This is a genomic window from Streptomyces sp. NPDC054047, assembly GCF_055585065.1.
Genome location: NZ_JBVJKV010000002.1, coordinates 89683 through 147318, shown reverse-complemented (window position 1 = coordinate 147318; position 57636 = coordinate 89683). Strand labels below are relative to the sequence as shown.

Sequence of the window (57636 nt, the reverse complement as noted above, 5' to 3'; positions counted from 1 at the left end):
GATCGGTGGGGAGACATCCGGCGCCAAGCGGCGAGAACGGGGCGCCACCGGCCCGCAGGGGGCAGCACCAGGCAGGCGCCGGGTGATCGGTGGGGAGACATCCGGCGCCGAGCGGCGGGGACAGGGCGCCCCCCGGTCCGTCCGCCGCGGAGTTCGACCCACCGCCCCGGTGAAAGCCCGCCCGCAGGGCAAGTGTGACCTTCGCCTCCCCGCGGCAGCGCCCAGCAACCCTTGGCCGCATAGTTACCGACAAGTAGCATGGAACCCGGAAGCGCGCCGCCAGGCGCACCCGCACCCTGGAGGAGAGCCATCGTGCCTCGTACCGTCAGGGACGTCGTCTTCGTTGATGGCGTCCGCACCCCGTTCGGCAAGGCGGGCCCGAAGGGCATCTACCACGAGACCCGTGCGGATGACCTCATCGTGAAGGCCATCCGGGAGCTGCTGCGCCGCAACCCGGCCCTCGACCCCGCCAAGATCGACGAGGTCGCCATCGCCGCGACCACCCAGATCGGCGACCAGGGTCTGACGCTGGGCCGCACCGCCGGGATCCTGGCCGGGCTTCCGCAGTCCGTGCCCGGTTACTCCATCGACCGCATGTGTGCGGGCGCGCTGACCGCCGTGACGGCGACCGCCGGCTCCATCGCGTTCGGTGCGTACGACGCCGTCATCGCCGGTGGCGTCGAGCACATGGGCCGCCACCCCATGGGCGAGGGCGTCGACCCGAACCCGCGGTTCGTGAGCGAGAAGCTCGTCGACGAGTCGGCCCTCTTCATGGGCATGACCGCCGAGAACCTGCACGACCGGTACCCCACGATCACCAAGCAGCGTGCCGACGAGTACGCCGTGCGCTCGCAGGAGAAGGCCGCCAAGGCCTACGCCAACGGCAAGATCCAGCAGGACCTCGTGCCCGTCTCCGTACGACGGACCAACGAGGAAGCGGGCGAGACCGGTTGGGGTCTGGCGACCGCCGACGAGCCGATGCGCCCCGGCACCACCCTGGAGAGCCTCGCCGGCCTCAAGACACCGTTCCGTACGCACGGCCGCGTCACCGCCGGCAACGCCGCGGGCCTCAACGACGGCGCCACGGCGTCGATCATCGCCTCCGAGGACTTCGCACGCGAGCACAACCTGCCCGTCAAGATGCGGCTCGTCTCGTACTCCTTCGCCGGTGTCGAGCCCGAAGTCATGGGCTACGGGCCCATCCCCGCCACGGAGAAGGCGCTCGCCCAGGCGGGCCTGTCCATCTCCGACATCGGTCTCTTCGAGATCAATGAGGCCTTCGCCGTGCAGGTGCTCGCCTTCCTGGAGCACTACGGCATCGCGGACGACGACACCCGCGTGAACCAGTACGGCGGCGCCATCGCGTACGGCCACCCCCTCGCCTCCTCCGGCGTGCGTCTGATGACGCAGCTGGCGCGGCAGTTCGAGGAGCAGCCGGGCGTCCGCTACGGCCTGACGACGATGTGCGTCGGCTTCGGCATGGGCGCCACCGTCATCTGGGAGAACCCGAACCACAAGGACGCCGGAGGCGACAAGTGAGCAGCTCCACCAGCTCCACCACGGAGCTTCTGAAGGGCGCGGCCGAGCTGTTCCCGGACGAGGTCGTCACGCAGGCGCACGTACGCCACCTCGACCTGCCCGCGGGCGCCGGGCGCTTCGCGCTCATCACGCTCGACAACGGCTTCGACCACACCAAGCCGACCACCTTCGGCCCCGGCTCGCTCGCGAACCTGAACGCCGCGATCGACCAGGTCGAGAAGGAGGCGGCCGAGGGCACGATCGTCGGTGTCGGTGTCACCGGCAAGCCGTTCATCTTCGCCGTCGGCGCCGACCTCAAGGGCGTCGAGATCCTGAAGCGGCATGAAGACGCGCTCGCCATCGGCAAGGGCGGCCATGAAGTCTTCAAGCGGCTCTCCGGCCTCGCCGTGCCGACCTTCGCCTACTACAACGGCGCCGCGATGGGCGGCGGTGTCGAGGTCGGTCTGCACTGCTCGTACCGCACCGTCTCCAAGGCCCTTCCGGCCTTCTCGCTGCCCGAGGTCTTCCTCGGTCTCGTACCGGGCTGGGGCGGCTGCGCGCTGCTGCCGAACCTGATCGGCGCCGACAAGGCCGTCTCGGTCATCATCGAGAACTCGCTGAACCAGAACCGCCAGCTCAAGGGCAAGCAGGTCTTCGAGCTCGGCATCGCCGACGCGCTCTTCGAGGGTGCGGACTTCCTGGAGCAGTCGCTGATCTGGACGGCCTCCGTCCTCAACGGCTCGCTCACGGTGGACCGCCCCGAGATCGACCGCGGCGAGGCCTGGGACGCCGCTGTGGCGCGCGGCCGGGGCATCGCGGACTCCAAGGTGCACGGTGCGGCCCCGGCCGCCTACCGCGCCCTGGAGATCATCGAGGCCGCCAAGGACGGCGACCTCCAGAAGGGCTTCGACGCCGAGGACAAGGCGCTCGCCGACCTCATCATGGGCGGCGAACTGCGCAGCGGCATCTACGCGTTCAACCTCGTGCAGAAGCGCGCCAAGCGCCCGGCGGGTGCCCCGGACAAGAACCTGGCGCGCCCGGTCACCAAGGTCGGCGTCGTCGGCGCCGGTCTGATGGCCTCGCAGCTCGCGCTGCTCTTCCTGCGCCGCCTCGAGGTGCCGGTCGTCCTGACCGACATCGACCAGGCCCGCGTGGACAAGGGTGTGGGTTACGTCCACGAGGAGATCGACAAGCTTCTCCTCAAGGGCCGCGTCAACCAGGACAAGGCCAACCGTCTCAAGGGCCTGGTCTCCGGTGTCCTGGACAAGGCCGAGGGCTTCTCCGACGCCGACTTCATCATCGAGGCCGTCTTCGAGGAGATCGGCGTCAAGCAGCAGGTGTTCGCGGAGGTCGAGGCGGTCGCTCCGGCGCACGCGATCCTCGCCACCAACACCTCCTCGCTCTCGGTCTCCGAGATGGCGTCGAAGCTGAAGCACCCCGAGCGGGTCGTCGGCTTCCACTTCTTCAACCCGGTCGCGATCCTGCCGCTCCTGGAGATCGTGCGCGGCGAGCAGACGGACGACGCCTCGCTGGCCACGGCCTTCGGTGTCGCCAAGAAGCTGAAGAAGACCGCGGTCCTGGTGAAGGACGCCCCGGCGTTCGTCGTGAACCGCATCCTCACCCGCTTCATGGGCGAGATCCAGAACGTCATCGACGAGGGCACCCCGGTCGCCGTCGCCGAGAAGGCCGTCGAGCCGCTCGGTCTGCCGATGTCGCCGCTGGTGCTCCTGGAGCTGGTCGGTCCGGCCATCGGTCTGCACGTCTCCGAGACGCTCAACCGTGCCTTCCCGGAGCGCTTCACGGTCTCCCCGAACCTCGCGGCGGTCGTCAAGGCCGGCAAGCGCGGCTTCTACGTCTACGACTCCGGCAAGCCGGAGCTGGACCCCGAGGTCGCCGCCCTCCTCAAGCAGGGCGACACCGTCCTGACCGAGGAGCAGACCCGCGACCGCGTGCTCGACGCCGTGGCGCAGGAGATCGGCCTGATGCTCGACGAGGGCGTCGTCGCCGAGGCGCAGGACATCGACCTGTGCCTGATCACGGGCGCCGGCTGGCCCTTCCACCTGGGCGGCGTCACGCCGTACCTGGACCGTGCCGGTGTCAGCGAGCGCGTCAACGGCAAGCGGTTCCTGGCGCCGGGCGTGGCCAGCGTTCCCGCGTAACACCTCCGCATACGGGCGATGCCCGGCGGGCCGAGAGGCCTGCCGGGCATCGCCCGTTGTCGCGCGCTTCCCGCCCGCGCCCGCGTCTCCCGCCTACACCCGCGTCCACGCCTCCAGCGCGAGCCCCGACTCCGCCTTCTGGCGCGCGATCCGCAGCGTGCCGTCGAGGCCGATCGTCGCCATGACCACGCGGCCCCGCGCGTCGAGGGCCAACGCCGGGGAGCCCAGGCAGGGTTCTCCCGTCCCGGCCCACCAGACGCCCGCCGTCTCGTCCTCCGTCGGGTACGCCGCTATCACCGGGCGCCCGTCCTGCCCCCGGTGGGCGAGGACCGTGCAGTCGTGGCCCTCTATCGTCGCGCGCAGGGCCGCCATGGGGCCCGTGGCCGGGGTTCCGCCGAGGCGCCGCAGGTCCTCGCCGTCGCCGCGGTGGGCGACGACTCCCTTGCCGCGGGCGTCGGCGGCGTAGTACGTGAGGCGGTCCGTGCCCGTCTCCAGGGCCGTGCCGGAACCGACGGCCGGGGGCAGCGCGATGTCGTCGGAGCGCGTCAGCTCGGCGCCCTGCTTCTCCTGCGTCCAGTGCAGCGTCTTGTTCTCGGCCGGGCCGAAGACCTCGACGCGGCCGGTGGAGGTGGCGAGCGCCGTGATGCCGTCAAGGACCTCGCGGACCTTGAGGTCCTTCCACCCCTCCCACTTGCCGCCCTTGCCCTCGCGCCGCAGCCGCACGCTGTTCACGGCGTCCCGTACGAAGACGTGGACCGTGCCCGCCGCGTCCACCGCGGCGGTCGGGTCGCCCAGGTGCGGGGCGCGCTCGACGAGCTTGGTGTGCGGGTTGCCGAGCGAGCGCCAGTCCATGAGGGGCCTGCCCGACTGGTACTGGATCGAGTGCACGATGTCGACGGCGGCCTTTCCCTCGCCGTCGCGCACCTCCCTGCGGCCCAGGAAGTGCACGTACCCGTCGGCTCCCTGCGCCAGGGTGAGGCAGGTCAGGTCGGGCGCCTCGAAGAACTCCGGCCCCGACCAGTCGGGGCCGCCGGGCGCGCTCTCCGTCCAGCGCAGCAGTCCGCCTTCGGTCCGGGTGTACGCGGTGAGCCGGCCGTCCCGGCCGCGCAGCAGCCAGCGGGCGCTCTGCAGGGCACCGGTGCTCACGGTTCTCGACCTCGACGACATGACTCGGTGGCACCTTTCCACGTCCACATACGCACAACGTTCACTGGTTAGTTTACGTTTGCCGGATGAGAACTCTGGTCGTCGTGGACGCCGCGAACGTCGTCGGGTCCGTCCCCGACGGCTGGTGGCGCGATCGCCGCGGAGCCGCGGAGCGACTGCGGAACTCTCTGGTCGCGTACGCGGATCAGGGCCTGCCGGAACACCCGGGACCGCTGGAGATCGTCCTCGTCGTCGAGGGCGCGGCGCGCGGCGTGGAATCGGTGCCCGGCGTACGCGTCGAGAGCGCGCCCGGCAGCGGCGACGACCTCATCGCGGAGCTGGCCGCGCAGGCCGCGGGCCGCCCCTGCCTGGTCGTCACGGCCGACCGTGAACTGCGGCGCAGGGTGGGCGAGTCGGGGGCCCGGTGTGCGGGCCCCCGTACGGTTCGCCCCTAGGTCTGCTTCTGGGTCCGCCCTAGAGCCGCTTCGCGCTGCGCAGGGTGGAGGCGTAGTAGCCGTTGCCGTCGAGGCGTGATGTGCCGCCCTTGTCCCCGATCGTCGGACCGTTGACCTCTTCGCGGCTGGAGATGAAGAGCTTGTGCCCGTCGGCGTCGTGGCCGAGGAAGATCCCCACGTGGTCCAGGCGCTGCTTGGTGCGGGCATCCAGCTTGAAGAAGACCAGGTCACCGGGTTGGACGACGTCGATGGACTTGGGGCGGTCCGCCGCGCCGACGCCCTTGAGCCTGATGACGTCCGTGCCGGCCTTGCCGCGTGCCATTCCGTTGGCGGTGCGGGGCAGGCCGTCACCGGCCTGGTCGTTGGCCATCAGGGGGTAGCGGGCGCGGTAGCCGAAGACCGTGCGGATGAACCCGGAGCAGTCCATGGAGCGGGCCCGCTTCGTCTCCGGCTGGATGGTGGTGCCGTTGCGGAACGTGTACGGGATGCCGAGGTAGTCGAAGAAGTCCGACTCCTCCAGACGCAGGTCGTTCTCCGCGCTGCCGTCCGGGTTGAGCGGCCCGAAGTTGGCGTCGCCCGCGTAGGAGATGCCCTCATCGTCCTTCTTGACCGGCGCCCCCTCCACGTACTGGAACGCCATCGCGAAGATGTCGTCCTCTTCGCTGCCGGAGAACTCCTTGTACCAGTCCTTGAACCACTTCTCCTTCTCGGCGCCCTCGCGCCACGTCTCGGGCATGAGCCGTACCCAGTCGTTCGTCACGACGCGGGACTTGGTGTTCGCGGGCTCGGTGAACGTACGGCTCGGTCCTGTCAGCGTCGCGCTGCGGGCGCCGTCCGTGAAGGTCGCGACGACCTTGCCGCTCTCGGTGCGCAGGACGGAGCGGTCGGGGTTCTTCAGGCGCTCCCACTTCTGCTTCCCGCTCCCCGGCTGACCGTTGCTGTTCTGCAGGCCGCCGGGGGTGTCGGTGACGGCCTGCACCTTGGGGGCCTTGGCCTCTTCGTCCTTGCGCAGTTCCACGGTCAGGTACGCGCTGCCCGCGAGGAGGGCGAGCACGGTCGCCGCGTGCAGGACGGGACGCTTCTTCTTGGGCGGCATGAATGACTCCTGGGAATCAGGCGGACGGCATGAAGCCGAGGAGAATCCCGGCCGTGAGGACGACATAGGCCATGAGCGTCACCGAGCCGGTGGCGAGCAGGGTGGGGCCCTTGGGCTGGCGCACCAGCTGGTAGGCGATCAGGCCGGGGACGATGAAGCCGAGGGTCTGGTTCGCGTACATGAGCGGGAACTCGATGGACAGCACGATCATCACGGTCGCCTGGAGGGTGACGCCGAGCAGGACGACCGCGGCGAAGAGGCGCTTGCCGTACAGGATCACGAACTTCTGCATCAGCAGGGTGCCGACGTAGGTCAGCACGGTCACGCCGAGCACCATGGCCGCGCGCTGCAGGTCCTCGACGAGGGTCAGGGCGAGCCAGCCCGGGGTGATCATGCCGCCGGGCGAGAGGTTGGTCGTCAGATAACAGACCAGGGAGAACAGCAGCCCGAGCGCGATACCGACCGCGGCGATCTCGGGGGTGAGGACGGAGGGAATCAACGGGGCTCTCCTGGGCTGTACCACTGCTGGTCGTCGTCTTGGGCGGGCGGTACGGGCGCGATCCTCGGCTCGAACATGCCGCGGGGCGCGGGTGGCTGGGGCTGTGGTTCCTGGGGCGGGTATGCCTGGGGGGGCGCGTACTGCTCGTGCGGTGCGTAGGTCTCGTACTGCTGGTCCGGGGTGCGCTGTACGGGGACGTGCACCTGCGGGATCTGAGCCTGCGGGATCTGCACCTGCTGGAGCTGGGCCGTGGAGTACCGCGACTCGTACGCCTCCGGGTAGTGCTGATAGGGGTCGACGTGCGGCTCGTAGAACGGGGCGGGCTCCTCGGGGGCCTGCTCCTCGCTCTCGTCCGGCGGCAGTTCCGCGAGGCGCTCCAGGAGCAGCTCGCCCTGGCCGTGGATGTTGCCGATCGCCACCAGCGAGGAGTCGGGGCCGAGCTGCCCGAGGATCTGGTGCATGAACTCCTCGGGGTCGCGCCGGTCGCCGCCGAGGTCCACGGCGCGCCCGCGCCACTCGGCGGGGATCGCGTCGATCGCGGACTTGGCGGGGTGGCCGATGACGAAGACCTTCTCCGGCTGGAGGTCGGGGATGATCTCGCCCATCTGGCCGTTGCGCTCGACGCGGTCGGGACGGCAGTTGATGACGACGTGCAGCGGTCGGTGGATGGCGCCGAGGTCGAGCAGCTGGTTGATGTTCATCAGCGTCGACTCGGGGTCGTTGGCCGCGAAGACGTTGGCGAAGCGCACCTTCTTGCCGTCCTCGGTCGCGTACCGCTCGACCGAGAGGACACCGGGGTCCGGCGGGGCGTCGTACATGCCCTGGAGGGCGACCTCGCGGCCGACGCCGAGCAGCTCGGCGACCTTCAGCGCGATCGCCACGTTCTCCTTGAAGGTGAACCAGCTGAAGCCGCGCAGCTCCTCGTCGCTCACCGTCTCGGGGTCGGCGTAGATCAGCTCGCAGTTCCGCGCGTCCGCCTCTTCCTTGAGGATGTCGAAGCGGTCCTGCTCGGCGGTGACGCAGATGCCGCCCTCCGGCATGGAGCGCGAGAGGGAGCGCGCCACGTCGTCGAGGGTCGGGCCCATCTCGGCGAGGTGGTCCTCACGGACGTTGCAGAGCACGCCGATCGTGGAGCGGATCAGCTTGGACTGGTTGATCTCCTGGAGCGCCGGCATGACCGCCATGCACTCGATGACCAGGGCGTCCGGGTTGTACGCGGCGGCCCGCCGCACGATGCCGATCTGCTCGACGACGTTGGCGATGCCGAACTTGCGGTAGACGGGCTCCTCGGTGGCGTCCGGGTGGATGAACCGGGCCGCGGTACCGGTGGTCTTGGCGACCGTGGTGAGCCCGCCGCCCCGCAGGGCGCCCGCGCAGAGGCGGGTGATGGAGGACTTGCCGCGGATGCCGTTGACGAGGACCCGCGAGGGGATGTGCTCCAGGTTGGTGAAGTGCCGCCGCTGTTCGACGACTCCGGCCACCAACAGGATGGCGCCGCACACCACGAGCACGGTGTAGAGGAAGAGCACGGGGTTCAGTTCCTTCCGGCGAGGTCGGCCGTGACGCCGTCCCGCTTGCGCTGGGTGCCCGTCGGCAGCTGCTGCCGCAGGAGTTCCAGGCTGCGGGTGACGGCACCGACCTCGTCGTGGTGGCGCGGGTAGAGGACCGTGCGACGGTCGCCGTCGGCGAGTGCCTCGGCCTGGTCGGCGAGGTGCCGCAGCGGCCGTACGACGACGATGTGCAGCCAGCCGAGACAGGCCGCCGCGGCGGTGATGCCGAGCAGACCCGCGAGGACGGTGCGGTTCTGCAGGCTGTACTCGGGGATGGCGAGGCTCGACGCGGGCTGCCAGCTGAGCACGGTCCAGCGCAGCGACCCCGCGGCGCCGCCGCCGGCGAAGGGCGCCGCGGCCGCGATCTCGATCCCGTCGCCGCCGCCGCGGTAGAGGACGCCGCTGGGGCGGGGGCTGAGGCCCACTTTCTGCCCGGTGCCCTCCGCGAGCGCCTTGAGCCGCCCGTTGGGCAGGCCCTCGAACTCGCGGTAGCCGGTGTTGGCGCCGATCACCCGGCGCTTCTCGTCGACCACACGGACCGCACCGAGGCCGGGGCGCTTGAGCAGCGAGTTGAGGAACTCGATGCGGAACTCGCCGACCACGGCGGCCCCTTCGCGGCCCGGTACCTCGGCCGTGCCGAAGATGACCGGCTCCTTGCCGCCCTCGTCGACGACCCGGATGGCCTCGTCGGAGGGTCCCTCGCCGGACGGGCTGCGCGGGTCGCCGCCCGCCTCGGCCAGGACCTTGCCCCGCGCGTCGAGCACGTACAGCGACTGGTAGCGGGCGTGCTGGTTCAGGGTGCTCTCGAGGACCGTGGTCATGTCCGACGCCTCGGTGCGGTCGCCCATGAGGGAGGCGACCGACGTGAGGTCGGCGTGGCCTTCGTTGAGGGCGCGGCGGACCCGGTCGGTGAGGGTGTCGGTGCGTTCGCGCTGGTCGTTGACCAGCTGCTGGGGCACGACGACGGTGTCGCCCGCGCGGTTGAGCAGCAGCATGAGCGGCGCGGACCACGCGAGCAGGAGCACCGCGCAGACCGCGAGCAGGGTGCGGCTGCCGAACCTGCGGCGGCGGGCGGGCTCGCGCTGCGTATCGGCGGGCGCGCCGAGCAGTTGGCGGCGCAGCCGTTCGAGGGCGGCGCCGATGCGGGCCGCCTCGCCGCGGCGCGGCACGGAGACCGGTCGTTCGAGGTCGCCGCGGGTCAGCCTGCGGCCCTCCAGGAACAGTTGGATCAGCGGGCGCTGCACGGTCCGAAGGAGAAGGTAGACGGTGACGCCGCCGATGAGCAGCAGGGCGGCCGCGGCGAAGAGGCCGAAGGCCGAGCTGCTGGTGGCCGTCGGGTCCTCGGCGACCGGGACCATCGCGACGACGGCGAGACCGAGCCGGGTGGCCACGGTGGCCTTGCCCGCCTCGGGTCCGGCCAGGCTCGCGTAACCGGCGACGGCGCGCTCACCGAGGTAGCGCTCGCCGGTGAGGTGGCCGCTGACCCCGAGGAAGCCGCCCGAGCCGGGCTCCTTGGACTTGATCGGGTGTGCCCGGGCCTTCTTGGCGGCGGTCGTGGCGAAGGACCTGAGCTGTTTGTTGGACTGCTTGACCTCGTCGCGCTGCAGATCGGTGAGGACCTGCTCGGGCTCGGGGATGCCGTCGGTGCTCAGGACCTTGCCGTCCTGGCCGACGACGGCGATGGAGCGGAACTTGCCGAGGCTGATGCCGGGGAAGCGCAGGCTGCCGGAGGCGACGAGGAGCTGCTGCGGCTGCCCCTTCCAGGTGAGCAGGGCGAAGGAGAGCAGGCGGGTCTCGCCGTTCTCCAGGCGCACCATGCGCGGGGCGAGACCGTCCTCGTCCGCGAGCGCGCCGCGGTCGATGGCGGTCAGCGGCAGGTTCTCGCCGCGGGCGGCGAGGAGCTTGCCCGAGGAGATCTCGACGACCGCGGTGCCCATCCACTTCTGGTAGACGCTGCCGATCTTGTCCAGGACGGCGTCGGCGGGGACCGGCTCGCCGGCGCTGAACAGTCCGGCGGTCCGGGTCAGGTCGGTGACGGACTCGTCGATGGAGGCGCGCAGCGCGATGGCGCCGTCCTCGGCGAAGTGCTGCTGGGACGACTTGATCGCTTGGGGTACGGCTTCCTGGCCGGCACGGCCGAGGGTCAGGGCGGTGATGCCCGCGAGGGCGAGGAGCAGGACCGACAGCACGGCGATGGGGGGACGTATGCCACCCAGCAGGGACATGTCGGTTCTTCGGCGGACCTTGTGCCGCCGCTTCGAACGCGAAGCGGCCAAGGGGTGCTCCTCTCCTGGAGTGACGCGGGGACGTGTGGCGACGGCGGGACGCACGAGCACAGAGTGATGCGTTCCGGAGAGCTTGGACTTCCGAGCCAACCGAGAGGATGTACGAGTTATGGGAAATGTGAGCTAGCTCGCGCTGATCGCCCGACACCCGTTACGTCAGAAGACGCACGACTCATCCGCCCGCCGACGCAGGCGGGCCCGGGACGGTGAATGGCGGGTGTACACAGGGAAAACGGCAGTCGTCAGGAGCCGGGCAGCGCTTCCAGGGGCTCCAGGCCGTCCTTGCTCGCGCCCCGGTTCAGGAGCGTGCCCTGGGTGCGCTCGAAGGCGAGACGGTAGCGGGAGCGCTGCTCCTCGCTGAGGCCGTCGCCGTCGCGCAGCGTGGCGGCCACGTCCAGCAGCCGGTGGTCCTGGACCGCGTCCTTGGGCAGGGCCCCCGCCTCGTCCGGGTCCGGCGGGATGTCCACGAACGTCGGCACGTACTTGGCGTCGACGTCCCACTTCCCGCCGCGCTGGACGAACTCGAACCAGCCGATGGCACCCTCCTCGGTCAGTCCGCTCGGCACGTCGTGCCGGGCGATCTGGTTGCCGAGTCCGTACGCGATCCAGGTGCCGTCGACCTTCTCCATCGGCTGGACGACGTGCGCGTGGTGGCCGATGACGAGGTTGATGCCGGTCTCGCGCGCGATCCTGCGGGCGAGTCTGAGCTGCGAGGAGCTGGCGTTGGGCTGGTTCTCACGCCCCCAGTGGATGCTGAGGATCACGACGTCGGCGCCCGCGGCGCGCGCCTTCTTCTCGGCCGCCGCGATCGCGTCGAACTTGTTCTGGTTCACGATCCACGGCTTGTCCTTGGGGACCTCGCGGCCGTTGAAGCCGAAGGCGAAGGCTATCTGCGCGACCTTGACGCCCTTCACCTCGGTGATGAGCGGTTTGTCCCCTTCCGCCGCGCCGCGCGCCGAACCGGTGTGCCTCAGGCCCGCCTTGTCGAGCGTGTCCAGGGTGCGGGTGACTCCGGCGGGGCCGTGGTCGAGGGTGTGGTTGGACGCGGTCGAGCACTGGTCGTAGCCGACGTCCTTGACCGCCGTGGCGATCTGCGGCGGCACGAGGAAGTCGGGGTAGCTCTGGAAGGGGCCGCCCGGTTTGCCCACCACCGGCTCGAAGTGGCAGATGCCAAGGTCGGCCTTGCTGATGACGGGTTTGATCCCGGCCATCATCGGCCGGAAGTCGATGCCCTTCTCGCCCTTGCCCGAGGCCTTGGCGTCCTTGCGCGCCTGCTCGGTCAGTTGCGGGTGGATCAGGATGTCGCCCGCCGCGGCGACGGTGAACGAGGGGCCGCCGTCGGCGGCGGGCTTGTCATCGTCGCCGAAGGGGCCGCAGGCCGTGGCGGTGCAGGCGAGCAGGGACGCGGAGGCCACACAGGTCACGAAATACCTGCGGAAGGGACGTGTCATCACAGGGATATCTTTATACAACCATGAAGCACTCCCGTACCCGACTGATCACGATCGCGAAGAAGCTCGGGGTCTTCGCCGCCGTGACGGCCGTCGCCCTCAGCCTCGTACAGTGCGACTCGACCCCCTCGGACAGCGACCACAAGCCCTCACGGTCGGACCGCAGCCCTTCCGCCCCGAGCCCGGACGGCCGCCCCGGCGGCAACCTGGAGCGGCTGATCACCGACTACACCTCCGGCTTCGACGAGGACAGCGGATACCGCCACCCCACCCGCGAGGACCGGCGCACGATGGCCGCGGGCATCGCGCTGCTCCTGGACCACCGGCGCACGGAGGCCGAACGCCGCCTGGCCGACGTGGACTTCGCGGTGCGCACGGTCACCGACCCGGCCGGCGGCCGCCGGTTCGCCGAGGTCGCCGACCGCTCCGAAGGCGGCGCGGCGCCGCGCGGCTGGGGCCGCGTCTACATCGACCTGGACTCCCCCGTCCGCTGGTCGGCCCAGGTCCCCCACCCCGTCGCCGACCGGTACACGGAACGGCTCGGCGCGCAGCTCCTGAGCCGCGCCCCCGGCGGCGTCCTTGTCGTCGCGGGAGCACATCGCAAAGCCGGGCGCGGTGACGAGGCGGATGTGGCGCACCGCAGGGACAGCGTCTTTCACGCGATCTGCGCCGAACTCGTGCGCCGCGGGCTCCCCGGTGTGCAGCTGCACGGGATGGACGACGCCTCCGCGCCGAAGCACGATGTCGTCGCCTCCACGGGCCGGGGCAGGGAGGCCGTCGCCGAGGGCCGCGACCTCGCGGACGCGCTGCGGGAGCGGGGTTACGACGTCTGCCGGGCCTGGGCCAGGTCCTGCCCGCTCGCGGGCCGCTCCAATGTGCAGGGGCGGACGGCGGCGGCGCGCGATGTGCCGTTCCTGCACGTCGAGTTCGACGCCCGGATCCGCGAGGACCGCGACCGCTCGCGGGAGGTGGTCGAAGCGCTCGCGGACGTCACGCGCACCTGGCGGCGCCCCGACTAGGCCGCCCCCGTCGCCCGCTCACCGCACCCGGTCCACCCGCGCGTACACCACCGCTCCCTCGACCCGCAGCACCGGCCGGTAGCTCACCGCGAGGATCCGCCGCAGCGACGGCACCCGGTCGGGGCCGTACGGCTTGCCCCGCGAGTCGTCCACGATCAGCGCGGGCGGACCGGCCGCAAGCTCGCCGCGGAAGACCGGCCAGGCGCCGTCCACCGCGTACTTCTCGCCCACCTGAGGGCCGTTGCGGCCGCCGCTGTAGTTGGTCAGGAGGCCCGCCGTGAGGTAGCGGCTCGCGGGGGCGCGGTCGGCCAGCCAGTACGTCTCGGGGTGTATGCCCCACACCAGCACGCGCTCCCCCGGCGCCGTGCGCGCCTGGATCTCGTCCGCGATCCGCTGCGCGTGCGCGAGCTCGGGGCGCGGCGCCAGCATCCCCCAGGCCAGGAAGAGCGCGCACGCCCCGGCCGAGACCGACACCGCCGCCAGGGTGCGCTCCCGGGGCAGGATCTGGAGCGCCGCCGTGCCCAACAGGGCCAGGGGAGGAGTGAGTTGGAGGTAGTAGTGCCCGAAAAAGTGGAAGCCGACGAGGACCGCGCCCGCAGATGAGGCGAGCCAGAGCCACAGCTCCGCCGAGCCGGTGCGGGCGATGCGCAGGATCCGCGCGACCGGCGGAATGATCCCCGCGCAGGCCGCCGCGAGGATCGCCGCGTTCGTCAAACCCCGCAAGAGTACGTGGAGTTCGGACCCGGTGAAGGAGGCGTACGCGCCCGATCCCGTCACCGTCCAGAACAGGAAACCCGCCGGGGTCGTGACCGCAGCCACCGCGAGGACCGGAGCGCCCAGACCGACTCCCAGGCGCAGTACGTCCTTTCGGACCGCGCCCGCCTGCCACAGCAGCCACGCCACCGGCACAAGGACCGCTCCCCCGGTCTGCTTGACCAGGAAGGCGCAGGCCACCGCGGTACCCGCCGCACCCCAGCGGCGCCGGTCCGCGCACCATATGGCGGCCGCCGTGCACGGCAGCATGAAGACCTCGAAGGTGGCCGCCTGGGCGTCCTCGGGGTTCAGGCCGACCGAGATGAGGAGGTAGAGCACGCCTGCCGTGCGGCCCGCGCCGTCGCCCCAGCGGCGCCGGGCGATGGAGACGAGGAGGACGGCGGTCAGGAGCTGGGCCGCCACCGCGAGGACCTTCAGCGGGAGCAGCGTCTCATCGCCGAAGAGCGCGAACGTCCCCTCGTACAGCCAGGGGACCAGCGGCGGCTTGCGGTCGACGACCGTTTCGTAGAGCTCGCCGCCGTCCGCCAACATCCTTGCCTGGACGGCGAGATAGCCCTCGTCCGGGCTCCACAGCGGCCACCGGAAGGAGGGAATCCGGGTGACGCAGGCCAGCGCGGCGAGGAGGGGGAGCAGGCGCGGCCAGTACGGCGCGGGGGGCGCCGAGGCCCGCTCCGTACGCGGGCGCGGCAGCCGGAGGCCGCGTACGGAGCGTAGTGATGCGGAAGGCTCGGCGAGCATAGGGAGCACGCTATCCGGCCCCGCAGTCCCTGCCTGATCGGGACATACGGGGCCGGATGATTGAACGGAAGCGACCGCGGTGACTACGAGGCGTCACCGGCCGCGCGCTGCTTGGCCTGGCGGCCCAGCTGGCTGTGCGAGCGCCCGTACGCGAAGTAGACGACGAAGCCGAGCGCCATCCAGATGCCGAACCGCACCCAGGTCTCGGCCGGCAGGTTCAGCATCAGCCACACCGAGGCGGCCACCGAGAGGATGGGCACGAACGGCACCAGCGGGGTGCGGAAGGCGCGGGGCAGGTCCGGGCGGGTGCGGCGCAGGATGATGACGCTCAGGGCGACCACGACGAAGGCGAAGAGCGTGCCGATGTTCACCAGCTCGGCGAGTTCGTCGAGGCTGGTGAAGCCCGCGAGGATCGCGATGAGGACACCGAGCAGGATGGTCGGGCGGTGCGGCGTGCGGTACTTCGGGTGGACGTGGGAGAAGAACCGCGGCAGCAGTCCGTCGCGGCTCATCGCGAAGAAGACGCGGGTCTGGCCCAGGAGAAGGATCATGCAGACGGTGGTGAGGCCGACGGCGGCGCCGAAGCTGATCACGCCGCCGTAGAAGGGATGCCCGGTGGCCTTGAAGGCGTCGGCGAGCGGGGCGTCCACGGACAGTTCGCTGTAGTGCTGCATGCCCGTGACGACGATCGACACGGCGACGTACAGGACGGTGCAGATCAGCAGGGAGCCGAGGATGCCGCGCGGCATGTCCCGCTGGGGCATCTTGGTCTCTTCGGCGGCGGTGGCCACGATGTCGAAGCCGATGAAGGCGAAGAAGACGATGGAGGCGGCCGTGAAGATACCGAGGACGCCGAAGTTGGTGGGCGCGTAGCCGAACATCAGCTGGATGAGCGGGGAGTCGATGCTGTTGCCCGCGGCCACTTCCTGCGCCTTGGGGATGAAGGGCTTGTAGTTGTCCGTGTCGATGAAGAAGGCGCCCGCGATGATGACGATCAGGACGACGGCCACCTTGATGGCGACGATCACCGTGGTGACGCGCGCGGACAGCTTCATGCCGAGGACGAGGACGACCGTGAGGACAAGCACCAGCGCGGTGGCGAGGATGTCGAAGCTGAAGCCCTCGGCCGCATCGGGCCCGGAGAGCGCGTCGGGCAGCTTCCAGCCCGCGTTGTCCATCAGCGAGCGCACGTAGCCGGACCAGCCGACGGCGACCACGGCGGTGCCGAGGGCGAACTCCAGGACCAGGTCCCAGCCGATGGTCCAGGCGGGCAGTTCACCGAGCGAGGCGTACGAGAAGGTGTACGCCGATCCGGCCACCGGCACGGTGGAGGCGAACTCCGCGTAGCAGAGCGCCGCGAGGGCGCAGACGACGCCGGCGACGGCGAAGGCGATCGCGGTGGCGGGCCCCGCGGTCTCCTTGGCCACCGCTCCGGTCAGCACGAAGATGCCGGTGCCGATGACGACGCCGACTCCGAAGACCGTGAGATCGAGGGCGGACAGCGACTTCCTGAGCGCGTGCTCCGGCTCCTCGGTGTCCTGGATGGACTGCTCGATGCTCTTCGTTCTGAAAAGGCTGCTTGCCACGGACGTACCTCCACGCTTGTCGTCCTCGACATGATCGAGAGGGCGAGTACCCCGCAGGCCTCGGCGCGAGCCTATTCACGCGAATGGGCCGGTTCCACCACCCGTACAGGGTGCTGGAACCGGCCCATCGGCGGTGCGGGTTGACTCGGTCAGTCGCGCGCGGGCTCCCCCGCCTCGACGGAGTCCACGGCCGCCGTGCGCTCGAATCGCCCGTCCAGCTTGGCGACCAGGCCGGTCACCTGGCGGGCGATGTCCGGGGCGGTCAGGCCGATCTCGGCCATGATCTCCTTGCGCGACGCGTGGTCCAGGAAGCGCGGCGGGATGCCGAAGTCGCGCAGCGGCACGTCCACGCCCGCGTCCCGCAGGGCCTGGGCGATGGCCGAGCCGACGCCGCCCGCGCGGGAGTTGTCCTCGACGGTGACGACCACGCGGTGCTGCTCGGCGAGCGGGGCGAGCGCCTCGTCGACGGGCTTGACCCAGCGGGGGTCGACGACCGTGGTCGTGATGCCCTGCTTGTTCAGGAGGTCGGCGATCTCCAGGCACATGGGGGCGAGCGCGCCCACGGAGACGAGCAGGACGTCGGCGCGGTTGGTGCCCGCCTTGCGCAGGACGTCCATGCCGCCGACCTTGCCGACGGCCTTGACCGCCGGGCCGACCGCGCCCTTCGAGTAGCGCACGACGGTCGGGGCGTCGTCGACCTCGACGGCCTCGCGCAGCTGGAGGCGGACCTGGTCGGCGTCGCGCGGGGCGGCGATCCGCAGGGTCGGCACGCACTGGAGGATCGACATGTCCCACATGCCGTTGTGCGAGGCGCCGTCCGTGCCGGTGACGCCCGCCCGGTCCAGGACGAAGGTGACGCCGCACTTGTGCAGGGCCACGTCCATCAGGAGCTGGTCGAAGGCGCGGTTGAGGAACGTCGCGTACACGGCGAAGACGGGGTGCAGGCCGCCGGTGGCCAGGCCCGCCGCGGAGACGGCCGCGTGCTGCTCGGCGATGCCCACGTCGTAGACCCGGTCGGGGAACTCCTCGGCGAACTTCTTCAGGCCCACCGGCTGGAGCATGGCGGCGGTGATCGCGACGATGTCCTCGCGCTCGCGGCCGAGCTTGACCATCTCCTCGCCGAAGACGGAGGTCCAGTCCATGCCGGAGGCGGCGATGGGCAGGCCCGTGTCGGGGTGGATGACGCCGACGGCGTGGAAGTGGTCGGCCTCGTCCTCCAGGGCGGGCTTGTAGCCGCGGCCCTTCTCGGTGATGCAGTGCACGATGACCGGGCCGCCGAAGCGCTTGGCGCGCACCAGGGCGGACTCCAGGGCCTCGATGTCGTGGCCGTCGATCGGGCCGACGTACTTCAGGCCGAGGTCCTCGAACATGCCCTGCGGGGCGATGAAGTCCTTCAGGCCCTTCTTCGCGCCGTGCAGCGTCTCGTAGAGGGGCCTGCCGACGACCGGGGTGCGCTCCAGGAGGTCCTTGCCGCGGGCCAGGAAGCGTTCGTAGCCGTCCGTGGTGCGCAGGGTCGCCAGGTGGTTCGCGAGGCCGCCGATGGTGGGGGCGTACGAACGCTCGTTGTCGTTGACGACGATCACCAGGGGGCGGTCCTTGGCGGCGGCGATGTTGTTCAGCGCCTCCCAGGCCATGCCGCCGGTGAGCGCGCCGTCACCGATGACGGCGACGACGTGGTCGTCCTTGCCCCGCACCTCGTTGGCCTTGGCGAGGCCGTCGGCCCAGCCCAGGACCGTCGAGGCGTGCGAGTTCTCGATCACGTCGTGGTCGGACTCGGCGCGCGCGGGGTAGCCGGAGAGGCCGCCCTTGGTGCGCAGCTTGGCGAAGTCCTGGCGGCCGGTGAGCAGCTTGTGCACGTAGCTCTGGTGGCCGGTGTCGAAGAGCACCTTGTCCTGCGGGGACTCGAAGACGCGGTGCATGGCGATCGTGAGCTCGACCACGCCGAGGTTGGGGCCGAGGTGGCCGCCTGTCTTGGACACTGCGTCGACGAGGAAGGCGCGGATCTCGCCGGCCAGCTGGTTCAGCTCCTCCGGGCTGAGCCGGTCCAGATCGCGCGGTCCCCTGATGCGGGTCAGCAGCGGCACCCGTGCCTCCTTGCAGTAGAGCGTGCAGTAGAGCTGTTCAAGCGTTGACCGGATTGTTGCCGGGCCTGTTGAGTCTAATGTTCCGCCGCTGACGACGGCGTCCGGGCCGGATGTTCCGTGTCACGCGAACGGGCGTACGTCGGACGTGGACAGAGAGCTGCCCGGCACCGCTCCATCGCGGTGCCGGGCAGCTCTGCTCCGGGTTCTGCCAGGTCAGGCGCGTCCTGCCGCCTTCTGGCTCCTGCGGGACACGGAGTCGAGCACGACCGCGGCAAGGAGTACGGCACCCGTGATCATCGACTGCACCGCCTTGCTGGAGCTGCCCGACATGTACAGGCCCGTCATGATCGACTGGATGACCAGGATGCCGAGCAGCGCCGACCAGGGGGTGCCCCGGCCGCCGAAGAGGCTGGTGCCGCCGATGACGGCCGCGGCGATCGCCAGCATCAGGGTGTCGCCGCCGCCGAGGTTCGAGTCGGCGACGCCGGACTGGGAGGCGATGAAGAGGCCGCCAAGACCGCCGAGGAAGCCGGAGATCGTGAACACGGAGATCCGGATCCACACGACGTTGATGCCGGCCCTGCGGGCCGCCTCGACGCCACCGCCGACCGCGAAGACCTGACGTCCGTAGTTGGTGCGGCGCAGCACGAAGCTGGCGAGGACCACCACGGCGACGAAGACGGTCAGGCCAAGGGGCAGGCCGTCCTCCTGGTTCAGGACGAAGGCCACGACGTAGGCGAGGACAGCGACGACCGCGGTCCGCAGGGCCAGCTCGCTGACCGGGCGGTGCGGCAGGTCGGCGGCCTTGCGGCGCACCCGCTGGCTCCACTGGGAGTAGCCGTACGCGGCGACCGCGACGGTGGCCAGGCCGTACGCGGCGGCGACGTCGCTGAAGTAGTAGTTGTTCAGGTTGTAGATGATGCCGTCGGAGATGTTGTTCAGGCTCAGGGTGTTGCCGAGGACGTACAGCTGCAGGCCGCTCCACCCGAGGAAGCCCGCCAGTGTCACGACGAAGGCAGGCACACCTATTCGGGCGAAGAAGAAGCCGTGCAGGGCGCCGATCGCGGCGGCGGCGGCCAGGCCGATGACGACGGCGAGGCCCTCGTTCACGTCCTGCTTGATCGCGAGCACCGAGCTGATCGCGGCGGTGAGGCCCGCGACCGAGCCGACCGACAGGTCGATCTCGCCGAGCAGCAGCACGAAGACGATGCCGGTCGCGATGAGGCCGGGGCCGACGATGTACTGCGCGATGTTGCTGAGGTTGGACGGGTCGAGGAAGCGCCCGGTGGTGATCTCGAAGATCGCCCAGATGACGATGAGACCGGTGACGACGGGTATGGAGCCGAGCTCGCCGCCCTTGATCTTCCGCTTGAACTCGGTGAGGTAACCGGCGAAGCCCTGCTCGCGCACGAGCAGGCGCGGGTCGACGGCCGGGATGGCGTCGGCGGCCGGGGCCTCGGCGTCCACCTTCTTTGAGGTGTTCACGGTCTCACTCACTTCGTGGCCTCCGCGCTGCGCGCCTTGCGCCGGGTCACGGCGTTCTCCGTGGCTCCGGTGATCGCGGCGATGATCTCTTCGTTGCTGGTGTCCTTGACGCTGAAGACGCCGTTGTTGCGGCCCAGGCGCAGGACGGCCACCTCGTCGGCGACGGCCTTGACGTCGGCCATGTTGTGGCTGATGAGCAGGACCGCGAGGCCGCGCTCGCGCAGCCGCTCCACCAGGTCGAGGACCTGTGCGGTCTGCTCGACGCCGAGCGCCGCGGTGGGCTCGTCGAGGATCACGAGCTTGGGGTCGCCGACCAGGGCGCGGGCGATCGCGACGACCTGGCGCTGACCGCCGGAGAGCGAGGCGATCGGGATGCGCACGCTCGGGATGCGGATGGAGAGGGTGTCGAGGAGCTCCTTGGCACGCTTCTCCATCGCCACCTCGTCGAGGACCTTGGCCCGGCCGAGCTCACGGCCGAGGAAGAGGTTGGCCACGACGTCCAGGTTGTCGCAGAGCGCGAGGTCCTGGTAGACGGTGGCGACGCCCAGGCCCTGGGCGTCGTGCGGGCGCGAGATGGAGACGGGGTTGCCGTCCCACTCGATGGTGCCCTCGTCGATCGGATGGACCCCGGCGATCGTCTTGACCAGGGTCGACTTACCGGCTCCGTTGTCGCCGACCAGGGCGACCACTTGACCTGCGTGTACTTCCAGTTCGACATCGGTGAGCGCCTGGACGGCACCGAATCGCTTGGAGACGCCGCGCAACGCCAGCACGGGCGGAGCGGACATGTGAACCATCTCCTTCTTCCGCCGAGGGGGGCCGGCGGAGGCCGTACGGGCATGGCGTACGGCGGGATGTGATGTGGGCTGAGGGGGAATGCGGCAGGGGTGCGAGCAGACGTACGGCGTCTCGGCCCCCGACAGCGGGGCGAGCGTGAAGGAGGGCGAGACGCCGTACGAGTCCGTTGCCTGCGAGTGCGGCTACTTGATGCCGGCGTCCGCGCAGGCCTTCGCGAAGTCAGGCGTGCAGATCTCGCTGACCTTGTAGAGCTTGTCCTTGACGACGGTGTCCTTGATGTCGTCCTTGGTGACGACGAACGCCTGGACGAGCGCCGACGGGATGCCCTTGTCGCTGGGGCTGTCCAGCTTGTCCGTGACCAGCGAGTCGATCTTCTCGCCGTTCAGGAGCTTGACCGCGACCTCGGCGGTCTTCTCCGCCTCGGGCTTGTACGGCTTGTAGATGCTGAAGGCCTGCGAGCCCTTCAGGATCCGCTGGATGCCCGCCAGTTCGGCGTCCTGGCCGCCGACCGGGATGCCCTTGACCTTCGCCGACTCCAGCGCCGCGACGATGCCGCCCGCCATGCCGTCGTTGGCCGAGTAGACGGCGTCGAAGCCGTCCTTGCCCAGCGAGGTGATGGCGGTGCCCATCTTCTCGCCGGCGATCTTCGGGTCCCACTCACCCGTCTGCTCGTAGACGATCTTCTTGACCTTGCCGTCCAGGACGGAGTGCGCGCCCTTCTTGAACAGGGCGGCGTTCGGGTCGGACTCCTTGCCGTTGATCATGACGACGTTCGAGTCCTTGGCCTTGTCGCCCAGGGCGTTGACGATGCCCTCGCCCTGAAGCTTGCCGATCTTCTCGTTGTCGAAGGAGACATACGCGGAGACCGGGCCCTCGGCCAGGCGGTCGTACGCCACGACCTTGATGTCCTTCTTCTTCGCCTCCTGCACCCACGCCTTGGTGGCACCGGAGTCGACCGCGTCCAGAATGATGACCTTGACGCCGGAGTCGACGAGGTCGTCGAACTGCTGCTTCTGGGTCGAGACGTTCTCGGAGGCGTTCTTGTAATTGATCTTGCAGTCGGAGCAGAGATCCTGGACCTTCGCCTTGATCAGCGGGTAGTCGAAGGACTCGTAACGCGTGGTCTTGCTCTCGGGCAGCAACAGACCGATGGTCTTGTTGTCCCCGTCTCCCTTGTCACCGCCACCAGCCTCGCCGCAAGCGGCAAGGGAAACGGCCATCGCGGTAGCGGTCATGGCTATCGCGGCACGACGCAGATGGGTGTTCACTGTCCAACCTCCCTGACGTGGCCGCGTCGTTGCGGCCGAGGTGGCTCGAAGTCAACTCGGCCGCCACACCAGCGTCAAGGAGTAAATCCTTAACGAGATGACAACGGTGCCATGCGTTATCTAAGTGAAGGCAGGTGCGGACGCAGACAGAGACCCGTCCAAAAGGGTTGAATCGCCCATTTCGCTGAGTGCGAGAGCCAGCGCCCCGAGCACTTCGGCGCGGCCGCCGAGCGCCCCTGGGAGGACGGTCAGCTGGCGCGCGGCGCTGGGGATCGCATAGCGCCCCACGGACTCCCTGATGGGCCCCAGGACCAGCTCACCGGCCTCCGCCAGGTCACCGCCGAGGACGACACGGCTGGGGTTCAGGAGGTTGCAGAGGTTCGCGACGCCGCTGCCGATGTGCCGGCCCACGTCGGCGATCACCCGGCGGCAGCCCGGGTCGCCGTCGCGCGCGAGGGCCACCACGCGCTCCATGGTCAGCTCGGTGCCGTGGCTCGACTGGAGCAGGGGCAGCACATAGCGGGCCGCGGTGAAGGTCTCCAGGCAGCCGCGGTTGCCGCAGCGGCAGACCGGGCCCGACTCGTCCAGGGTGATGTGCCCGATCTCGCCCGCGGTGCCGCCGGGGCCGCGGTAGATCCGCCCGCTGATCACCAGACCGGCGCCGACACCGCTGGCGACCTTGATGTACGCCAGGTCCTTGACCCCGCGGCCGCTCCCCCAGACCAGCTCGCCGAGCGCGCCGAGGTTGGCGTCGTTGTCGACGTGCACGGGGACGCCCAGGCGGTCCTTGAGCTCCTCGGCGGGCTTGGTGCCGGTCCAGCCCGGCAGGATCGAGGTCGAGCCGAGCGTCCCGGACTCCACGTCGATGGGCCCCGGCACACCGAGGCCGATGCCCGCGATCTTCGCGCGGTCCACCCCGGTCACCCCGATCAGCCTGCTGACCAGCTGCTCGGCGCGGTCGAAGCCCTGCGCGGCCGACGCGTCCACGTCCAGCGGCTCGGACTCCTCGGCGAGCACCTGGTGGGCGAGGTTGCCGACGGCCACCCGCAGGTGCGTATGGCCGAAGTCCACGCCGATGACGATGCCCGCGTCGCCGCTGAGCGAGACGCTGCGGGCCCGGCGGCCGCCTGCCGAGGTGGGCGTGACCTCGACCGTTCCGCCGTCCTTGAGCTCCCGGACGATGTTGGAGACCGTGGCCGCGGACAGACCCGTCGTCCTGGCGATCTCCGCCTGAGTGAGCGATCCGGCGAGCCGTACGGCACGTACGACCCGCTCGAGATTGGCCCGGTGCAGCGACGACTGCGACCCCGGAGTCTCCATTGACTCAGCCACCCTTATTCCGTATGACGTAAATGTCGTGGCGCGCCTTCGCCGCCCGTACAAGTTGTGAACTCCAAGCTCTGCTGAACGGGTTGGCGCAGTCAAGTCCTTGACGGAAATCGGCGCTCCCGAACAGCCGGACAGGCCGGGTCCAAGCGGCGAGGATGCACCCCAAACCACCCAGACCCGGCCTGTGCGGGCCGATCCGTTACTTGACCGATCCCGCGGTGAGACCCGAGACGACGTGCCGCTCGATGAAGGCGAACAGCACGATGACCGGCACGATCGCCACCACGGACGCCGCGAAGAGGTAGTTCCACTCCACGGTGTAGGCGCCGATGAAGTTGTTGATGCCGACGGTCAGCGGCTGCTTGTCGGGTTCGGTGGTGAGCGTGAGGCCCATCACGAACTCGTTCCACGCAGTGATGAAAGTGAAGATCACCGCGGTGACCACGCCCGGCAGCGCCAGCGGCAGGGTCACCTTGATCATGGCGCCGAAGCGGCTGGTGCCGTCCACCATCGCCGCCTCCTCCAGCTCCGGCGGGATCGAGCTGATGTAGGCCGTCAGGATCCACACCGCGAACGCGAGGTTGAACGCCGCGTTGGTGATGATCAGCGTCCAGACCGAGTTGAGCATGTCCAGCTGGTGGAACTCGCGGTAGAGACCGACGAGCAGGGCGGTGGGCTGGAACATCTGGGTGATCAGGACGAGCAGCAGGAAGGCCTTGCGTCCGCGGTAGCGCATGCGCGCCGTGTAGTACGCGGCGGGCAGCGAGACCAGGAGCACCAGGAGCGTGGCCCCGCCCGCGACCAACAGGGTCACCTGGAGGTTCTGGCCGAGCTCCGACTCCTTCCAGACCTCGATGAAGTTCGACCATTCCAGGTTCTGCGGGAGATAGGTCCGGTCCCGCAGCTCGCTCTTGGGCCGGAGCGCGGTGATCACCATCTCCAGGTACGGAGCCAGGAAGATCGCCGCCAGGGCCCAGGCGACCACCGTGATGACCAGCGTGCGCGGCCGGAACGTGCGCTTGGGCTTGAGCTGGGGCGCGGGGCCCTTCGGGGACCCCGCGCGGGTCTCCGTCGCGGTGGCCATCAGTCCTCCTCGTTCCACCGGCTGACCTTCAGGAAGATCAGCACGAGCACGACGACCATCGCGAAGTTGACCACGGACATGGCGGCGGATTCGCCGATGTCGGTCTCCTTCAGCTTGTACATGAACACCATGGTCGTGGAGGTGTCATAGCCGGGACCGCCCTGCGTCATGGCCCAGATGATCGGGAAGGAGTTGAAGACGTTGATGAGGTTGATGACCACACCGACGAGGAACGCGGGCCGCAGCATCGGCAGCGTGATGTGCCGGTACGTCTGCCCGGGGCTCGCCCCGTCGATCCGCGACGCCTCGTAGACCTCGTGCGGGATGGTCTGCAGGCCCGCGAGCAGGGTGTACGTGGTGAAGGGCAGCGACACGAAGATCGCGACGGCCATCATCCACGGCCAGGCCGTCTCCGGCTTGCCCAGCCAGTCCTTGGACTTGTCGATGAGACCGAGGTCGAGCATCAGCGTGTTGAGCACGCCCGCGGTCTGGTTGAGCATCCACTTGAAGCCGATGGCGGTCATCAGGACGGACGCGGCCCAGGGCGCGATGAGCGCCCAGCGGGTGACGGTGCGGCCGGGGAACTTCTGGTTGAACAGCTGGGCGAGGGCCAGCGAGAGCAGCATCGTCACGCTCACGACGACGACGGTCCACACGACCGTCCAGAGCAGGACGGCCCCGAAGTCGGTCTCGTCGAAGAGCTTCTTGTACTTGTCGGTCCCCGCGCTGCCGCGCACGATGCCGGCGATGGAGATGTTGAGGAACGAGGTGCGGACCAGCTCGACGACCGGCCAGATGACCACGGCGAGGATCAGCAGGATGACGGGCGCTATCCAGGGCAGCGGGCCGAGTCGGGCGATGCCGCTGCGACGGCTCACCGGCCTGGGTGCGCGCCCGCTCCGTCCCCGGCCGGTGTCGGCCGGGGGCGGAGGGGCCTTCAGTGACACAAGGTCTCCTAGCGAACGGGACTACGGGACGAAGTGCGTCTGCCTGGCTGCTACTTGCTCTCGGCAGCCGCCGCTTCCGCCTTCTTCTGCAGGTCGCCGAGGACCGTCTTCGGGTCGTCGCTCGCGGCCTTGCCGCCGGTCTTCTTCATCTCCGCGGAGATGACGTCCCACGCGGTGTCGCCCAGCGGGTAGAACTTGGCGTTCGGCAGGACCTCGAAGAACGGCTCCAGGTCCTTGTGCTTGCCGTTCGTCTGCATCGTCTTGAGCGCGTCCTGGGTGACGGGCATCAGGTTGTACATCTCGTCGAACTCCAGCATCTTCTTGGAGTACGTGAAGTCCAGGAACTTCTTGACGCCTTCCTTCTCCGCGCCGCCGTCCTTGAACGCCATCATCCAGTCGGCCACGCCGAGGGTGGACTCCAGCGGGCCCGTCTTGCCGGGGATCGGCGCGACGCCGTAGTCGACCTTGCCGTCCTTGGCCATCTGGATCAGGCTCGGGTGGCCGTTGAGCATGCCGACCTTGCCCGCCGCGAAGTCCGCGAAGGCCGTCTTGCGGTCGGTGGAGGCCGGGTTGGAGTACGTGAGACCGGGCTTGACCAGGTTCTTCTGCAGCCAGTCGAAGGTCTCGACGTTCTTCGCGCTGTCGAGCGTGTACTTGCCGCTCGCGTCGGTGTAGCCACCGCCGTTGCCGAGCTCCCACATCATCGTCTCGCCCTGGGTCTCCTCGGGGCCGAGCGGGAGGGCGTAGGGGGTGTCGGCGGCCTTGGAGGACTTGATCTTCTTGGCGGCCGCGGCGAGTTCGTCCCAGGTCTTGGGCGGCGTCTTCACGCCGGCCTTCTTCAGGACGGCCTTGTTGTAGAACATCACGCGGCTGGAGGAGACCCACGGGATGCCGTACTGCGTGCCCTTGACCTCGCCGGCCTTGGCGAAGGTGGGGATGAGGTTCTCCTGCGTCTTGGGCGAGAGGACCTCGTCGGCCTTGTAGAGCAGGTCGTCCGCGACCTTGTCGGCGTAGCCGCCGGTCTGCAGCAGGTCGGGCTGGTCGCCCGCCTGGATCATGTTCTTGACCTGCTTGTCGATCTCGTTCCAGTTGATGACCTGGACGTCGACCTTGTAGCCGTCGTTCTCCTTCTCGAACTCCTTCTTCACGCCGTCCCAGTACTTCTTGGAGGCGTTGGAGGCCTTGTCGCCGTAGTCGGCGGCGACGAGCTTGATGGTCTTGCCGTCGCCGCTGTCGCTGTCACCGCCGCACGCGGTAAGTCCCATGGCCATCGCGAGCGTTGCCGCACCGGTGGCGATCAATCGATTCCTCATGCTGTTCAACCCTTCGACATCGGTGTCGACTTGAACGCGGGCAAAAGGTTCCCCCCGCGGCGCCGTGGGGCCGACATTACTCACGGCCGGAATTGGCGCGACAGGCCTAGACCACTTTCGTGGCCAAGCTGAAATCACCGGCGGCCAGGGTCACTTGAGAGCCCCCGCGGTGAGGCCGGCCTGCACCTGACGCTGGAACACCGCGTACACGACGAGCACCGGAAGCATCGCGATCGTCAGACCCGCGAAGAGCGCTCCCCAGTCGCCCCGGTACCCCTGCGAGACCGCCAGCGTGGCGAGTCCTTGAGGCAGCACGTAGCTGCTCTCCTCCTCGTTGTTGAGCAGCAGCGGAAGCAGGTACTGGTTCCACTGGCCGAGGAAGTTGAAGATGCCGATGCTGACCAGGCCCGGCTTGGCCATCGGCAGCATGATCTGGAAGAACGTCCGCGTGTGCGAGGCCCCGTCGACCATCGCCGCCTCCTGGACGCCGGTCGGCAGCGTACGGAAGAAGGAGGTGAGGAAGAAGGTCGTGAAGGGCAGCGAGTACGCGATGTACGCGATCATCAGGCCGGGCCGGGTGTCCAGGAGGCCGAAGTTCTCCATGACCGCGAAGAGCGGGACGAGGGCGAGGATGACGGGGAACATCATGCCGCCCGCGAAGAGCATGAAGATGAAGCGGTTGCCCGGGAAGGTGAAGCGGGCGATCACATAGGCCGCCATCGAGCCGAGCAGCATGGTGCCGGTCAGCGAACCCGCCAGGATGATCACCGAGTTGATGGCGTACTGGCCGATGTTCGCCTCGGTCCACGCGTTGCTGAAGTTCTCCCAGTGGAAGGAGGTCGGCCAGCCCATCGGATCGCTGAGGATCTCGACCGAGGGGCGCAGCGCGGTGAGGGCGACCCAGATCAGGGGGCCCGCCGCGAGGACCACCCACAGGACGAGGAAGGCGTGCGAGAAGACGTTCAGGGTCGCGCCGCTCGCCGAATCGCCCTCCCGGCGGGGTGTGTCGGCGGACTCGGCGCGGGGTGCGGTGGTCGTGGTCATGATGCAGTGCTCCCGCGGTCTTTAGTATTCGATCCGGTCGCGGTTCCCGATCCTCATGACGATCAGCGAGAACGCCATGCTGAGGACGAGGAGGACGACGCCGATGGAGGTGGCATAGCCGTACTGACCGTCACGGAACCGTTCGTAGAGGAAGACCGGGGTGACCTTCAGGACGTGTTCGGGAACCATGACCAGGACGATCGCGAACGAGTCGAGTGCCTGGATGCCCATGTAGATCCAGCCGGTCCGCACGGTGTCCCAGATCAGCGGGAGCGTCACGCTGAAGAAGGTCCGCCCGCGGCTCGCGCCGTCCAGCAGCGCGGCCTCGTAGATGTCCTTGGGGATCGCGCCCATCGCGGCGGAGAACAGCACCACGTAGAAGCCGACGAAGCTCCAGGAGAGCACGATCATCACGGCGATGAGGGCCAGGGAGCGGTCGCCGCCCAGCCAGGCCGGGCCGTCGACGCCCAGCTTGTCGAGCCCGCCGTTGATCAGGCCGCTGTTGGTGTTGAAGACGCGGCCCCAGACCACGGCGATGATCGCGACGGACAGGACCTGGGGGAAGAAGTAGACGACTTTGTAGACCGACGAGCCCGCGACGCCCGCGATGGCCTGGCCCTTCCGGTGCCTGCCGCCCGACGTGATCATGTACGCGAAGAACATGCCGAGCACGAGCGTGATCACCGGGGCGACGACCGCCAGGGTGATGCTCACCTCCAGGGACTCCCAGAAGCGCTCGTCGTTCCACATCTTGGTGAAGTTGTCGAAGCCGATGAAGTTCGCCACCGGCCCGCCGGACCAGTCCGTGAACGAGTAGTAGATCGCCTGGATGAAGGGCGAGATCACGAACAGGGCGTAGAACGCGAGCGGCAGCGACAGGAAGCCCGCGATGAAGCGGTACTTGTCGAGCGTCCGGTAGCGCCGGTCGTAGCGCACGCTCTGCGGGGTGAAGCGGGGCGGAAGGAGCACCGCCAGGACGAACAGCAGCCCGTTCGGCGACTTGGGCCGTCCTGCCGGGTCCGGTGCCTTCTTCGAAGGTGGCGAATCGCCCACCCGGGTGTCAGTCTTCACGCCACTCCGCCCCGCCTCGTTCACGTGCTCGCGTTCTCGGTCGATCCGCTGCTGATCAGGACTTCTTGACCTTGACGACGTCAGGGTCCTTGAGGATTCGGGCTCCGGCCTTCTCCATGATGTCCATGGCCTGCTTGGTGCCGATCTGACCCAGCATGAACTTGGCGATCATGTTGTTGAAGTCCTCGCGGAACAGCTCGTTGTACCAGTCCATGTGCTTCGCGATGACGACGTTCTTGCCGGCGGCCTTGATCGCCGCCTGCACGCTCGCCACCCCGTGCGGCATTTCCTGGCCGTCGATGGCCCCCTTGACCACCGGCAGAGCGGAGAGCTCCTTGAAGTTGTTCAGGGCGGCTTCCTTGCTGTACATCGCCCGCAGCCACTCCAGGCCGCCCTGCCGGTTCTGCGCCTTCTCGGGGACGACGTAGAACTCACCGGCCGGAGCGTTGATCGTGCCGAACGGCATCTTGTCGCCGGAGTCCAGTGACGGGCTCGGGCCGAACGACATCCCGAAGTCCTTCGGGGTGGTGTCCTTGGCCTCGTTCTCCACCCAGGAACCGTTGGGCACGAAGACGCACTTGCCCCCCTTGGTCCAGGCGGTCTGCATCTCGGTGTGCGCCTCGGTGCCGTCGAAGCCGGTCAGGACGTACTTCTTGGCGACCAGTTCCTCCCAGGCCTCGAAGACGTCCTTGACCGCGTCGTTCTTCCAGGCGCCCGGCTCCAGGTAGTCCATGGCCGTGGTGATCTCGCGCCCGCCGCGCTGCGCGAACATCGTGTAGATGCTGAAGAACATGTACCGCGGGTGGCCGCCCGGGTAGCTCCAGCCGTGGATGCCCTTGGCCTTGGCCTTCTTGCAGACGGCCAGCATCTCGTCCCAGGTCTTCGGGTACGCGGAATCCAGGCCCTCCTCAAGGAGCTTCTTGGAGTAGAAGGTGCCGTAGACCGTCAGCGAGATGCCGGCCTGGAAGGTGCCGGGGCCACCGAAGTTGCCGCTCGCCTCGACCGCCGGTTCGAGGATGTCGCGCACCTTGACGCTCGGGTCGTCCCACGACGGCGCGTCGAGCAGCTCGGTGAGGTCCGCCACCTGCTTGTTGGAGACCAGCTTGCCCGGGTTCATCTGGTCGGCGCCGGAGTTGTTGATGACGTCGGCCGTCGGGTTGCCGCGGACGATCTTCGGCTGCACCTGAGTGGCGATCTTCGTCGTCGACTTCTGGGCGGCTTTCGAGTCCGGGTACCGCTTCTTGTACATGTCGGTCACGAACTGGGCGTACTTGTCGCCGTAACCGCCGTTGAAGACGACCACGGCGAGCCCGGCGTCGTCCTTCACGCCGAGCGGGTTCTTCTTGGACTTCTCGCCCTTCTCCGCCTTGTTCTCGTCCCCGCCGCCGCTCGCGCAGGAGCTCAGGGCGCCCACGGCCGGCACGGCGAGAAGGCTGGTGGCCGCCGCCCTCTTCATCACGTCACGACGGTTGATGCTGGTGGATCCCATGCTCAAGTCCTCGCCTTCCAGGACTCAGGCGGCGTACGGGGCTCCCGACAGCTCGCCAGTGGCGAAGGGCCCGACACCGCGGGTCAGTTGAAGCTTGGTGGTACCGAACGTGCGACAACTACATGGCAAGGGCTTGCACCCGCCACTCAGGGTGCCGATAGGTATAGTCCACTCCTCCGCAGCAGAGCAAGATCGAATGCAGCTTCGGCCAGCAGTCTTTCCCGAGTTGAGACCTCGCGGAGATATGGACTGGTTCGTTCACGGCGTGAGCAAATTCGGCCAGGGGATTCGGCCGCGCCGAAACCCGCCTCCGCTCGCCCCTCACCGATCTTCCCTGGCCCCTCCTTGCTCCTCATTGGACTTTCTCCTCGATCCCCTTGGACTTTCACTGGGCCCCGCCCACTCCCCCACCCACTCCACCGGCCCCTTCAACAGCCTTGACACCACCGGCAACTTGGCGCCCTACTGGACCTTGCGCAGCCACGTGACAACGTTGTCCAACTCGCAGGGAGGGGCTCGAGGATGCCGCACAGATCACGCAGACCTCGCTTCAGACACCACCGTTCGGCCGCGGTCCTCGGAGCGGCCGCGTTCACGCTCGTCGCGACGGCGCAGGGCGCGGCCGTCGCCAAGCCGGAGGAACCGCCCAAAGCCGCCAGGGAGTTCGTCTCCTCGTTCGAGGAGGGCGACGCCCAGCCCGACTGGCTGAACACGGTCGACACCGGCCCCGACGGCAAGAAGCGCACCGCCGGTGTCAACGGAGCGTTCAGTTCGGGAATACCCGGAAGTGTGAACGACCACGTCACGGAGGTCCGCGCCAGCGGCGAGAACTCCGGCAGCGGCGAGGTCAAGGAGAACCTGGTCGACGGTGAGCCCACGAGCAAGTGGCTCACCTTCGCGGCCACCGGCTGGGTCGAGTTCGACCTCGACGAGCCGGCCAAGGCCGTGACGTACGCGCTGACGTCGGCGAACGACCACGACGAGCGCGACCCGAAGGACTGGACCCTGCAGGGCTCCACGGACGGCAAGGACTGGAAGGTCCTCGACACCCGAAAGGGTGAGGCGTTCGACAAGCGTCACCAGACGAAGAAGTACGACTTCGAGAACGGCACGGCGTACGCGCACTACCGCCTGGAGGTGACCGCCAACAACGGCGCGTCCGACGCGCTCCAGCTCTCCGACGTCCACCTCTCCGTCGGCGGCAGCGAGACGCCCGCCCCCGAGGACATGCTCTCCCTCGTGGACCGCGGCCCCAGCGGCTCCCCGACCGCGAAGTCGGGCGCCGGGTTCACCGGCAAGCGCGCGCTGCGCTACGCGGGCACCCACAAGGTGGACGGCCGCGGCTACTCGTACAACAAGGTCTTCGACGTGAACGTCTCGGTGCGCCGGGACACCGAGCTGTCGTACCGGATCTTCCCGTCCATGGCCGAGGGCGACCTCGACTACGACGCCACGAACGTGTCCGTGGACCTGGCCTTCACCGACGGCACCCATCTGAGTGACCTCAAGGCCACGGACCAGCACGGCTTCCCGCTGACCCCGCAGGGCCAGGGCGCCGCGAAGGGCCTCTACGTCAACCAGTGGAACAACGTGGCCGCGCGGATCGGGCAGGTCGCGCGCGGCAAGACCGTCGACCGAGTGCTCGTCGCGTACGACTCCCCCAAGGGCCCGGCGAAGTTCCGCGGCTGGGTGGACGACGTGTCCCTGAAGGAGAAGGCCCCGGCGAAGCCGAAGGCCCACCCCTCGGACTACGCGGACACCACCCGCGGCACGAACTCCAGCGGCGGCTTCTCGCGCGGCAACACCTTCCCGGCGACGGCCGTCCCGCACGGCTTCAACTTCTGGACGCCGGTGACCAACGCGGGCTCCCTGAGCTGGCTCTACGACTACGCGCGCGGCAACAACGCGGACAACCTGCCGACGATCCAGGCGTTCAGCGCGAGCCACGAGCCGAGCCCCTGGATGGGCGACCGGCAGACGTTCCAGATGATGCCGTCGGTCGACAAGGACACCCCGTCCGCGTCCCGCACCAAGCGCGCGCTGCCCTTCAAGCACGAGAAGGAGACGGCACGCCCGCACTACTACGGCGTGACGTTCGAGAACGGTCTGAAGGCCGAGATGGCCCCGACCGATCACGCGGCGATGATGAAGTTCACCTATCCCGGTGACGACGCGAGCGTCATCTTCGACAACGTCTCGGAGAAGGGCGGCCTCACCCTCGACAAGGAGAGCGGTGTCGTCAGCGGCTTCTCGGACGTCAAGTCCGGGCTCTCCACGGGTGCCACGCGTCTGTTCGTGTACGGCACCTTCGACGCGCCCGTCACCGCGGGCGGCAAGCTCGACGGCGGGGGCGGCGGTGACGTCACCGGCTATCTGCGCTTCAAGCCCGGCAAGGACCGCACGGTCAACCTGCGCCTCGCGACCTCGCTCATCAGCCTCGACCAGGCCAAGGCCAACCTCGGCCAGGAGATCCCCGCCGGCACCTCCTTCGAGCGCGTGAAGAACCGCGCGCAGAAGAGCTGGGACGACATCCTCGGCAAGGTGGAGGTGGAAGGCGCGAGCGAGGGGCAGCGGACCTCGCTCTACTCCAGCCTGTACCGCCTGTACCTCTACCCCAACTCGGGCTTCGAGAAGGTCACTTCGGGCGGCAAGTCGAAGTACCAGTACGCCTCGCCCTTCTCGCCGCAGACGGGTCCCGACACCCCGACCCACACCGGCGCGAAGATCGTCGACGGCAAGCCGTACGTGAACAACGGCTTCTGGGACACCTATCGCACGACCTGGCCCGCCTACTCGCTCCTCACGCCGAAGAAGGCGGGTGAGCTGGTCGACGGCTTCGTCCAGCAGTACAAGGACGGCGGCTGGACGTCGCGCTGGTCCTCGCCCGGCTACGCGGACCTGATGACGGGCACCTCGTCGGACGTGGCGTTCGCCGACGCGTACGTCAAGGGCGTGGACTTCGACGCCAAGGACGCGTACGACGCCGCCCTGAAGAACGCGACGGTCGTACCGCCGAGCAAGGGCGTCGGCCGCAAGGGAATGGAGACCTCTCCCTTCCTCGGCTACACCCCCAGCGAGACCCACGAGGGCCTGTCCTGGGCCCTGGAGGGATATGTCAACGACTACGGCATCTCGCGCATGGGCCAGGCCCTCTACAAGAAGACGGGCGAGAAGCACTACAAGGAGGAGTCGGAGTACTTCCTCAACCGTGCCCGGGACTACGTGCACCTCTTCGACGGCAAGGCGGCCGGGGAGGGCTTCTTCCAGGGCAAGGACAAGAAGGGCGACTGGCGCGTCCCGTCCGAGAAGTTCGACCCGCGCGTGTGGGGCCACGACTACACGGAGACCAACGCCTGGGGCTACGCCTTCACCGCTCCCCAGGACTCGCGCGGTCTGGCGAACCTGTACGGCGGCCGCAAGGGCCTGGGCGACAAGCTCGACAAGTACTTCGCCACTCCGGAGACCGGCTCCGCCGAGTTCGCGGGCTCCTACGGAGGCGTCATCCACGAGATGACCGAGGCGCGCGACGTCCGCATGGGCATGTACGGGCACTCCAACCAGGTCGCCCACCACGCCGCCTACATGTACGACGCGGCCGGTGAGCCGTCCAAGACGCAGGAGAAGGTCCGCGAGGTCCTCTCCCGCCTCTACACGGGCAGCGAGATCGGGCAGGGCTACCACGGCGACGAGGACAACGGCGAGCAGTCGGCCTGGTACCTCTTCTCCTCGCTCGGCTTCTATCCGCTGGTCATGGGCAGCGGCGAGTACGCGATCGGTTCGCCGCAGTTCACCAAGATGACCGTGCACCTGGACGGCGGGCGCGACCTGGTCGTCAAGGCGCCCAAGAACAGCGCGAAGAACGTGTACGTCCAGGGCCTGAAGGTCAACGGCAAGAAGTGGACCTCGACCGCCCTGCCCCACAAGGCGATCGCTCGCGGCGGCGTCCTGGAGTTCGACATGGGACCGAAGCCGTCGGCGTGGGGCACCGGCAAGAACGCCCAGCCGACGTCGGTCACGCAGGACGACAAGGTGCCGTCGCCTCGCGCGGACGCCATCAAGGGTGACGGGGCGCTCTTCGACAACACGTCGGACACGGACGCCACTTCGGCGGACGCCGTGGACCTGCCGGTGGGCAAGGAGACCAAGGCGGTGCAGTACACGCTGACGTCGTCCGCCGACAAGGCGAAGGCGCCGCGTGGCTGGGTCCTGCAGGGCTCCGCCGACGGCGAGAAGTGGAAGGAGCTGGACAAGCGTTCCGGCGAGTCCTTCGCCTGGGACAAGCAGACCCGGGTGTTCACGGTCGACAAGCCGGGGACGTACGCGCACTACCGGCTCGTGCCGGACGGTTCCGCGACGCTCGCGGAGGTCGAGCTCCTGAGCTGATCCGGCGGGACCGAACAGCGCGACGCGGGGGCGGGAGTGGAAAGTTCACTCCCGCCCCCGTTCGCGTGCGCCGCAGGAGCGTTGGCCGGAACACCCCTGGCCTCATCCTCCCCATGGCTGGAGACTCACCTCGCAACGCACCTTTTGTCATGATCACGCCATTGATCGACACTGATGGACACTGATCGCATCGTTGAGGGGAGATCATCCGTGTTACGAAGACCACGAAGACCCCGCTCGAAGGCCGTCGCCGTCATCGGCACCCTCGCCATCGGCGCCCCGCTCACCGTCCTCGGCCCCGCGTCCGCCGCCCCCGCCGCAGCCGACAAGGCCCCCAAGAGCAGCTGTACGGCGCCCGACGACTGGTCCAGCTGTGTACGGGTGACCACGCACCTGGACCAGGCCCCCTCCGTGGGACGGCAGGCCCGCCTCGACATCACCGTCGACACCCGCGTCGACCTCTCCGGGGCCCGCGTCCAGGCCGACCTGCCCGCCGCCGTCGACTGGGCGTCCGCGCCCGCCGGCTGGCAGTTCAAGGACATCGGCCCGCTGCTGCCCGAGGACGGCGGCGCGGTGCACCGCGCCCAGCGCACCGTCGACCTGGCCGCCGGGAAGACCCTGCGCTTCTCGCTCCCGGTCAAGGGCGTCAAGGCCGCCGCCACCTCCGTGCGCGCCCGCGTCGACGGCACGTCGGCCGAGCCCGTCGACCGCGACGAGCACCTCCAGCTCCTCACGGTCGGGGCCACGCCCGCCGCCTCGCACCTGGGCTTCGACCAGCGCCGCAACTCCACCGCGCTGCGCGAGCTCCCCGACGACGTCGAGCTCACCCCCGCCAAGCCCGAGCGGCCGTTCGAGCCGGTGGCCGGCCGCACGAAGCTGCCGAAGCCGCACAGCGACGACGCCCCCTCCAGCGAACCGTCGGCACAGGCGCTCTCCTGCGTCACCGGCACGGTCGGCTACACGGAGCCGGGCGGCGCGCACCCCTCGCCGAACATCCAGGTCGAGGCCTGGGACGACGACTCCTTCGGCGGGGACGACCTGCTCGACTCCGCGCTGACCGACGGCAGCGGCGGCTTCCGGATGTGCTTCGACAACAACGACACCTCCGGCGGCCAGGACGTCTACGTCAAGGTCCGCACCGAGAGCGGCCTGTGGCGGATCGTCGAGGACAACTTCCTCAGCCGTGACGTCTACGAGTTCCGCTCCGGCCAGCGCGACAACATCGGTGACGGCCGCACGGTGAACTTCGGCCGCATCGCCCCCGGCGACCAGACGATGAACCGGGTCTTCCACGCGTACGACCTGGCGAACCAGGCCAAGAACTGGACGCCCGGCGAGTGCTGGGACGCCCGCGACTCCGGCGACTGCCGCCGGATGGAGATCATCTATCCGGACGACGACGCGGGCGACGGCAGCCGTTACGAGTGGGGCGACGAGAGCGTCTGGCTGGAGGCCGCCGCTCCCGACGACCGCACCGACACCGTCCACGAGTACGGCCACGCGGTGATGGCCGACGCGTACGAGGACAACAAGCCCGCCACCGAGAACTGCAGCCCGCACGCGATGGATACCCGCAGTTCGAAGGGGTGCGCCTGGGTCGAGGGGTTCGCGAACTTCTACCCGATGGCGATCTTCAACCGGGACGAGTACCGGGGCTGGCACGTCGAGAACACCGCGGGCTACAACACCGGCGACGACACCGAGGGCCGGGTCACCGGCTCCCTGTGGGACCTCTTCGACCCGTCGGGCGAGCGCTACTGGGACCACCACCAGGAGGCCGCGACGGGCGCCATCTGGGACACCCTGCTGGACCGGCGGTCCACCACCTTCCAGGAGTTCTGGACCCACCGCGGCCAGGAAGGCCACGACGTGGGCTCGGGGCCGGGCGGCGCGCTCTTCCAGAACGGCATCGACTACGGCTTCCGCAACCAGCTCGCGGACGGCCAGTCCAAGACGCTGCCCACACCGGACCCGCAGCACAACTACCGCTACGACACCACCTTCCGCTTCTGGTCGGTCGTGGCGCTGCGGCCTCCGGCGGGCGTCGACTACGACCTCGACCTGTACGACGACCAGGCGCTCCAGCAGCGCCTCGACGTCAGCCTGGCCACCGGGGACACGGTCGACTTCATCGCCGTCGACTCCAACGCGCGCGGCCCCGGCGACTACTACCCCGTCGTGAAACGGCCGCTCGGCGGCACGGGCACCGGTGAGTACCGCATCGAGCTCGCCGACAGCGGAAAGCTGCTCGGCGCCTCCGACACCAAGACGATGAACGGCGCCGACGACGTGACCGCCGTCTGGGACACCTGCCCGGTCGCGGGCACCGAGGTGACCATCACCGCGACGCCGTCCGACGCGAGCCAGGACGCGGAGCTGTTCCTGATGGACTCCGATCCGGCCGACGCCAAGACCGCCGTCCGTGGCCGTTACGCCGCGACCGCATCGGCGACCGGGAACGGTCCCGGCCAGGCCGAGTCGTTCAAGTTCACCTCACAAGGAGGCTGTTACGGCGTTGTCCTCGTCAACAAGGCCGGGTCCGGCACGTACACCGTGACCTCGTCCTGACACCACGGCCTAGGCCTGGCCCGTGGCGAACTCGCACCACACGACCTTGCCGGGATCGCGTTCCACCACCCCCCACTTGTCGGCAAGGGCCGCCACGATCAGCAGGCCGCGCCCCGACTCGTCGGCGTCATCACCGCCGCCGAGCCGGGGCCATCCGCCGCCGCTGTCGTGCACTTCGACACGGAGTACGTCGCTGTCGCGGCGCAGGTGCAGCCGGAATCCCCGCCCCGGCGGGACTCCGTGCAGCAGGGCGTTGGTCGTCAACTCGCCTACGCAGAGGGTGATGTCGTCCGCGCGCTCGCGGATGTCCCACCCGACGAGCGCGGCGCGCGTGAAGGCGCGGGCGGCGGGCACGGACTGGCGTTCGCGCCGGTAGAAGCGCTCGCGGGGGTCCCGCCGGAAGGGGAGTGGAGTTTCGTCATTCACGTGACGAGGGTCACACTCCGTGGTCATCATGAAGCAGTACGTGAACCCGTACAGCCGGGTTGTACGGGTTCGCCGCGTGAACGTGCGGCTTCTGGTGGGGAGTTGAACGGTATGAACAGCCCAAGGCGACGGTCACGGAGGAATGCCTCGGCGATGCGGATGGTGGGCGCGCTGCTCGCCGTCCACCGCGAGGCGGCCGGGTACACACAGAAGTCGCTGGCCGAGCGGTTCGTGATCGGCGAGGAGGCGATTGCCTCCATCGAGCAGGGGCGGCGGCCCCTGAAGATGGATCTGGCGGTGCAGCTGGATGAACTCCTGCGTACGCATAGGACGTTGCAGACGGCTGTCGAGAACATGCCGGAGGTGGATCTGGTTCCTCGGTGGGCCGAGGAGTATCTGGATTGCGAGCGGGAGGCCATTGCGATCTCGTTGTACGCGAACCAGGTACTGCCCGGGCAGCTGCAGACAGAGGAGTACGCCCGAGCTGTCTTCCGCAGTCGTGTGCCGGTCTTCGACGAGGACGAGATCGAGCAGTTTGTCGCCCTGCGCATCGAGCGTCAGGAGATCCTGCATCGGAAGGTGCCCCCGACCACCAGCTTCGTGATCTGGGAAGCCGTGTTGCACGACCGCCTGGGCAGCCAACAGGTGTACTTCGAGCAACTGCGCCGCCTGCGCGAGTACAGCGAACTACCGGGCCTCGCCTTGCAGATCCTGCCGTTCGGTCGCGCTATTCACGCAGCCCTCGATGGCCCGTTCGTGCTCCTCGAAACGCCTGAACACCAGCGGCTCGCCTACACAGAGACACAGCGCGGAAGCCAACTGATCGCTGATCCAGACGAGGTGGCGATCCTGACGCAGAAATGTGCGATGCTGCGGACGCAGGCCCTAAATCCCGAGGACACGAGGGACCTGTTGGACCGTTTGCTAGGAGGGCAATGAACACGGCATTGCAGTGGTTCAAGTCCAGCTACAGCAGCGAGCAGGGCGGCCAATGCCTCGAAGTCGCCTACGCCTGGCGCAAGTCCAGCTATAGCGGCAGCGAAGGCGGCGAGTGCCTAGAGATCGCCGCTCACCCCGCCGCCGTACACATCCGCGACTCCAAGAACCCGGACGGGGCCCCGCACCTCACCGTGGCCCCGAGGGCATGGGCCGCCTTCCTGGCCCTCCCCCAGGCCCGCGCCTGACCGCTCACAGCGCGAGCCGCAGGGGGTCCCGGGTGCCCTCTCCTTCCGCGAAGGCCGCCGCGTAGGCCCGTTCGCCGAGGGCGCGGCGGACCAAGTGCTCGGTCTCGACGTGCGCTTCGTGGAGTGGCCGCAGGCCCGTCAGTGCGACGCCCGTCGTCCGCAGGAGGCTGCACGCCGCTCCTATCAGCCGGGCGGCTCGGCCATGGTCTCCGGTGGCGGCGACGGCCCAGGCCATGGCCTCCATGCCCCACACGGTCCCCCAGCGGTCACCGATGGCCCGCTGTCGGCGCAGGGAGTCACGGAACAGGGCCACCGCCCGGTGCGGGTCGCCGTGCCGGAGTTCGGCGAGGCCCACGCCCCACAGCCCCCAGGAGTGGGCCCAGCCCGCGCCGTGGGCTTCGGCCTCCGTCGCGTACTCCCGGCCGGCCGCCAGGGCGAGCTCACGCCCGCCGAGGAAGGCCGCCGCCATGGCCCAGAGCATGGTCGCCATGTGCGCGTCGCCCACCTGGCCGTGGGAACGGAAACGCTCTCTGGCCCGCGCCAGGAGCGCGATGGACCCCGCGTCCGCGTGGACGAGGAAGGCGAAGGCGCCCTCCACGTACGAGAGCACGCCCAGCGCTTCGACGTCCTCGTCGTCCCGGCCGAGCCGACCGGCCTCGGCCAGGAAGCGTTCGGCGGTGGATCGGTCCCCCTGGCACAGCGCGATCCAGGCGGCCAGGGCCAAGCAGCCGACGCGCAGTGGGGCGGGGGCCGTCGGGGCGAGGTCGAGCGCGCGGGTCAGCCAGTGGCGGCCTTCGCCGAGCGAGCTGCTGAAGAACCAGTACCGGGTGCGGGTGAGGTTCGCGGCGATCGCGAGACCGGCCGTGGCGTCGCCCTCCCCCGTGACGCAGAAGTCCAGGGCCGCCCGCAGGTTCGGTGACTCCAGGCGCAGCCGGGACAGCCAGGCGACCTCGTCGGGCCCGCACCACTGCTCGGCCGACCGCGCGGCCATGTCCGCGTAGTACGCGCAGTGGCGCCGCCGCAGCGGGATGTCCCGGCCCAGCTCCTGGAGCCTGCACTGCCCGTACTGGCGCAGGGTCTCCAGCATGCGGTACCGGGCCCGGGGGCCGGTGGTGTCGACGGTGAGCACCGACTTGTGCACCAGAGCGGCGAGGACGTCCACGATGTCCTCGCGGGTGGTGTCGTCACCCGGGCACACCGCCTCGGCCGCCGCGAGGTCGAAGCCGCCGGAGAACACCGACACCCCTGCCCACAGCCTCCTCTCGCGTTCGTCGCACAGGTCGTGGCTCCAGTCGACGACGCCGCGCAGGGTGCGCTGGTGCCGGGGCCCGGTGGGTTTCCCGGTGTCGGAGAGCAGCCGGAAGCGGTCGTCGAGGCGCTCCAGGATCTCCTCGGCCGAGAGCGCGCCCAGACGCACGGCGGCCAGCTCGATCGCCAGCGGGATGCCGTCCAGACGGCGGCACAGGCGGCCCACGGCCTCCTCGTTGCGCCGGGTGATCCGGAAGTGCGGGGCGCAGGCCTCGGCGCGGTCGGCAAGCAGCCGCACGGCCTCACAGCGCGTCGGCGTCGGTGGCGCGCCCCGGTCCTGGGGGACGGTCAGCGGCGGCACGGGCAGCAGGTACTCGCCGGGGATGCGCAGCCCTTGGCGGCTGGTGGCCAGCACGCGCAGGCCGGGGGCGGCGGTCAGGAGCGTACTCAGGAGGTGTCCGGCGGCCTCGGCCACGTGCTCGCAGTTGTCGAGCACGAGGAGCAACTGCCGCTCCCTCAGGTGCTCGACGAGCACCGCCGTGCCGGGCCGCAGCGACTGGTCGGGGATGCCGAGCGCCTCGGCGACCGCGCGGTCCAGGAGCTTCGGCTCGGTCAGCGGCGCGAGGTCGGCGAGCCACGCGCCGTGCGGAAAGGCCCAGGACGCCTCGGCCGCCGCGCGCAGCGCGAGGCGCGTCTTGCCCACTCCGCCCGGCCCGGTGAGCGTGACGAGGCGGGCGCTCTCCAGGAGCTTGCGGGTCTTGCGGAGCATGCTCTCGCGGCCGATGAACGTCGTCGTCTCGGCGGGCAGGTTCCCCTCGGTCCGTGGGCCGTCCGGCGACGACGGCGCGGTCAGGGAGGGGTCGGCGGTGAGCACCCGCTGATGGAGCTGCCACAGCTCCGGTCCCGGGTTGACGCCCAGCTCCTCGACGAGCAGGGCGCTGACGGTCCGGTAGCAGTCCAGGGCCTCGCTCTGCCGGCCCGAGCGGTAGAGGGCCAGCATGCGCTGCGCCCAGAAGCGCTCCTGGAGCGGGTGGGCGGCGGTGAGTTCGCGCAGGCGCGGCAGTACGTCCGCGTGGCGCCCGAGCCGGACGTCGGCGTCGGTGTGCAACTCCAGGGCGGCCAGGCGGCGTTCGTGCAGCGCGGGGGCGACGTCCAGCCGCAGCCGCTCGGACGGGACGTCCGAGAACGGCTCTCCGCGCCACAGCGCCAGCGCCTCGCCGAGCAGCGCCGATGCCCGCTCCGTGGCCTGCGCCGCCGCGGCGGACCGGGCACGGGCGACCAGGGCGTCGAAGCGGTGCAGGTCCAGGGCCTCGTCGGGCACGTGGACGAGATAGCCGTCCGCGCAGGTGCGGATCGGCCCCCGGGACCCGCAGCCGAGGGTGCGGCGCAGCCGCAGCACGTAGTTCTGCAGGGCGTTGCGGGCGCCGTCCGGTGGTTCGTCCCACAGCCTGGCGATCAGGGTTTCACTGGGGACGACCTTGTTCGCGTCGATCAGAAGCGATGCCAGAAGGGCCCGCTGCTTGGCTGCCCGCATCGCCACGGGCCTGCCGTCGAACAGCACTTCAAGCGGCCCCAGAAGCCTGTACTCGAACTCCGTGATCCTCACCCCCGTCACCCACCATCGTCACCCAGAGTCATCATTCCAGCACGAGGCGTGAGTGTCGAGTGACCAAGGAGTGACCGGCGCGACAGGGCCGCCCGGAAACATCACTGGAGTGCGGACAGCGGTGCACGACCGGTGCACCGCGACGCGGAACCAGAAGGAGACCGACCCATGAACAAGCCTCGTCGTCTTACCGGGCTCGCCCTCAAGCTCGCGGCGGTGGCGGCCGCCGTGCTGCCGGTGTTCGCCGTCGCGCCGGGCGCGGCGGCGGCGCAGCAGGCGTCGGCCGCGGTGGCCAATGTCCTCAACTGCACCACGGACACCGACGGTTACTGGGGTCACGCGCACTGCACCAACAACACCGGTGTCGTGACGGCCTTCCGTGTCACGGTGGTCTGCGGGGAATGGCCCGACACCGCCGGACAGTGGAAGACGCTGAAGCCGGGCGCGTCCGACGTGTCGAGTGCCCGCTGCATCGCCGGCACGGGTGTCGGCAGTGTCGGCTGGGAAGAGGGGTGACAGCGCGGTGTCGCCGTGACTAAGATCGACGGCGACATCGCGTGTCGGTCACCGGCTGGGTGAGGCATGGAGGTGTCGGGAGATGCCTTCTGGAGGCATTCCTTGTCAGTCGAGCTGAACCACACGATCATCCACGCCCGGGACAACCGGGAGTCCGCCGAGTTCTTCTCGGATCTTCTGGGGCTCGAAATCGCCTCGGAGTGGGGCCCGTTCATCGCGGTGCAACTGAGCAACTCCGTCACCCTGGACTTCGCCAGCATCCCCGCGGACAAGATCACCCCGCAGCACTACGCCTTCCTGCTCTCCGAGCCGGAGTTCGACGCGGCGTACGAGAAGATCAGGGCACGCGGCATCGAGCACTGGGCCGACCCGCAGCAGAAGCAGCCGGGCGAGATCAACACCAACGACGGCGGACGCGGCGTCTACTTCCTGGACCCGTCGAAGCACGCGATGGAACTGATCACGGTCCCGTACGGCGGCTAGACCCCGTAGGGGGCGCGGGGAATTGCGCGACAAGCCCCCGCGGCGCCGCAGACAACGCACGAGGGCCGCACCCCCAGCCGGGGGTGCGGCCCTCAACTGCTGTCTGCTGAGGCCTACTTACGGATCAGGCTGCGCAGCACGTACTGCATGATGCCGCCGTTGCGGTAGTAGTCCGCCTCACCGGGGGTGTCGATGCGGACGACCGCGTCGAACTCCACACCGGTGTCGGTCGTGACCTTGACCGTGCTCGGGGTCGTGCCGTTGTTCAGCTCGGTCACGCCGGTGAAGGAGAAGGACTCCTCGCCGGTGAGGCCGAGGGACTCGGCGGACAGGCCCTCCGGGAACTGGAGCGGCAGGACACCCATGCCGATGAGGTTCGAGCGGTGGATGCGCTCGTACGACTCGGCGATGACGGCCTTCACGCCGAGCAGCGCGGTGCCCTTGGCGGCCCAGTCGCGGGACGAGCCCGAGCCGTACTCCTTGCCCGCGAGGATCGCGAGGGGGGTGCCGGCCGCCTGGTAGTTCTGCGAGGCGTCGTAGATGAAGGAGACGGGGCCGTCTTCCTTCGTGAAGTCGCGGGTGAAGCCGCCCTCGGTGCCCGGCGCGATCTGGTTGCGCAGGCGGATGTTGGCGAACGTGCCGCGGATCATGACCTCGTGGTTGCCTCGGCGCGAGCCGTAGGAGTTGAAGTCGCGACGCTCGACGCCGTGCTCCGTGAGGTACTTGCCGGCCGGGGTGTCGGCCTTGATCGCACCGGCCGGGGAGATGTGGTCGGTGGTGACCGAGTCGCCCAGCTTGGCCAGCACGCGGGCGCCCGTGATGTCGGAGACCGGGGTGGTCTCCATCGTCATGCCCTCGAAGTAAGGGGGCTTACGGACGTAGGTGGACTGCGGGTCCCACTCGAAGGTGTTGCCGGTCGGGATCGAGAGCGCCTGCCACTGGGCGTCGCCCGCGAAGACGTCCTGGTAGGACTTGTTGAACATGTCCTCGCCGATGGAGTTGGCGACGACGTCGTTCACCTCGGCCTCGGTCGGCCAGATGTCCTTGAGGAAGACCGGGTTGCCGTCCTGGTCCGCGCCGAGCGCGTCCTTGGTGATGTCCACCTTCATCGAACCGGCGATGGCGTACGCGACGACCAGCGGCGGGGACGCCAGGTAGTTCATCTTGACGTCGGGGTTGATGCGACCCTCGAAGTTCCGGTTGCCGGAGAGGACCGACGTCACGGCCAGGTCGTGCTCGTTGACCGCCTTGGAGACCTCCTCGGGCAGCGGGCCCGAGTTGCCGATGCAGGTGGTGCAGCCGTAGCCGACGAGGTTGAAGCCGACCTTGTCGAGGTAGGGGGTGAGCCCCGCCTTGTCGAAGTAGTCGGTGACGACCTTGGAACCCGGGGCGAGGGTGGTCTTGACCCACGGCTTGCGGGTCAGGCCCTTCTCCACGGCCTTCTTCGCGACGAGCGCGGCGGCGACCATGACGTACGGGTTCGAGGTGTTGGTGCAGGAGGTGATCGCGGCGACCGTGACGGCGCCGTGGTCGATCTCGTACGTCGAGCCGTCGGGGGCGGTGACGGTGGTCGGACGCGTCGGCACGCCGTTGGTGGTGGCCGGGGCGTCGGAGGCCGGGAAGGACTCCTTGCCCGCCTCGTCGTCGTCCTCGACGTAGTTGCGCACGTCGAGCGCGAACTGCTGCGCGGCGTTGGCCAGGACGATGCGGTCCTGCGGGCGCTTGGGGCCTGCGATGGAGGGGACGACCGTGGAGAGGTCGAGCTCCAGCTTCTCGGAGAAGTCGGGCTCGGCGGCCGGGTCGAGCCAGAGGCCCTGCTCCTTGGCGTACGCCTCGACGAGCGCGACCTGCTGGGCGTCGCGGCCGGTCAGACGGAGGTACTTCAGCGTCTCGTCGTCGATCGGGAAGATCGCGGCGGTGGAGCCGAACTCCGGCGACATGTTGCCGATGGTGGCGCGGTTGGCCAGGGAGGTGGCGGCGACGCCCTCTCCGTAGAACTCGACGAACTTGCCGACGACGCCGTGCTTGCGCAGCATCTCGGTGATCGTGAGGACGAGGTCCGTGGCGGTGGTGCCGGCGTTCAGCTCACCGGTCAGCTTGAAGCCGACGACGCGCGGGATGAGCATGGAGACCGGCTGGCCCAGCATCGCGGCCTCGGCCTCGATGCCGCCGACGCCCCAGCCCAGGACGCCCAGGCCGTTGACCATCGTGGTGTGCGAGTCGGTGCCGACCAGGGTGTCGGGGTAGGCCTGGCCGTTACGGACCATGACCGTGCGCGCCAGGTGCTCGATGTTGACCTGGTGGACGATGCCGGTGCCCGGGGGGACGACCTTGAAGTCGTCGAAGGCGGTCTGGCCCCAGCGCAGGAACTGGTAGCGCTCCTTGTTGCGGCCGTACTCCAGCTCGACGTTCTGGCCGAACGCCTCCGCCGTGCCGAACTTGTCGGCGATGACGGAGTGGTCGATGACCAGCTCGGCCGGGGAGAGCGGGTTGACCTTGTCCGCGTCGCCGCCGAGCTCCTTGACGGCCTCACGCATGGTGGCGAGGTCCACGACGCAGGGCACGCCGGTGAAGTCCTGCATGATCACGCGGGCCGGCGTGAACTGGATCTCCTGCGAGGGCTGGGCCTGGGAGTCCCAGCCGCCGATCGCACGGATGTGGTCGGCGGTGATGTTCGCGCCGTCCTCGGTGCGGAGCAGGTTCTCCAGCAGCACCTTCAAGCTGTAAGGGAGGCGCGCGGAGCCCTCTACCTTGTCCAGCTTGAAGATCTCGTACGACTCGTCGCCCACGCGCAGCGTGCTGCGGGCGTCGAAGCTGTTCGCCGACACGACAGTCTCCTTCATATATGTGCGCGTTTCCGTCACATCCTGCCGCCACGACTCCTCGTCGATCCGCTAAGGTAAGGCTTAGTTAGGTAACCCTTACCGAGTGGCGGCTTCTGGTGCGCCTCGGCAGATATCTCGATGTCGAGATAACTCTAGTACATGCCCCGGCGTCACGACGAAGTGCGCCCGCTCACAGTTCGCCATGCCCTCCTTCGGGGGTGCCGGACACCTCGTCGAGAACGGACACCTCCAGAGCCGCCAGCCGCGCGGGATCTGCGACGACCTCGTACGCGGCGACGCGCCCTTCCTCGACCCTGATGACGAGCGCGAGGAGCAGCCTGCCCCGCGGCGCCACGACGAGTCCCACCGCTCCGCCGACCAGCGCGGCCTGCGCGAAGCGGGCGTTGCGCCTGAGCAGGACCGTCTCCTCGGCCACCGCCCGTGCGCCGCGGATCACCGCGGCGCCGCCCGCCGGCAGCGCGGAGAGGTCGGCCGTGCGCACGACGTCGGGGGCCAGGACCGTGAGCAGCGCCTCCAGGTCGCCGGTGCGGGCGGCCGCGAGAAAGGTCTCCACGACACGCCGGTGCTCCGCGCGCACCGGGACGGCAAGCGCCTCGGGCGGGGCCTGCACCTTGTGCCGCGCGCGGCTCGCGAGCTTCTTCGTGGCGACGGGGGTGCGCTCCACGACGGGCGCGATCTGGTCGAACGGCACTGCGAACAGGTCGTGCAGCACGAAGGCCACCCGCTCGGCGGGCCCCAGCGTGCCGAGGACCACGAGCAGCGCGCGGCCCACCGAGTCGGCCAGGAGCACCTCCTCCTGCGGGTCACCGTCGTCGCCGGACGGCGGAATCCGGTCCGGAAGGCGCTCCCCCGCCGGTTCCTCGTGGCGTTTGGCGGCGGAGCGCAGCATGTCGAGGCAGAGGCGGGAGACGACCGTGCGCAGCCAGCCGGTGAGGTTCTCGATCTCGTCGGCATCGGTGCGGCTGAGGCGCAGCCAGGTCTCCTGGACCGCGTCGTCGGCGTCGCTGAGCGAGCCGAGCATGCGGTAGGCGACACCGCGCAGATGCCCCCGGTGCGCCTCGAAGCGGTCGGCGAGTACCTCTTGCCCGTCCATCGGTCACCTTTCCCCGTCGTACGCCGTCACCTTCGTGGCCCCCCGGCTTCGTGTCCCCCGCGCCGAGCCGCCGTGACAGTAACGCCACGAACGCCACGAAGGAGAACCGTCATGACCGCCGCCCTGCCCCTCACCCTGGACCAGCCACTTCTGCACGGCACCCGCCTGGGCGAGCTCCGGATGCCCAACCGCGTGGTGATGGCCCCGCTCACCCGGGCCCGCGCCGACAACCCCGGCCTCGTCCCCACCGAACTGCACGCCGCCTACTACGGGCAGCGCGCCGGTGCCGGGCTCATCGTCACCGAGGGGACCTGGGTCAGCGAGCGGGCCATCGGCTTCGTCAACGTCCCCGGCGTCTACAGCGAGGCCCAGGTCGCCGGATGGCGCCGGGTCACCGACGTCGTCCACACCCTCGGCGGCCGCATCGTGCAGCAGCTCTGGCACACCGGCGCCGCGTCGCACCCCGACCACCTCGGCGGCGAACCGCCCGCCGGGCCTTCGGCGATCGACCCCCGCGCGCGGACCTTCACGCCCGGCGGGTTCAAGGAGACGCTCACACCGCGCGCGATGACCGCCGACGACATCCGGGCCACCGTCGCCGAGTTCCGCGCCGCGGCGGCCAACGCGCGGCGCGCCGGGTTCGACGGGGTCGAGATCGGCGCCCTCGGCGCGTTCCTCTTCACCCAGTTCCTCAATCCGCTGCTCAACCACCGCACGGACGCCTACGGCGGAGACCGCGCGGGACGGCGCCGCCTGCTGCTCGATGTCGTCGACGCGGTCACCGCCGAGTGGGACGGGCGGCGGGTGGGCGTGCGCCTCGCGCCGTACATGGCCGCGACCGAGCGTTTCGTGGTCGACGAGGAACTGCTCGCCGACTACGACGAGCTGGTGACGGAGCTGAACGAGCGCCCCCTGGCCTATCTCCACCTGCGCGGCCCCGACCTCGCGGGCCCCGGCGAGAGCCCCGACTTCGAGGCGTTCGCCCGCTACCGGAAGCGTTTCGAAGGGCCGCTGATCGCGAACAACGGCTTCGACAGGGACTCCGCGAACGCCCTCGTCGACGCGGGACACGCCGATGCCGTGTCCTTCGCCACCCACTTCGTCGCCAACCCCGACCTGGTCGGCCGGTTCGCCCTGGGCCGGGAGCTGGCGGCCGGTGATCCCGTCACGTACTACCAGGGCGGCGCGAAGGGGTACGCCGACTATCCGGCCGCGGGCTGAGCACCCGACGACGCGCGCACGAGGAGCCGCGCCGGTACGACGACCGGCCCCGGCGCCGCCGAGCCGCCGCCCTCGATCAGGTCGACCAGGAGGCCGACGGCGGCGCGGGCCGTCCGCTCCGGGTCGAGGGTCACCGTGGTCACGGGCGGCCGCGTCGTCGCGTATCCGGGGTCCTCGCTCGCGCACACCACCCGCAGGTCGCCGGGGACGCGCAGACCGAGCCGGGCCGCGGCGGCCAGCAGCCGGTGGCCGCCGGGGTCGTACGCCGCGTAGACGGCGTCGGCGCGGTCCGGTCCCCGCAACAGCGCGTCGAGCGAGCGCCCCTGGCCGTCCGCCAGGTCGAAGGGCACCACCAGCGGTTCGGCGCCGCGCTCCGCGCACCATCCGGCGTACGCGGCCGTCACCGCGCGGGCGTAGTGCTCGTCGCCGTTGCCGGACTGCAGGGCGATACGGCGGGCGCCGGATGCCGTGAGGTGGTCGAGGACCTCGCGGGTGGTCGCCTCGTGGTCGTTGTCGACCCAGTGGTCGCCGGGGCGCGGGTCACCGGGGACGCCGTCGAAGACGAGCGGGATGCCGCGGGCGCGCAGCGCGTTGACCATGGGGTCACCGCGCGGGCTGTCCATGATCAGCATTCCGTCGACGGCGAGGCTGTGCCAGGTGTCGTCCGCCGCGCGGTCCGCGGGCAGCGTGATCAGGGCGTAGCCCCGCGCGTGGGCCGCCGATGTGGCCGCCGTGACGGCGCGCGAGAAGTAGGCGATCTCCGTGTAGTTCCAGGCGGTGGCGAACGTCGTGACGGCGATGCCGAGCGTCCGGGTGCGCGGGGCGGTGCGGGGCGTGCCGTAGCCGAGGGCGGTGGCCACCTCGCGTACCCGGCGGCGGGTGGACTCGCCTATGCGGCCCGTGCCGTTCAGGGCGTGCGAGACCGTCGCAGTCGATACCTCCGCTGCGCGGGCGATGTCGGCGAGGGTCGGCCTTGGCACGGGGCACATCGTACGGATGCGGATTTCGTCGATGCGGGTGGCTTCTGGTTAACGCCTTACTCGGCAAGCGTTCATGCCGCCGCTGCTCGGCGGATCTTGCCCCCTCCCACCCGATCACCCCGCGGCGCACCGTCGGCGTCCGGGGCCGGCCGCACCCTGGAGCGTCCATGCCCTCTCCGTCCTCCTCCCTCTCCCGCCGTGGCCTCATCGCCGCCGCCGGGGCCACCGGGCTGCTCACCGCCGTGGGCGCCGCGCCCGCCGCCGCATCGCCCCGGCGGTCCGCCGCGCTCGTGGTGCACAACGCCCGTGTCTTCAGCGGCACTCCCGGGCGCGACCGTGCGCGGGCCGTCGCCGTCGGGCGGGACGGGAGGATTCTTGCCGTCGGGAGCGACTCCGCGCTGAAGCGGTTCATCGGGCGGGACACGGAGGTCGTCGACGCGCGCGGCGGGACCCTCATGAGCGGCATCCACGACGGGCACGCCCACCCGATGGACGCCGCCAACCGCTCCCTGAAGCCTTCGCTCGCCAGTGCCGAACAGACCGTCGCCGACCTCCAGAAGACCCTGACGGACTTCCTGAAGGACTCCGCCGACCAGGAGCCCGACGGGTGGCTGGTGGTGGAGGACTGGAACCCCGTGGGGCTCCTTCCGCACGGGACCGCCCCGCACCACTCCATGCTCGACGCCCTGCCCACCCGGCGCCCGGTCGTCCTGCGCGGCGGCGACGGGCACAACATCTGGGTCAATCAGCGTGCCCTCGACATCGCGGGCATCACCGCCTCCACCCCCGACCCGGTCGGCGGCAAGATCGTGAAGGGGTCGGACGGCAAGCCGACCGGCGTGCTCAAGGACGACGCCCAGCCGCTCGTCACCCGGCACATCCCCGAGCCCGACCAGGAGCAGCTCGTCGCCGCCGCCGCGAAGGTCCTCGCCGAGGCCGCCGCGTCGGGGATCACCACCTTCATGGAAGCCGTCGTCGGCAAGAGCGAGTTGGGCCTCTACAAGGCGCTGGCCGAGAGCGGGAAGCTCTTGCAGCGCATCGTGCCCGCCCTGCGCATCGACACCGACATGACCACGGACCCGGCCGCCGCGCTCGCCCACGCGCAAGGGCTGCGTGACACGTTCGGCGGCGTACGCGGGCTCCGCTTCGGCACGGTGAAGGTCTTCCTCGACGGGGTCATCGAGTACCCGGCCCAGACCGCCGCGCTGCTGGAGCCCTATCTGGACGAGGACGGGAAGCCGACCGACCACCGCGGCGAGCTGTACGTCTCCGCCGCCGACTACGGCCGGCTCACCGCCGCCTTCAACAAGGACGGCTGGCAGATGCACGCGCACGCCATCGGCGACCGCGCGGTCCGAACGTCCCTGGACGGGTACGCGTACGCCCTGCGCACGACCAAGGCGCGCGGCCTGCGCAACACCACCGCCCACCTCCAACTCGTCGACCCCGCCGACCTGCCCCGCTTCGCCCGGCTCGGCGTCGTGCCCTGCATGCAGCTCCAGTGGGCCACCCGCAACACCTGGACCATGGACGCCCTGCTGCCCTACATCGGTGCCGGGCGCCACCGTTGGCAGTACCCGGCGCGCAGTCTGGAGCGGCACGGGGCGCAGCTCGCCGGTGGCTCGGACTGGCCGGTCGACCCGCTCCAGGTGTGGAACCAGGTACGCACCTCCGTCGACCGGTTCGGGGACGAGGGCGAGGGCGAGCTGTACCGCGAGCAGGAAGGGCTGAGCCGCTCGTCCGCCCTGCTCATGCACACCCTCGGCACGGCGCGTCAACTCCGTATGGACCATCTCACCGGAACCGTCGAACGGGGCAAGTCGGCCGATCTGGTGCTGCTCGACCGCGATCTGACGCGGTGTCCGGTGGCTGATATCAGCTCTGCCGAAGTGCGTCTGACGTTGACCGGGGGCACAGTGGTGCATGACGCCGACTCGTCGGCCGGGCGCGCGGCCGCCGCCCGGGTGACGCGCGCGGCGGCCGGTCCCCGGCCCACGGCGCAGGCCGCGGTGCACGGTGGTCGGCACGCCTCGTGCGGATGCGGCTGAGCCGTAGCGGCACGTGGCGTACGGAAACGACGTACGGGGACTTCCGTACTGAATCGGTCGTTTCTCGTATGGCCTACCCCAGCGCGTGCGTCATCTCATATCTGAGATAACCTGCGGAACATGGCAGACGATTACCTCGTACGTATCGGCAAGCTCATCCGCGACGCCCGTCAGCACCGGGGCTGGACGCAGTCGCAGCTTGCCGAGGCGCTCAACACCAGTCAGAGCGCCGTGAACCGCATCGAGCGGGGCAACCAGAACATCAGCCTTGAGATGATCGCCCGTATCGGCGAAGCGCTGGACAGTGAAATCGTCTCGCTCGGGTACGCGGGACCCATGCATCTGCGCGTGGTCGGCAATCGCCGGCTCTCGGGCTCCATCGACGTCAAGACGAGCAAGAACGCCTGCGTGGCGCTGCTCTGCGCGTCCCTGCTGAACAAGGGGCGCACGGTGCTGCGCCGCGTGGCGCGGATCGAGGAGGTCTACCGCCTCCTCGAGGTCCTCGGTTCGATCGGCGTACGCACCCGTTGGATCAATGACGGGGTCGACCTCGAGATCGTGCCGCCCGCCAAACTCGACATGGAGGCGATCGACTCCGAGGCCGCGATCCGGACCCGCTCGATCATCATGTTCCTGGGTCCGCTGCTGCACCGCATGGACCGCTTCAAGCTGCCGTACGCGGGCGGTTGCGACCTCGGCACCCGCACGATCGAGCCGCACATGATCGCGCTGCGCCGCTTCGGGCTCGACATCGCCGCGACCGAGGGGCTCTACCACGCCGAGGTCGCGCGGGACGTCGTACCGGACCGCCCGATCGTGCTGACCGAGCGCGGCGACACCGTGACCGAGAACGCCCTGCTCGCCGCGGCGCGCAGCGACTGCACGACCGTCATCCGCAACGCCTCGTCGAACTACATGGTCCAGGACCTGTGCTTCTTCCTGGAGGCGCTCGGCGTGAAGGTCGAGGGCATCGGCACGACGACCCTCACCGTGCACGGCGTGCCGACCATCGACGTCGACGTGGACTACTCCCCCTCCGAGGACCCGGTCGAGGCGATGAGCCTGCTCGCCGCGGCGGTCGTCACGGAGTCCGAACTGACCGTGAACCGCGTCCCGATCGAGTTCCTGGAGATCGAGCTCGCGGTCCTGGAGGAGATGGGGCTCGACCACGACCGCACGGCGGAGTACTTCGCCGACAACGGCCGTACGCGCCTGATCGACCTCACCGTCCGGCCCTCCAAGCTGGAGGCGCCGATCGACAAGATCCACCCGATGCCGTTCCCCGGCCTGAACATCGACAACGTCCCCTTCTTCGCGGCCATCGCGGCGGCGGCGCAGGGCAAGACGCTGATCCACGACTGGGTCTACGACAACCGCGCGATCTATCTGACCGACCTGAACCGCCTCGGCGGGCGCCTCCAACTCCTCGACCCGCACCGCGTGTTGGTGGAGGGCCCGACCCGCTGGCGCGCCGCCGAGATGATGTGCCCGCCCGCGCTGCGGCCCGCCGTGGTCGTGCTGCTCGCGATGATGGCCGCCGAGGGCACGTCCGTGCTGCGCAACGTGTACGTGATCAACCGTGGCTACGAGGAGCTGGCCGAGCGGCTCAACTCCGTGGGCGCGCAGATCGAGACGTTCCGGGACATCTAGCCTCCGGTAGACCCCGGTATCCCCGGTAGCCCCCGGTTCTCCTGACACGACTGGGCAACGATCCCGGTCGTGCCTGGAGATGTGCGAGGGCGCGGTGTTGGGGTGGGCGCATGGAAGATCGCACCCGCGTCCCCGGCACCCGCGCCCTCGGCACACGCGCCCTCGTCGCGCTCTGTGCCTCGCTGGCCCTGCTCGCGGCGGGGTGCGGCGGGCAGGGCGACACCGGCGAGCCGTCGCCGTCCAAGGGCGGCGGCAACCCCATGAACCCCGTGACCCCCGTGGTGACTCCGACCGCCTCGCGTCCCGTGCCCGCCGACGGCAAGGGCTCGAAGGACCCGGACGACATCAACGGGGACGGGCACCGCGATCTGCTCGTCCCCGTGACCTCCCGCAAGGAGGACGGACACGGGCGGACCGCCGTCGTCTTCGGCTCCGCCAAGGGGCTCGACCCGTCGACCCACGCCGTGTACGACTACGCCTCGGGCACCGTCACCACCGCCGACCTGGACGGCGACGGCTATCCCGACTTCGTCTCCACCGAGCGCTCCACGGCGCAGGAGAAGCCGACCGTGGCCTGGGGCGGCCCGAGCGGGCCGAAGGCCGGTGCGGAGGCGACCGAGATCCAGGTGCCGGGCGGCCTGTCGGGCGAGGGCCTGTCCGCCCCGGAGCGGGGCGACTTCGACGGGGACGGTCACCACGACATCGCGGCGGTCCGGCAGGACGGGTCCGTGACCCTGCTGTACGGCCCCTTCACCCGGGCCGGGGCCCCGGCCCGCAGCGACTCCCGGCCCGGCAGGGGGAACTGGCTCGCCGCGGACGACATCGACCCCACGGGCAAGGCGCACGCGACCGGCCTCCTCGTCCACGAGGGCGACGACGGCGAGCAGACGGGCGGCGTCCTCTACCGGGCGCGCACCGGAAGCGGTCTGTCCCGGACCTCCGTCGAGCTGCGCGACGGCAACGCGGTGGCGTGGGGCGACTACGACGGTGACGGCGCCCGTGATGTGGCCATCGGCGACAACGGCAGCCGCAACAACGAGCCGGACACGGGGGAAGCGCCGGAGGTGGTCTTCTCCCTCGCGATCTACCCGGGCACGGGTGGCGCCCCGGCCACGCACAAGATCCCGCCGAGCAAGAACAGCTCCTACTACGGGCCCGGCGGCTACAACTCCGCGGACCCGGACGGCGACGGCAAGGACGGCCTCGTCGTGGCCACGGACGAGGGCGCGCTGCTGATCGAGCTGCCGGCTGAGGGCGAGAAGCGGACGAAGATCCTCCGCGAGGGGCCCGCCCGCGCGGACGGCAAGAAGATCCCGGCCCGCTGGCGGCACGCCCGCCCCTTCGCCGCCGCCGACTTCGACGACGACGGCAAGGAGGAACTGATCCTGAACTGGGGCACGGGCGTGTTGTTCAACCTCTACGGCGAGAACCCCACGCACTGGTGGCTCACGGACGGCACGTCGTCACGCGACAAGACGGCGTTCGCCACGACGGGGTTCGCGGGGCGGGGCTGAGGGGCTGAGCGCCCTGCCCTAGGTGGCGGCCACGAACTCCCGGATCGCCGCAGCCAGGCCGTCCGGGCGGTCCAGCGGGATCAGCGTGCGGCAGTCGTCCAGCTCCACCAGGCGGCTCTTGGGAAGCAGTTCGGCGAACCTGCGGCCGTGCTCCGGGGGCATCATCTTGTCCTGCTTGCCCCAGACGATCAGGGCCGGCCTGTCGTACGAGGCCAGCGCGTCCGCCGCCTCCCGCATCTCCGTCTTGCGCGCGGAGCGCAGATAGCGGACCAGGACCCCGCGTGCCACGGGGTCGGTGCGCAGCGGTTCGAGCCAGCGGTCGGTCAGGTCGTGCGGGACGGGGCGGTGCGCCATGACCGCGAATCCCGTGCCCGGGACGCGGCGCAGGGCGCGTACGGAGAGGATGCGGACCAGGAGCGCGATGCCGCCCGGGACGCGCGCGGCGGCGTCCATCATCTTGCCGCCCGCGCGCGGCGGGTAGTTGTCGAAGGCCTCGCAGCCCGCGATGACCATCCGGCCGACGCGGTCGGGGCGTTCGGCCGCCAGCTGCTGGAGCCGTCCGGCGTCGTTCTCGACGAAGACCGCGTCGTCGCCGAGCTCCAGCGCGTCGGCGAACTCGCCGATCAGCCGGGCCATGGTCGGTGGCGTGAGCTCGGCGCCCGGCTTCAGGGGCACGCGGTGGCTGCCGTACGGCAGGGTCGGCACCAGGCAGCGGAACTCGTCGCCCAGTTCCTCGACGACGTGGCGCCATACGCTGCCGTCCTGGACAGGACCGTGCAGGAGGACGAGCGGTGTGCCGGTCCCTCCGGTGTCCTCGTACTCGATCGGTCCCGCGGTGAGTTCGATCTGTGCCATGCCCGCCCCGTTTCCTCGCGTGATCGTCATTGCCTCGCGTGATCGTCGCGCATGACGCTATGCGGATCAGTCGAGTACCGCCACCCCGTCCAGCTCCACCAGGCACTGTTCGTCCCAGAGCCGGACGGCGCCGATCACCGCCATGGCGGGGTAGTCGCGACCCGCCAACTTCCGCCAAATGAGGCCGAGTTGGGCGGCCTGGATGCGGTAGTCGGCGACGTCCGTGGCGTAGACGGTGACGCGGGCGAGGTCGGCGGGGGTGCCGCCTGCGTGGCGCAGGGCCGTGAGGAGATTGGTCAACGCCTGCTCGAACTGTTCGGGGAGGGTGGTGGCGGTGACCTTCCCCTCGGCGTCGAGCGCGGTCTGGCCCGCGAGGAAGACGAGGCGGGTGCCGGTGGCGGTGACGGCGTGCGAGAAGCCGGTGGGCGGGGAGAGGTCTACGGGGTTGATGCGGTTGAGGGGCATGGGGTGGTCTCCTGTCTCTCTGTAGTCGTGTGCGGGATCGTTGCGCCTGCGGCGGGCCTTTCCCCAACCCCACCCCTTCCCGATAACCCGCTCTGGCGCGGGGGCCTTGGTGACCGTCATCACCGGCTCCGCCGAGTTCGTCCTCAAACGCCGGACGGGCTGAGAATCAGCCCCTCCGGCGTTTGAGGAGCGGGGTCTGGGGCGGAGCCCCAGGTTGGCCCCCGCGCCGAGCGGGTTATCGGGAAGGGGCGGGGTTGGGGATCAATCTTTGTTACCCGAGTACAACTCCTTCGCGATAATCGTCCGTTGCACCTCACTCGCCCCCTCATAAATGCGAGGCGCCCGCACCTCCCGGTACAAGTGCTCCAGCAAATGCCCCCGCTGCAAAGCGCACGCCCCGTGCAGCTGAACCGCCGCGTCCACCACATACTGCGCCGTCTCCGTGGCCATCAGCTTCGCCATCGCCGCGCGCCGGGCGATGTCCGGCTCGTCGCGGTCGTAGGCCGCCGCCGCCGCGTGCACCATGAGGCGGGCCGCCTCGGTCCGGGTGGCCATCTCAGCGACCTGGTGCGCCACCGCCTGAAGGTCCTTCAACTTGCCGCCGAACGCCTCGCGTTGAGCCGTGTGCGCGAGCGTCGCGTCGAGCGCCGCGGCCGCCATGCCGACCGCGAAGGCGCCGACGCTGGGGCGGAAGCGGTTGAGGGTGGTCATGGCGACGCGGAAACCGCGGTCGGGTTCGCCCAGCACGTCGTCTCCCGTAACGGTCACGCCGTCGAAGGCGAGGGCGCCGATCGGGTGCGGGGAGAGCATGTCCAGGGGGGTGCCGGTGAGGCCCGCCCGGTCGGCGGGCACGAGGAAGGCGGTGACGCCACGGGCGCCCGCGCCGGGGGTCGTACGGGCGAAGACGGTGTAGAAGTCGGCCTCGGGTGCGTTCGAGATCCAGCACTTCTCGCCGGTGAGCCGCCAGGAGGACGGGCCGTCCGGCGCGGCGCGCAGGGCCAGGGCCGCGGCGTCCGAGCCCGCGCCGGGCTCGGAGAGCGCGAAGGCTGCGACGGCGTGGCCCGCGCGGGCGGGGGCCAGCCACTGCTCGCGCTGGCGCGCGGAGCCGTACGCGGCGACGGGGTGCGCCCCCAGGCCCTGCAGGGCGAGCGCTGTCTCGGCCTCCGTACAGGCATAGGCGAGGGACTCGCGCAGGAGGCAGAGCCCCAGGGCGCCGGACGTGGCGCGCGGGGCCCGTGAGGCGGAGGGGGTGGAGGCTCCACCCCCACCCTCACCCCCACCCTCCCCCTCGCCCGCGAACAGGCGGTCCAGCAGACCCAGTTCACCCAGCGCCTCCACCAGCGGGCGGTTCACCCGGCCCGGCTCGCCCTTCTCCGCCAGCGGGCGCAGCCGCTCGTCGGCGAGGGTGCGTAGCTCCGCACACCAGGCGGTTTGTTCCGGATTGAGCGAGAATGCCGTCATGCCGGGCCCCTCCTCTATCGCGCACCGTTGACTGTCGTCACCATCACGATACGCTCGTTGCGCGAGCTCACCACAAGCCCGAACGGCAAGGGGGCGACCCGCTGTGGACGCCAAGAGTGCACCCCGACTCCATCCATCGGCCCACGTCGACACCTTCGCCCGGGAGCATCTCCCGCCGCCGGAGCAGTGGCCCGCGTTCGTCCACGACCGGCCCGAGCTGCACTACCCCGACCGGCTCAACTGCGGCGCCGAGCTCCTGGACCGGACGGTGGCGCGGTTCGGCGCCGACCGCCCCGCGTTCCGTGCGGGCTCCGGCGAGGTGTGGACGTACGGCGAGCTGCAGCGGCACGTCGACCGGATCGCGCACGTCCTGACCGGCGAACTCGACGTACGGCCCGGCCAGCGCGTCCTGCTGCGCGGCCCCACCTCCCCCTGGCTCGCGGCCTGCTGGCTGGCGGTGATGAAGGCGGGCGCGGTCGCGGTCACCGTCCTGGCCCAGCAGCGCTCGCAGGAGCTGGCCACGATGTGCGAGATCGCCGAGGTCGGCCACGCGCTGTGCGACGCCCGCGCCGTGGACGACCTGATCAAGGCCGGTGTCCCGGGGCTCCGCGTCACCACGTACGGCGCGGACACGGACGACGACCTGCTGGCGCGCGCCGCCCGGCAGCCGGACGGCTACGAACCCGTCGACACCGCCGCCGACGACGTCGCTCTCATCGCCTTCACCTCCGGCACCACCGGCCGCCCCAAGGGCTGCATGCACTTCCACCGTGACGTGCTCGCCATCGCCGACACCTTCGCGCGCCACGTCCTCAAGCCCGTGCCCGAGGACGTGTTCGCGGGCAGCCCGCCGCTCGGCTTCACCTTCGGGCTCGGCGGGCTCGTCATCTTTCCGCTGCGG

42 protein-coding genes (1 of these 42 only partly in view) are annotated in these 57636 nt (G+C 69.9%); 15 read left to right on the top strand and 27 right to left on the bottom strand.

Annotated elements, in window-relative coordinates; translation table 11 throughout:
- Positions 1 to 312 precede the first annotated feature (312 nt).
- The gene (locus tag ACZ6ZP_RS07360; protein ID WP_383823681.1) at positions 313 to 1539 is read left to right on the top strand and encodes a thiolase family protein; all 1227 of its coding nucleotides are present in this window, start codon (positions 313 to 315) and stop codon (positions 1537 to 1539) included.
- Positions 1536 to 3677, top strand: coding sequence for a 3-hydroxyacyl-CoA dehydrogenase NAD-binding domain-containing protein (locus ACZ6ZP_RS07355; protein WP_361467990.1), 2142 nt, complete (start codon positions 1536 to 1538; stop codon positions 3675 to 3677). Before ACZ6ZP_RS07360 ends, ACZ6ZP_RS07355 begins: the two co-directional genes overlap by 4 nt.
- Positions 3678 to 3770: 93 nt before the next feature.
- On the opposite strand, the gene ACZ6ZP_RS07350 is transcribed toward ACZ6ZP_RS07355, so the two are convergent.
- Positions 3771 to 4823: a PLL family lectin gene (locus tag ACZ6ZP_RS07350; RefSeq protein ID WP_351158293.1), complete on the bottom strand. Its 1053-nt coding sequence runs from the start codon at positions 4821 to 4823 to the stop codon at positions 3771 to 3773.
- An 86-nt stretch (positions 4824 to 4909) separates the two neighbouring features.
- On the opposite strand from ACZ6ZP_RS07350, the gene ACZ6ZP_RS07345 reads away from it, so the two are divergent.
- Entirely contained in the window at positions 4910 to 5278 is a 369-nt protein-coding gene (locus ACZ6ZP_RS07345) for a PIN domain-containing protein (RefSeq protein ID WP_361467995.1), read from the top strand.
- A 19-nt stretch (positions 5279 to 5297) separates the two neighbouring features.
- Here the strand turns inward: ACZ6ZP_RS07345 and ACZ6ZP_RS07340 are convergent, their stop codons facing one another.
- The 5 genes from ACZ6ZP_RS07340 to ACZ6ZP_RS07320 form a co-directional block, all read right to left on the bottom strand.
- Complete coding sequence (locus ACZ6ZP_RS07340) at positions 5298 to 6374, bottom strand: C40 family peptidase (RefSeq protein ID WP_351158287.1); 1077 nt, start codon at positions 6372 to 6374, stop codon at positions 5298 to 5300.
- 16 nt (positions 6375 to 6390) lie between these two features.
- Positions 6391 to 6873 carry a poly-gamma-glutamate biosynthesis protein PgsC/CapC gene (locus ACZ6ZP_RS07335; RefSeq protein WP_249587145.1) on the bottom strand — a complete coding sequence of 161 codons (483 nt, stop codon included), beginning with the start codon at positions 6871 to 6873 and terminating at the stop codon, positions 6391 to 6393.
- Complete coding sequence (gene pgsB, locus ACZ6ZP_RS07330) at positions 6870 to 8402, bottom strand: poly-gamma-glutamate synthase PgsB (RefSeq protein WP_366462150.1); 1533 nt, start codon at positions 8400 to 8402, stop codon at positions 6870 to 6872. Before pgsB ends, ACZ6ZP_RS07335 begins: the two co-directional genes overlap by 4 nt.
- Before the next feature lie 5 nt (positions 8403 to 8407).
- Positions 8408 to 10648: a cache domain-containing protein gene (locus ACZ6ZP_RS07325; protein ID WP_361468001.1), complete on the bottom strand. Its 2241-nt coding sequence runs from the start codon at positions 10646 to 10648 to the stop codon at positions 8408 to 8410.
- Positions 10649 to 10950: 302 nt separating this feature from the next.
- Positions 10951 to 12159: a CapA family protein gene (locus ACZ6ZP_RS07320; protein ID WP_468612392.1), complete on the bottom strand. Its 1209-nt coding sequence runs from the start codon at positions 12157 to 12159 to the stop codon at positions 10951 to 10953.
- Positions 12160 to 12182: 23 nt separating this feature from the next.
- Here ACZ6ZP_RS07320 and ACZ6ZP_RS07315 point away from each other — a divergent pair, with 23 nt between their 5' ends.
- Positions 12183 to 13178: a hypothetical protein gene (locus tag ACZ6ZP_RS07315; protein WP_469405905.1), complete on the top strand. Its 996-nt coding sequence runs from the start codon at positions 12183 to 12185 to the stop codon at positions 13176 to 13178.
- An 18-nt stretch (positions 13179 to 13196) separates the two neighbouring features.
- Here the strand turns inward: ACZ6ZP_RS07315 and ACZ6ZP_RS07310 are convergent, their stop codons facing one another.
- The 13 genes from ACZ6ZP_RS07310 to ngcE form a co-directional block, all read right to left on the bottom strand.
- On the bottom strand, positions 13197 to 14690 hold the full coding sequence (locus ACZ6ZP_RS07310) for an ArnT family glycosyltransferase (protein ID WP_469405904.1): 1494 nt from the start codon (positions 14688 to 14690) through the stop codon (positions 13197 to 13199).
- Between the two features lie 83 nt (positions 14691 to 14773).
- Complete coding sequence (locus tag ACZ6ZP_RS07305) at positions 14774 to 16276, bottom strand: amino acid permease (RefSeq protein WP_351158271.1); 1503 nt, start codon at positions 16274 to 16276, stop codon at positions 14774 to 14776.
- A gap of 149 nt (positions 16277 to 16425) precedes the next feature.
- Positions 16426 to 18360, bottom strand: a complete 1935-nt coding sequence (gene dxs / locus ACZ6ZP_RS07300) for a 1-deoxy-D-xylulose-5-phosphate synthase (RefSeq protein ID WP_383823704.1) — start codon at positions 18358 to 18360, stop codon at positions 16426 to 16428.
- 213 nt (positions 18361 to 18573) lie between these two features.
- Complete coding sequence (locus ACZ6ZP_RS07295; protein WP_351158266.1) at positions 18574 to 19857, bottom strand: sugar ABC transporter permease; 1284 nt, start codon at positions 19855 to 19857, stop codon at positions 18574 to 18576.
- Positions 19854 to 20633 (bottom strand): ATP-binding cassette domain-containing protein, encoded by a 780-nt coding sequence (locus tag ACZ6ZP_RS07290; RefSeq protein ID WP_351158263.1) that lies wholly within the window; start codon positions 20631 to 20633, stop codon positions 19854 to 19856. Before ACZ6ZP_RS07290 ends, ACZ6ZP_RS07295 begins: the two co-directional genes overlap by 4 nt.
- A 192-nt stretch (positions 20634 to 20825) precedes the next feature.
- A complete protein-coding gene (locus ACZ6ZP_RS07285) occupies positions 20826 to 21911 on the bottom strand; it encodes a substrate-binding domain-containing protein (RefSeq protein WP_351158260.1) in 1086 nt (361 codons plus the stop codon).
- Between the two features lie 120 nt (positions 21912 to 22031).
- Positions 22032 to 23231, bottom strand: a complete 1200-nt coding sequence (locus ACZ6ZP_RS07280) for an ROK family transcriptional regulator (protein ID WP_361468020.1) — start codon at positions 23229 to 23231, stop codon at positions 22032 to 22034.
- A gap of 208 nt (positions 23232 to 23439) precedes the next feature.
- Positions 23440 to 24324, bottom strand: a complete 885-nt coding sequence (locus ACZ6ZP_RS07275) for a carbohydrate ABC transporter permease (protein WP_351158255.1) — start codon at positions 24322 to 24324, stop codon at positions 23440 to 23442.
- Entirely contained in the window at positions 24324 to 25202 is an 879-nt protein-coding gene (locus tag ACZ6ZP_RS07270) for a carbohydrate ABC transporter permease (RefSeq protein WP_351158252.1), read from the bottom strand. Before ACZ6ZP_RS07270 ends, ACZ6ZP_RS07275 begins: the two co-directional genes overlap by 1 nt.
- A 119-nt stretch (positions 25203 to 25321) precedes the next feature.
- Positions 25322 to 26584 carry an ABC transporter substrate-binding protein gene (locus tag ACZ6ZP_RS07265; protein ID WP_361468025.1) on the bottom strand — a complete coding sequence of 421 codons (1263 nt, stop codon included), beginning with the start codon at positions 26582 to 26584 and terminating at the stop codon, positions 25322 to 25324.
- A 150-nt stretch (positions 26585 to 26734) separates the two neighbouring features.
- Entirely contained in the window at positions 26735 to 27628 is an 894-nt protein-coding gene (locus tag ACZ6ZP_RS07260; protein ID WP_351158246.1) for a carbohydrate ABC transporter permease, read from the bottom strand.
- A 21-nt stretch (positions 27629 to 27649) separates the two neighbouring features.
- Positions 27650 to 28564 carry a carbohydrate ABC transporter permease gene (locus tag ACZ6ZP_RS07255; RefSeq protein ID WP_351159327.1) on the bottom strand — a complete coding sequence of 305 codons (915 nt, stop codon included), beginning with the start codon at positions 28562 to 28564 and terminating at the stop codon, positions 27650 to 27652.
- 190 nt (positions 28565 to 28754) lie between these two features.
- Positions 28755 to 30188 (bottom strand): N-acetylglucosamine/diacetylchitobiose ABC transporter substrate-binding protein, encoded by a 1434-nt coding sequence (gene ngcE / locus ACZ6ZP_RS07250; RefSeq protein ID WP_351158243.1) that lies wholly within the window; start codon positions 30186 to 30188, stop codon positions 28755 to 28757.
- Positions 30189 to 30710: 522 nt separating this feature from the next.
- On the opposite strand from ngcE, the gene ACZ6ZP_RS07245 reads away from it, so the two are divergent.
- On the top strand, positions 30711 to 34571 hold the full coding sequence (locus ACZ6ZP_RS07245) for a GH92 family glycosyl hydrolase (protein WP_366462155.1): 3861 nt from the start codon (positions 30711 to 30713) through the stop codon (positions 34569 to 34571).
- Between the two features lie 210 nt (positions 34572 to 34781).
- Positions 34782 to 37139 (top strand): transthyretin-like family protein, encoded by a 2358-nt coding sequence (locus ACZ6ZP_RS07240; protein ID WP_469405900.1) that lies wholly within the window; start codon positions 34782 to 34784, stop codon positions 37137 to 37139.
- A gap of 9 nt (positions 37140 to 37148) precedes the next feature.
- Here the strand turns inward: ACZ6ZP_RS07240 and ACZ6ZP_RS07235 are convergent, their stop codons facing one another.
- The gene (locus ACZ6ZP_RS07235; RefSeq protein ID WP_361468036.1) at positions 37149 to 37565 is read right to left on the bottom strand and encodes an ATP-binding protein; all 417 of its coding nucleotides are present in this window, start codon (positions 37563 to 37565) and stop codon (positions 37149 to 37151) included.
- Positions 37566 to 37718: 153 nt separating this feature from the next.
- On the opposite strand from ACZ6ZP_RS07235, the gene ACZ6ZP_RS07230 reads away from it, so the two are divergent.
- Both ACZ6ZP_RS07230 and ACZ6ZP_RS07225 read left to right on the top strand, forming a co-directional pair.
- Positions 37719 to 38504 carry a helix-turn-helix domain-containing protein gene (locus ACZ6ZP_RS07230; RefSeq protein ID WP_366462157.1) on the top strand — a complete coding sequence of 262 codons (786 nt, stop codon included), beginning with the start codon at positions 37719 to 37721 and terminating at the stop codon, positions 38502 to 38504.
- Positions 38501 to 38749: a DUF397 domain-containing protein gene (locus ACZ6ZP_RS07225; RefSeq protein WP_366462158.1), complete on the top strand. Its 249-nt coding sequence runs from the start codon at positions 38501 to 38503 to the stop codon at positions 38747 to 38749. The genes ACZ6ZP_RS07230 and ACZ6ZP_RS07225 overlap by 4 nt, the downstream gene beginning before the upstream one ends.
- 4 nt (positions 38750 to 38753) lie before the next feature.
- Here the strand turns inward: ACZ6ZP_RS07225 and ACZ6ZP_RS07220 are convergent, their stop codons facing one another.
- The gene (locus tag ACZ6ZP_RS07220) at positions 38754 to 41603 is read right to left on the bottom strand and encodes an AfsR/SARP family transcriptional regulator (protein ID WP_469405896.1); all 2850 of its coding nucleotides are present in this window, start codon (positions 41601 to 41603) and stop codon (positions 38754 to 38756) included.
- A gap of 168 nt (positions 41604 to 41771) precedes the next feature.
- Between ACZ6ZP_RS07220 and ACZ6ZP_RS07215 the strand changes: the two genes are divergently transcribed.
- Complete coding sequence (locus ACZ6ZP_RS07215; RefSeq protein WP_351158222.1) at positions 41772 to 42119, top strand: hypothetical protein; 348 nt, start codon at positions 41772 to 41774, stop codon at positions 42117 to 42119.
- A gap of 102 nt (positions 42120 to 42221) precedes the next feature.
- Positions 42222 to 42602, top strand: a complete 381-nt coding sequence (locus ACZ6ZP_RS07210; RefSeq protein WP_351158219.1) for a VOC family protein — start codon at positions 42222 to 42224, stop codon at positions 42600 to 42602.
- Positions 42603 to 42715: 113 nt separating this feature from the next.
- On the opposite strand, the gene acnA is transcribed toward ACZ6ZP_RS07210, so the two are convergent.
- Positions 42716 to 45445: an aconitate hydratase AcnA gene (gene acnA / locus ACZ6ZP_RS07205; protein ID WP_351158216.1), complete on the bottom strand. Its 2730-nt coding sequence runs from the start codon at positions 45443 to 45445 to the stop codon at positions 42716 to 42718.
- Positions 45446 to 45617: 172 nt separating this feature from the next.
- Entirely contained in the window at positions 45618 to 46541 is a 924-nt protein-coding gene (locus ACZ6ZP_RS07200) for a sigma-70 family RNA polymerase sigma factor (protein ID WP_351158213.1), read from the bottom strand.
- 111 nt (positions 46542 to 46652) lie between these two features.
- Here ACZ6ZP_RS07200 and ACZ6ZP_RS07195 point away from each other — a divergent pair, with 111 nt between their 5' ends.
- Positions 46653 to 47762: an alkene reductase gene (locus ACZ6ZP_RS07195; protein ID WP_469405894.1), complete on the top strand. Its 1110-nt coding sequence runs from the start codon at positions 46653 to 46655 to the stop codon at positions 47760 to 47762.
- Here ACZ6ZP_RS07195 and ACZ6ZP_RS07190 read toward each other — a convergent pair.
- Positions 47744 to 48751, bottom strand: a complete 1008-nt coding sequence (locus ACZ6ZP_RS07190; protein ID WP_383823729.1) for a LacI family DNA-binding transcriptional regulator — start codon at positions 48749 to 48751, stop codon at positions 47744 to 47746. The genes ACZ6ZP_RS07195 and ACZ6ZP_RS07190 overlap by 19 nt on opposite strands.
- 158 nt (positions 48752 to 48909) lie before the next feature.
- Here ACZ6ZP_RS07190 and ACZ6ZP_RS07185 point away from each other — a divergent pair, with 158 nt between their 5' ends.
- The 3 genes from ACZ6ZP_RS07185 to ACZ6ZP_RS07175 all read left to right on the top strand — a co-directional run bounded on the left by ACZ6ZP_RS07185 (position 48910) and on the right by ACZ6ZP_RS07175 (position 53954).
- A complete protein-coding gene (locus ACZ6ZP_RS07185) occupies positions 48910 to 50790 on the top strand; it encodes an amidohydrolase (RefSeq protein WP_469405891.1) in 1881 nt (626 codons plus the stop codon).
- Positions 50791 to 50910: 120 nt separating this feature from the next.
- The gene (locus tag ACZ6ZP_RS07180) at positions 50911 to 52440 is read left to right on the top strand and encodes a helix-turn-helix domain-containing protein (RefSeq protein WP_351158202.1); all 1530 of its coding nucleotides are present in this window, start codon (positions 50911 to 50913) and stop codon (positions 52438 to 52440) included.
- Between the two features lie 110 nt (positions 52441 to 52550).
- A complete protein-coding gene (locus ACZ6ZP_RS07175) occupies positions 52551 to 53954 on the top strand; it encodes an FG-GAP repeat domain-containing protein (protein WP_469405889.1) in 1404 nt (467 codons plus the stop codon).
- An 18-nt stretch (positions 53955 to 53972) separates the two neighbouring features.
- On the opposite strand, the gene ACZ6ZP_RS07170 is transcribed toward ACZ6ZP_RS07175, so the two are convergent.
- The 3 genes from ACZ6ZP_RS07170 to ACZ6ZP_RS07160 form a co-directional block, all read right to left on the bottom strand.
- Positions 53973 to 54809, bottom strand: coding sequence for an alpha/beta fold hydrolase (locus tag ACZ6ZP_RS07170; RefSeq protein ID WP_351158196.1), 837 nt, complete (start codon positions 54807 to 54809; stop codon positions 53973 to 53975).
- 66 nt (positions 54810 to 54875) lie between these two features.
- A complete protein-coding gene (locus tag ACZ6ZP_RS07165; protein WP_469405887.1) occupies positions 54876 to 55274 on the bottom strand; it encodes a RidA family protein in 399 nt (132 codons plus the stop codon).
- Between the two features lie 261 nt (positions 55275 to 55535).
- Positions 55536 to 56735 (bottom strand): acyl-CoA dehydrogenase family protein, encoded by a 1200-nt coding sequence (locus ACZ6ZP_RS07160; protein ID WP_469405884.1) that lies wholly within the window; start codon positions 56733 to 56735, stop codon positions 55536 to 55538.
- A 103-nt stretch (positions 56736 to 56838) separates the two neighbouring features.
- On the opposite strand from ACZ6ZP_RS07160, the gene ACZ6ZP_RS07155 reads away from it, so the two are divergent.
- Positions 56839 to 57636, top strand: partial view of an AMP-binding protein gene (locus ACZ6ZP_RS07155; RefSeq protein ID WP_383823746.1) — the 5' end (the start) only. It continues 843 nt past the right edge of the window; the window shows 798 of its 1641 coding nt (coding positions 1-798); its start codon is at positions 56839 to 56841; its stop codon lies off the right edge, out of view.

What these genes read in the sequence shown, in the direction of transcription:
- ACZ6ZP_RS07345 (WP_361467995.1), top strand. Translation starts at nt 4,910, where the DNA reads ATGAGAACTCTGGTCGTCGTGGACGCCGCGAACGTCGTCGGGTCCGTC.
- ACZ6ZP_RS07340 (WP_351158287.1), bottom strand. Translation starts at nt 6,374, where the DNA reads ATGCCGCCCAAGAAGAAGCGTCCCGTCCTGCACGCGGCGACCGTGCTC.
- ACZ6ZP_RS07325 (WP_361468001.1), bottom strand. Translation starts at nt 10,648, where the DNA reads ATGTCCCTGCTGGGTGGCATACGTCCCCCCATCGCCGTGCTGTCGGTC.
- ACZ6ZP_RS07320 (WP_468612392.1), bottom strand. Translation starts at nt 12,159, where the DNA reads ATGACACGTCCCTTCCGCAGGTATTTCGTGACCTGTGTGGCCTCCGCG.
- ACZ6ZP_RS07315 (WP_469405905.1), top strand. Translation starts at nt 12,183, where the DNA reads ATGAAGCACTCCCGTACCCGACTGATCACGATCGCGAAGAAGCTCGGG.
- ACZ6ZP_RS07310 (WP_469405904.1), bottom strand. Translation starts at nt 14,690, where the DNA reads ATGCTCGCCGAGCCTTCCGCATCACTACGCTCCGTACGCGGCCTCCGG.
- ACZ6ZP_RS07290 (WP_351158263.1), bottom strand. Translation starts at nt 20,633, where the DNA reads ATGTCCGCTCCGCCCGTGCTGGCGTTGCGCGGCGTCTCCAAGCGATTC.
- ACZ6ZP_RS07280 (WP_361468020.1), bottom strand. Translation starts at nt 23,231, where the DNA reads ATGGAGACTCCGGGGTCGCAGTCGTCGCTGCACCGGGCCAATCTCGAG.
- ACZ6ZP_RS07275 (WP_351158255.1), bottom strand. Translation starts at nt 24,324, where the DNA reads ATGGCCACCGCGACGGAGACCCGCGCGGGGTCCCCGAAGGGCCCCGCG.
- ACZ6ZP_RS07265 (WP_361468025.1), bottom strand. Translation starts at nt 26,584, where the DNA reads ATGAGGAATCGATTGATCGCCACCGGTGCGGCAACGCTCGCGATGGCC.
- ACZ6ZP_RS07260 (WP_351158246.1), bottom strand. Translation starts at nt 27,628, where the DNA reads ATGACCACGACCACCGCACCCCGCGCCGAGTCCGCCGACACACCCCGC.
- ngcE (WP_351158243.1), bottom strand. Translation starts at nt 30,188, where the DNA reads ATGGGATCCACCAGCATCAACCGTCGTGACGTGATGAAGAGGGCGGCG.
- ACZ6ZP_RS07245 (WP_366462155.1), top strand. Translation starts at nt 30,711, where the DNA reads ATGCCGCACAGATCACGCAGACCTCGCTTCAGACACCACCGTTCGGCC.
- ACZ6ZP_RS07230 (WP_366462157.1), top strand. Translation starts at nt 37,719, where the DNA reads ATGCGGATGGTGGGCGCGCTGCTCGCCGTCCACCGCGAGGCGGCCGGG.
- ACZ6ZP_RS07225 (WP_366462158.1), top strand. Translation starts at nt 38,501, where the DNA reads ATGAACACGGCATTGCAGTGGTTCAAGTCCAGCTACAGCAGCGAGCAG.
- ACZ6ZP_RS07215 (WP_351158222.1), top strand. Translation starts at nt 41,772, where the DNA reads ATGAACAAGCCTCGTCGTCTTACCGGGCTCGCCCTCAAGCTCGCGGCG.
- acnA (WP_351158216.1), bottom strand. Translation starts at nt 45,445, where the DNA reads ATGAAGGAGACTGTCGTGTCGGCGAACAGCTTCGACGCCCGCAGCACG.
- ACZ6ZP_RS07200 (WP_351158213.1), bottom strand. Translation starts at nt 46,541, where the DNA reads ATGGACGGGCAAGAGGTACTCGCCGACCGCTTCGAGGCGCACCGGGGG.
- ACZ6ZP_RS07195 (WP_469405894.1), top strand. Translation starts at nt 46,653, where the DNA reads ATGACCGCCGCCCTGCCCCTCACCCTGGACCAGCCACTTCTGCACGGC.
- ACZ6ZP_RS07190 (WP_383823729.1), bottom strand. Translation starts at nt 48,751, where the DNA reads ATGTGCCCCGTGCCAAGGCCGACCCTCGCCGACATCGCCCGCGCAGCG.
- ACZ6ZP_RS07185 (WP_469405891.1), top strand. Translation starts at nt 48,910, where the DNA reads ATGCCCTCTCCGTCCTCCTCCCTCTCCCGCCGTGGCCTCATCGCCGCC.
- ACZ6ZP_RS07180 (WP_351158202.1), top strand. Translation starts at nt 50,911, where the DNA reads ATGGCAGACGATTACCTCGTACGTATCGGCAAGCTCATCCGCGACGCC.
- ACZ6ZP_RS07175 (WP_469405889.1), top strand. Translation starts at nt 52,551, where the DNA reads ATGGAAGATCGCACCCGCGTCCCCGGCACCCGCGCCCTCGGCACACGC.
- ACZ6ZP_RS07170 (WP_351158196.1), bottom strand. Translation starts at nt 54,809, where the DNA reads ATGGCACAGATCGAACTCACCGCGGGACCGATCGAGTACGAGGACACC.
- ACZ6ZP_RS07165 (WP_469405887.1), bottom strand. Translation starts at nt 55,274, where the DNA reads ATGCCCCTCAACCGCATCAACCCCGTAGACCTCTCCCCGCCCACCGGC.
- ACZ6ZP_RS07160 (WP_469405884.1), bottom strand. Translation starts at nt 56,735, where the DNA reads ATGACGGCATTCTCGCTCAATCCGGAACAAACCGCCTGGTGTGCGGAG.